This is a genomic window from Rubrobacter taiwanensis (assembly GCF_004337705.1).
GTDB lineage: Bacteria > Actinomycetota > Rubrobacteria > Rubrobacterales > Rubrobacteraceae > Rubrobacter_C > Rubrobacter_C taiwanensis.
Window position 1 is genome coordinate 1 of record NZ_SKBU01000011.1, and the last position, 55,576, is coordinate 55,576.

Annotated in this window: 59 protein-coding genes and 1 pseudogene (1 of these 60 cut by a window edge); 33 read left to right on the top strand and 27 right to left on the bottom strand. The window is 68.5% G+C overall.

The window, feature by feature from the left end:
• The 8 genes and pseudogenes from E0L93_RS05345 to E0L93_RS05380 all read right to left on the bottom strand — a co-directional run.
• A pseudogene (locus tag E0L93_RS05345) lies at positions 1–450 on the bottom strand (oxidoreductase); the annotation flags it as partial.
• Positions 447–755: a cation:proton antiporter subunit C gene (locus E0L93_RS05350; protein WP_132689533.1), complete on the bottom strand. Its 309-nt coding sequence runs from the start codon at positions 753–755 to the stop codon at positions 447–449. The gene E0L93_RS05350 and the pseudogene E0L93_RS05345, both read right to left, overlap by 4 nt.
• The gene (gene mbhE, locus E0L93_RS05355) at positions 752–1,441 is read right to left on the bottom strand and encodes a hydrogen gas-evolving membrane-bound hydrogenase subunit E (RefSeq protein WP_132689535.1); all 690 of its coding nucleotides are present in this window, start codon (positions 1,439–1,441) and stop codon (positions 752–754) included. The genes E0L93_RS05350 and mbhE overlap by 4 nt, the downstream gene beginning before the upstream one ends.
• Entirely contained in the window at positions 1,428–1,709 is a 282-nt protein-coding gene (locus tag E0L93_RS05360) for a Na(+)/H(+) antiporter subunit B (protein ID WP_132689538.1), read from the bottom strand. Before E0L93_RS05360 ends, mbhE begins: the two co-directional genes overlap by 14 nt.
• Positions 1,706–2,014, bottom strand: a complete 309-nt coding sequence (gene mnhG / locus E0L93_RS05365; protein WP_132689540.1) for a monovalent cation/H(+) antiporter subunit G — start codon at positions 2,012–2,014, stop codon at positions 1,706–1,708. The genes E0L93_RS05360 and mnhG overlap by 4 nt, the downstream gene beginning before the upstream one ends.
• On the bottom strand, positions 2,011–2,274 hold the full coding sequence (locus tag E0L93_RS05370) for an MrpF/PhaF family protein (RefSeq protein ID WP_132689543.1): 264 nt from the start codon (positions 2,272–2,274) through the stop codon (positions 2,011–2,013). Before E0L93_RS05370 ends, mnhG begins: the two co-directional genes overlap by 4 nt.
• Positions 2,271–2,756: a Na+/H+ antiporter subunit E gene (locus E0L93_RS05375; protein ID WP_165874179.1), complete on the bottom strand. Its 486-nt coding sequence runs from the start codon at positions 2,754–2,756 to the stop codon at positions 2,271–2,273. The genes E0L93_RS05370 and E0L93_RS05375 overlap by 4 nt, the downstream gene beginning before the upstream one ends.
• Positions 2,757–2,989: 233 nt before the next feature.
• A complete protein-coding gene (locus E0L93_RS05380; RefSeq protein WP_132689548.1) occupies positions 2,990–4,555 on the bottom strand; it encodes a glycosyltransferase family 4 protein in 1,566 nt (521 codons plus the stop codon).
• A gap of 89 nt (positions 4,556–4,644) precedes the next feature.
• Here E0L93_RS05380 and E0L93_RS05385 point away from each other — a divergent pair, with 89 nt between their 5' ends.
• Positions 4,645–5,157, top strand: coding sequence for a peroxiredoxin family protein (locus tag E0L93_RS05385; protein ID WP_132689551.1), 513 nt, complete (start codon positions 4,645–4,647; stop codon positions 5,155–5,157).
• On the opposite strand, the gene E0L93_RS05390 is transcribed toward E0L93_RS05385, so the two are convergent.
• Positions 5,154–8,009, bottom strand: a complete 2,856-nt coding sequence (locus tag E0L93_RS05390; protein WP_132689554.1) for an FAD-binding and (Fe-S)-binding domain-containing protein — start codon at positions 8,007–8,009, stop codon at positions 5,154–5,156. The two genes, E0L93_RS05385 and E0L93_RS05390, sit on opposite strands and share 4 nt — an antisense overlap.
• Positions 8,010–8,055: 46 nt before the next feature.
• On the opposite strand from E0L93_RS05390, the gene E0L93_RS05395 reads away from it, so the two are divergent.
• Positions 8,056–8,928 (top strand): hypothetical protein, encoded by an 873-nt coding sequence (locus tag E0L93_RS05395; protein ID WP_132689557.1) that lies wholly within the window; start codon positions 8,056–8,058, stop codon positions 8,926–8,928.
• A gap of 17 nt (positions 8,929–8,945) precedes the next feature.
• On the opposite strand, the gene E0L93_RS05400 is transcribed toward E0L93_RS05395, so the two are convergent.
• The 3 genes from E0L93_RS05400 to E0L93_RS05410 are packed head-to-tail and all read right to left on the bottom strand — an operon-like array spanning position 8,946 to position 9,929.
• On the bottom strand, positions 8,946–9,140 hold the full coding sequence (locus E0L93_RS05400; RefSeq protein ID WP_132689559.1) for a twin-arginine translocase TatA/TatE family subunit: 195 nt from the start codon (positions 9,138–9,140) through the stop codon (positions 8,946–8,948).
• A 10-nt stretch (positions 9,141–9,150) separates the two neighbouring features.
• Positions 9,151–9,588 carry an SRPBCC family protein gene (locus E0L93_RS05405; protein ID WP_165874180.1) on the bottom strand — a complete coding sequence of 146 codons (438 nt, stop codon included), beginning with the start codon at positions 9,586–9,588 and terminating at the stop codon, positions 9,151–9,153.
• Positions 9,585–9,929, bottom strand: coding sequence for a metallopeptidase family protein (locus E0L93_RS05410; protein ID WP_132689564.1), 345 nt, complete (start codon positions 9,927–9,929; stop codon positions 9,585–9,587). Before E0L93_RS05410 ends, E0L93_RS05405 begins: the two co-directional genes overlap by 4 nt.
• An 83-nt stretch (positions 9,930–10,012) precedes the next feature.
• Here E0L93_RS05410 and E0L93_RS05415 point away from each other — a divergent pair, with 83 nt between their 5' ends.
• Positions 10,013–10,240, top strand: coding sequence for a hypothetical protein (locus E0L93_RS05415; RefSeq protein ID WP_132689567.1), 228 nt, complete (start codon positions 10,013–10,015; stop codon positions 10,238–10,240).
• Here the strand turns inward: E0L93_RS05415 and E0L93_RS05420 are convergent.
• Both E0L93_RS05420 and E0L93_RS05425 read right to left on the bottom strand, forming a co-directional pair.
• On the bottom strand, positions 10,237–10,425 hold the full coding sequence (locus E0L93_RS05420; protein ID WP_132689570.1) for a response regulator transcription factor: 189 nt from the start codon (positions 10,423–10,425) through the stop codon (positions 10,237–10,239). The genes E0L93_RS05415 and E0L93_RS05420 overlap by 4 nt on opposite strands.
• Positions 10,422–10,895, bottom strand: coding sequence for a response regulator (locus E0L93_RS05425; RefSeq protein ID WP_132689573.1), 474 nt, complete (start codon positions 10,893–10,895; stop codon positions 10,422–10,424). Before E0L93_RS05425 ends, E0L93_RS05420 begins: the two co-directional genes overlap by 4 nt.
• 90 nt (positions 10,896–10,985) lie before the next feature.
• Here E0L93_RS05425 and E0L93_RS05430 point away from each other — a divergent pair, with 90 nt between their 5' ends.
• Both E0L93_RS05430 and E0L93_RS05435 read left to right on the top strand, forming a co-directional pair.
• A complete protein-coding gene (locus E0L93_RS05430) occupies positions 10,986–12,296 on the top strand; it encodes a replication-associated recombination protein A (RefSeq protein WP_132689576.1) in 1,311 nt (436 codons plus the stop codon).
• Between the two features lie 97 nt (positions 12,297–12,393).
• A complete protein-coding gene (locus E0L93_RS05435; RefSeq protein WP_207890344.1) occupies positions 12,394–15,075 on the top strand; it encodes an AMP-binding protein in 2,682 nt (893 codons plus the stop codon).
• A gap of 8 nt (positions 15,076–15,083) precedes the next feature.
• Here the strand turns inward: E0L93_RS05435 and E0L93_RS05440 are convergent, their stop codons facing one another.
• From E0L93_RS05440 to E0L93_RS05455, 4 genes are all read right to left on the bottom strand, one after another.
• Entirely contained in the window at positions 15,084–15,740 is a 657-nt protein-coding gene (locus tag E0L93_RS05440) for a DedA family protein (protein ID WP_132689578.1), read from the bottom strand.
• Positions 15,737–17,365 carry a hypothetical protein gene (locus E0L93_RS05445; RefSeq protein WP_132689580.1) on the bottom strand — a complete coding sequence of 543 codons (1,629 nt, stop codon included), beginning with the start codon at positions 17,363–17,365 and terminating at the stop codon, positions 15,737–15,739. Before E0L93_RS05445 ends, E0L93_RS05440 begins: the two co-directional genes overlap by 4 nt.
• 250 nt (positions 17,366–17,615) lie before the next feature.
• Complete coding sequence (locus tag E0L93_RS05450; protein WP_132689583.1) at positions 17,616–18,827, bottom strand: potassium channel family protein; 1,212 nt, start codon at positions 18,825–18,827, stop codon at positions 17,616–17,618.
• A gap of 6 nt (positions 18,828–18,833) precedes the next feature.
• The gene (locus E0L93_RS05455) at positions 18,834–20,102 is read right to left on the bottom strand and encodes a magnesium transporter (RefSeq protein ID WP_132689585.1); all 1,269 of its coding nucleotides are present in this window, start codon (positions 20,100–20,102) and stop codon (positions 18,834–18,836) included.
• Between the two features lie 104 nt (positions 20,103–20,206).
• Between E0L93_RS05455 and trkA the strand changes: the two genes are divergently transcribed.
• The 3 genes from trkA to E0L93_RS05470 are packed head-to-tail and all read left to right on the top strand — an operon-like array spanning position 20,207 to position 24,444.
• Positions 20,207–21,541, top strand: coding sequence for a Trk system potassium transporter TrkA (gene trkA, locus E0L93_RS05460; RefSeq protein ID WP_132689587.1), 1,335 nt, complete (start codon positions 20,207–20,209; stop codon positions 21,539–21,541).
• The gene (locus tag E0L93_RS05465) at positions 21,531–22,976 is read left to right on the top strand and encodes a TrkH family potassium uptake protein (protein WP_132689590.1); all 1,446 of its coding nucleotides are present in this window, start codon (positions 21,531–21,533) and stop codon (positions 22,974–22,976) included. The genes trkA and E0L93_RS05465 overlap by 11 nt, the downstream gene beginning before the upstream one ends.
• A 1-nt stretch (position 22,977) precedes the next feature.
• The gene (locus tag E0L93_RS05470) at positions 22,978–24,444 is read left to right on the top strand and encodes a TrkH family potassium uptake protein (protein WP_132689593.1); all 1,467 of its coding nucleotides are present in this window, start codon (positions 22,978–22,980) and stop codon (positions 24,442–24,444) included.
• On the opposite strand, the gene E0L93_RS05475 is transcribed toward E0L93_RS05470, so the two are convergent.
• The gene (locus tag E0L93_RS05475) at positions 24,421–25,092 is read right to left on the bottom strand and encodes a TetR/AcrR family transcriptional regulator (protein WP_165874181.1); all 672 of its coding nucleotides are present in this window, start codon (positions 25,090–25,092) and stop codon (positions 24,421–24,423) included. The two genes, E0L93_RS05470 and E0L93_RS05475, sit on opposite strands and share 24 nt — an antisense overlap.
• 108 nt (positions 25,093–25,200) lie before the next feature.
• Between E0L93_RS05475 and wrbA the strand changes: the two genes are divergently transcribed.
• From wrbA to E0L93_RS05550, 15 genes are all read left to right on the top strand, one after another.
• Positions 25,201–25,812, top strand: coding sequence for an NAD(P)H:quinone oxidoreductase (gene wrbA / locus E0L93_RS05480; RefSeq protein WP_132689598.1), 612 nt, complete (start codon positions 25,201–25,203; stop codon positions 25,810–25,812).
• 138 nt (positions 25,813–25,950) lie between these two features.
• The gene (locus E0L93_RS05485) at positions 25,951–26,973 is read left to right on the top strand and encodes an iron-containing alcohol dehydrogenase (protein WP_132689601.1); all 1,023 of its coding nucleotides are present in this window, start codon (positions 25,951–25,953) and stop codon (positions 26,971–26,973) included.
• A 12-nt stretch (positions 26,974–26,985) separates the two neighbouring features.
• Positions 26,986–28,047, top strand: a complete 1,062-nt coding sequence (locus E0L93_RS16275) for a VOC family protein (protein ID WP_132689603.1) — start codon at positions 26,986–26,988, stop codon at positions 28,045–28,047.
• A gap of 35 nt (positions 28,048–28,082) precedes the next feature.
• Positions 28,083–28,694 (top strand): glycerol-3-phosphate responsive antiterminator, encoded by a 612-nt coding sequence (locus E0L93_RS05495; RefSeq protein ID WP_132689606.1) that lies wholly within the window; start codon positions 28,083–28,085, stop codon positions 28,692–28,694.
• A gap of 204 nt (positions 28,695–28,898) precedes the next feature.
• On the top strand, positions 28,899–30,404 hold the full coding sequence (glpK, locus tag E0L93_RS05500) for a glycerol kinase GlpK (protein ID WP_132689609.1): 1,506 nt from the start codon (positions 28,899–28,901) through the stop codon (positions 30,402–30,404).
• 4 nt (positions 30,405–30,408) lie between these two features.
• Positions 30,409–31,407 (top strand): dihydroxyacetone kinase subunit DhaK, encoded by a 999-nt coding sequence (gene dhaK / locus E0L93_RS05505; RefSeq protein ID WP_132689612.1) that lies wholly within the window; start codon positions 30,409–30,411, stop codon positions 31,405–31,407.
• Positions 31,408–31,488: 81 nt separating this feature from the next.
• Positions 31,489–32,241, top strand: a complete 753-nt coding sequence (locus E0L93_RS05510; RefSeq protein ID WP_132689615.1) for an MIP/aquaporin family protein — start codon at positions 31,489–31,491, stop codon at positions 32,239–32,241.
• 83 nt (positions 32,242–32,324) lie between these two features.
• Complete coding sequence (dhaL, locus tag E0L93_RS05515) at positions 32,325–32,954, top strand: dihydroxyacetone kinase subunit DhaL (RefSeq protein WP_243638123.1); 630 nt, start codon at positions 32,325–32,327, stop codon at positions 32,952–32,954.
• Between the two features lie 4 nt (positions 32,955–32,958).
• The gene (gene dhaM / locus E0L93_RS05520; protein ID WP_207890345.1) at positions 32,959–33,348 is read left to right on the top strand and encodes a dihydroxyacetone kinase phosphoryl donor subunit DhaM; all 390 of its coding nucleotides are present in this window, start codon (positions 32,959–32,961) and stop codon (positions 33,346–33,348) included.
• 16 nt (positions 33,349–33,364) lie between these two features.
• On the top strand, positions 33,365–35,044 hold the full coding sequence (locus E0L93_RS05525; RefSeq protein ID WP_132689620.1) for a glycerol-3-phosphate dehydrogenase/oxidase: 1,680 nt from the start codon (positions 33,365–33,367) through the stop codon (positions 35,042–35,044).
• Positions 35,045–35,148: 104 nt separating this feature from the next.
• Positions 35,149–36,639, top strand: a complete 1,491-nt coding sequence (locus E0L93_RS05530; protein ID WP_132689623.1) for a sodium-dependent transporter — start codon at positions 35,149–35,151, stop codon at positions 36,637–36,639.
• Positions 36,640–36,651: 12 nt separating this feature from the next.
• Entirely contained in the window at positions 36,652–36,786 is a 135-nt protein-coding gene (locus E0L93_RS05535; RefSeq protein ID WP_132689625.1) for a MetS family NSS transporter small subunit, read from the top strand.
• Positions 36,787–36,792: 6 nt separating this feature from the next.
• Positions 36,793–37,734, top strand: coding sequence for a bile acid:sodium symporter family protein (locus E0L93_RS05540; protein ID WP_132689628.1), 942 nt, complete (start codon positions 36,793–36,795; stop codon positions 37,732–37,734).
• 100 nt (positions 37,735–37,834) lie between these two features.
• Positions 37,835–38,341 carry a ferritin-like domain-containing protein gene (locus E0L93_RS05545; RefSeq protein WP_132689630.1) on the top strand — a complete coding sequence of 169 codons (507 nt, stop codon included), beginning with the start codon at positions 37,835–37,837 and terminating at the stop codon, positions 38,339–38,341.
• 113 nt (positions 38,342–38,454) lie between these two features.
• Positions 38,455–39,363: a universal stress protein gene (locus E0L93_RS05550; protein ID WP_132689633.1), complete on the top strand. Its 909-nt coding sequence runs from the start codon at positions 38,455–38,457 to the stop codon at positions 39,361–39,363.
• On the opposite strand, the gene E0L93_RS05555 is transcribed toward E0L93_RS05550, so the two are convergent.
• Positions 39,317–41,548: a penicillin acylase family protein gene (locus tag E0L93_RS05555; RefSeq protein ID WP_165874182.1), complete on the bottom strand. Its 2,232-nt coding sequence runs from the start codon at positions 41,546–41,548 to the stop codon at positions 39,317–39,319. The genes E0L93_RS05550 and E0L93_RS05555 overlap by 47 nt on opposite strands.
• Before the next feature lie 103 nt (positions 41,549–41,651).
• Here E0L93_RS05555 and E0L93_RS05560 point away from each other — a divergent pair, with 103 nt between their 5' ends.
• From E0L93_RS05560 to E0L93_RS05575, 4 genes are read left to right on the top strand one after another with little or no spacing between them, the layout of a single operon-like run.
• Positions 41,652–42,485: an amidohydrolase family protein gene (locus tag E0L93_RS05560; RefSeq protein ID WP_132689637.1), complete on the top strand. Its 834-nt coding sequence runs from the start codon at positions 41,652–41,654 to the stop codon at positions 42,483–42,485.
• Positions 42,482–42,793, top strand: coding sequence for a hypothetical protein (locus E0L93_RS05565; protein ID WP_132689640.1), 312 nt, complete (start codon positions 42,482–42,484; stop codon positions 42,791–42,793). The genes E0L93_RS05560 and E0L93_RS05565 overlap by 4 nt, the downstream gene beginning before the upstream one ends.
• Positions 42,790–43,770 (top strand): asparaginase, encoded by a 981-nt coding sequence (locus E0L93_RS05570; RefSeq protein ID WP_207890346.1) that lies wholly within the window; start codon positions 42,790–42,792, stop codon positions 43,768–43,770. The genes E0L93_RS05565 and E0L93_RS05570 overlap by 4 nt, the downstream gene beginning before the upstream one ends.
• 33 nt (positions 43,771–43,803) lie before the next feature.
• Positions 43,804–44,745 (top strand): class I SAM-dependent methyltransferase, encoded by a 942-nt coding sequence (locus tag E0L93_RS05575; RefSeq protein WP_132689642.1) that lies wholly within the window; start codon positions 43,804–43,806, stop codon positions 44,743–44,745.
• A gap of 4 nt (positions 44,746–44,749) precedes the next feature.
• Here E0L93_RS05575 and E0L93_RS05580 read toward each other — a convergent pair whose 3' ends face one another.
• The gene (locus tag E0L93_RS05580; RefSeq protein ID WP_132689644.1) at positions 44,750–45,076 is read right to left on the bottom strand and encodes a DUF1499 domain-containing protein; all 327 of its coding nucleotides are present in this window, start codon (positions 45,074–45,076) and stop codon (positions 44,750–44,752) included.
• Positions 45,077–45,133: 57 nt separating this feature from the next.
• Here E0L93_RS05580 and E0L93_RS05585 point away from each other — a divergent pair, with 57 nt between their 5' ends.
• Positions 45,134–45,997, top strand: coding sequence for a PAC2 family protein (locus E0L93_RS05585; RefSeq protein ID WP_132689647.1), 864 nt, complete (start codon positions 45,134–45,136; stop codon positions 45,995–45,997).
• Between the two features lie 25 nt (positions 45,998–46,022).
• Here E0L93_RS05585 and E0L93_RS05590 read toward each other — a convergent pair whose 3' ends face one another.
• From E0L93_RS05590 to E0L93_RS05605, 4 genes are read right to left on the bottom strand one after another with little or no spacing between them, the layout of a single operon-like run.
• Positions 46,023–46,580, bottom strand: coding sequence for a DUF456 family protein (locus tag E0L93_RS05590; protein WP_132689649.1), 558 nt, complete (start codon positions 46,578–46,580; stop codon positions 46,023–46,025).
• A 3-nt stretch (positions 46,581–46,583) separates the two neighbouring features.
• On the bottom strand, positions 46,584–47,423 hold the full coding sequence (gene larE / locus E0L93_RS05595; RefSeq protein ID WP_132689651.1) for an ATP-dependent sacrificial sulfur transferase LarE: 840 nt from the start codon (positions 47,421–47,423) through the stop codon (positions 46,584–46,586).
• A complete protein-coding gene (locus E0L93_RS05600) occupies positions 47,410–48,027 on the bottom strand; it encodes a DJ-1/PfpI family protein (RefSeq protein WP_132689654.1) in 618 nt (205 codons plus the stop codon). Before E0L93_RS05600 ends, larE begins: the two co-directional genes overlap by 14 nt.
• A 4-nt stretch (positions 48,028–48,031) precedes the next feature.
• Positions 48,032–49,285, bottom strand: coding sequence for a beta-ketoacyl-[acyl-carrier-protein] synthase family protein (locus E0L93_RS05605; protein WP_243638124.1), 1,254 nt, complete (start codon positions 49,283–49,285; stop codon positions 48,032–48,034).
• Between the two features lie 104 nt (positions 49,286–49,389).
• Between E0L93_RS05605 and E0L93_RS05610 the strand changes: the two genes are divergently transcribed.
• From E0L93_RS05610 to serS, 5 genes are read left to right on the top strand one after another with little or no spacing between them, the layout of a single operon-like run.
• The gene (locus E0L93_RS05610) at positions 49,390–49,713 is read left to right on the top strand and encodes a hypothetical protein (protein WP_132689657.1); all 324 of its coding nucleotides are present in this window, start codon (positions 49,390–49,392) and stop codon (positions 49,711–49,713) included.
• Position 49,714: 1 nt separating this feature from the next.
• A complete protein-coding gene (locus E0L93_RS05615; RefSeq protein ID WP_132689659.1) occupies positions 49,715–50,524 on the top strand; it encodes a nitroreductase family protein in 810 nt (269 codons plus the stop codon).
• 2 nt (positions 50,525–50,526) lie between these two features.
• The gene (locus E0L93_RS05620; RefSeq protein WP_132689662.1) at positions 50,527–51,576 is read left to right on the top strand and encodes a type III polyketide synthase; all 1,050 of its coding nucleotides are present in this window, start codon (positions 50,527–50,529) and stop codon (positions 51,574–51,576) included.
• Positions 51,570–52,088, top strand: a complete 519-nt coding sequence (locus E0L93_RS05625; protein ID WP_132689664.1) for an isoprenylcysteine carboxyl methyltransferase family protein — start codon at positions 51,570–51,572, stop codon at positions 52,086–52,088. The genes E0L93_RS05620 and E0L93_RS05625 overlap by 7 nt, the downstream gene beginning before the upstream one ends.
• A 56-nt stretch (positions 52,089–52,144) precedes the next feature.
• Positions 52,145–53,431, top strand: a complete 1,287-nt coding sequence (serS, locus tag E0L93_RS05630; protein WP_132689667.1) for a serine--tRNA ligase — start codon at positions 52,145–52,147, stop codon at positions 53,429–53,431.
• Here serS and E0L93_RS05635 read toward each other — a convergent pair.
• Together E0L93_RS05635 and E0L93_RS05640 are read right to left on the bottom strand one after the other, a co-directional pair.
• Positions 53,409–54,074: a response regulator transcription factor gene (locus E0L93_RS05635; RefSeq protein ID WP_132689669.1), complete on the bottom strand. Its 666-nt coding sequence runs from the start codon at positions 54,072–54,074 to the stop codon at positions 53,409–53,411. The two genes, serS and E0L93_RS05635, sit on opposite strands and share 23 nt — an antisense overlap.
• Positions 54,067–55,576: the 3' portion of a PAS domain S-box protein gene (locus E0L93_RS05640; RefSeq protein ID WP_132689672.1), read on the bottom strand. Its footprint extends 428 nt past the window's final position; 1,510 of the gene's 1,938 nt are visible here — the last part of the coding sequence; the start codon falls outside the window, past its right edge — the gene reads right to left on this strand; it ends in the stop codon at positions 54,067–54,069. The genes E0L93_RS05635 and E0L93_RS05640 overlap by 8 nt, the downstream gene beginning before the upstream one ends.

A 55,576-nucleotide genomic window follows, 5' to 3' on the forward strand; every position in this document is an offset into this window, starting at 1 on the left:
GGAGAGCCCCATGATCTCCAGGGCGACATAGAGGTTGAAGATGTCCCCGGAGAGAAACAGAGAGTTCAAGGAGGCCCAAAGAAACATCCACAGAACCCAGAAGTAGCGCCCCTCCCTCTCATGCCGCTCGAAGTAGTACCGGACGGCATAGAGGGTGACGAACGCTCCCACAACGCAGCTCATCAGGACCATGAAGGCGCTCAGGCCATCGGCCCTGAGGTTGATACCCAAAGGGGCGTCCCAGCCGGCCAGCCGGTATTCGAGGGTGCCGTGGCCGGTCACCTGATAGGCCAGCACTATTGAAGCGGCGAGGGTGGCGGGGGCGGTTGCGAGGGCGAGGAAGCGCTGAGGGGTGGAGCTTTTTGCGAGCAGCATGAGGCAGCTAAAGAGGACGGCTGCGAGGGGTATGAGGATGGGCGCGACTACCCAGAAGAAGAAGAGGCCGTTCACTCCCGCTCGTCCTCCGGCAGGTAGGGGCTGCCTCTCTCGATGTACAGCCGGCGTGCCAGCGCCAGAGCGAAGGCCGTGGCGCTCACGGCGACCACGATGCCCGTCAGAACCATGGCGTGGGGGACGGGATCGGGACCGTCCCCGGCACCCCGCAGCGCCAGAGCCACCAGCAGCAAGAAGATCCCGGAGCCCATCATGTTGAGGGCCAGTATCTTGCGGATCAGGTGCGCCTGCACGACCACGGCATAGAGACACACCACGAAGATCGCAACACTGGAGAGGGAGTAGAGGGCGATCTGGTTCACTCGTCCACCTCCGGCGGCGCGGCGAAGAACAGAACCGCGAGCGCCAGCCCGATGGAGATGGCCGCCGGTACCTCGATGGTCATGATGAGGGTGTATGCCAGATCCCTCGGGTACTCGAAGACGGTGCCGGTGGCGAACGCCACGGCCACCCCCACGAGCAGGAAGACCCCGTATCCCGCGACGAGCCCGGCCAGCAGCTTGCCCCGGTGGTTGCTCAGCGAGCGCACGGCTCCCACCAGCACCAGCAGAACGCCCAGCGCCCCCAGCACGGCTCCGCTCTGGAACTCGCCGCCCGGCTCGCTGGAACCCACCCACAGCAGGTAGGCCGCGACCAGCACCATGATCGGGGAGAGGAGACGGGCCAGCGCGATCAGGAGCCGGGGAGGTGCGGACTCCTGCGGAGGCGGCAGGCGCAGCGCCCAGACGCAGATCACGGCCAGGAGCAGCACCCCTATCTCCAGGAAGGTGTCGTAGCTGCGGAAGTTCATCAGCACCGCCGTGACCGGGTTTGAGACCCCGCTCTCGTCCAGGGCCGCGCGAGACTCCCGCGCGAGATCCACGGGCTGCTCCGGCAGCGTGAGTACCGACCAGCCCAGCACCAGAGCCAGCAGCATGCCGACCAGCGCGACCAGCGCCCGGACCGGACCCCGGCGCACCCGGATGCCCCATGCCTTATCCTCGCTCATCCGCCTCACCACCCCGCCGTCTGTCGCGCAGATAGCCGAGGGCGTCCAGAAAGAGCACCCCGGTGATCCCCGCCCCAATGGCGGCCTCCGCCAGAGCGACGTCCGGAGCCTCCAACCGCACCCAGGCCAGCGCCATCAGCAGCCCGAAGGCCACAAAGAGGATGACGGCCTGATAGAGATTCCGGGTGATCAGCACCCGCCAGGCCAGCACCGGTAAGGCGAGCGCCAGCAGGATGTCGAAGATCCAGCCGAACCACTCCGCGCTCATTCCCGCCGCCTCCAGAGCCGGATGTCGTGTTCCAGCGCGGTCCGGGCCACGAGATGCGCCGCCGTGGCTCCGGCCGCCAGTACGAGACCCCAGATCACGAGCAGCTTTACCCCTTCGCTCAGGGACTCCACCTGAAGCAGGAGCCCGAGCACCACCAGCCCCAGCCCCAGGTTGTCCGCCTTGGTGAGGGCGTGCAGCCGGGTGTACACATCCGGGAAGCGCAGCAGCCCGACGGTCCCCGCCAGGAAGAAGAAGGCCCCGGCGAGGATCAGGGCCGCCGAGAGAGCGTTCAGAATGACCGTCATTCCTCCCCCCCGGTCCAGGCCCGGCGGACGAACGCGGCCGCCGCGAAGGCCGCCAGCAGCGCCAGCACGAGAGCCACATCCCGCAGCGGAGGGGAGGAGACACCCTGAGCCAGGAGCAACAGCGCGGCCACGCCCGTGGTGCCGAAGAGCTGGGCGGCGAGTATCCGGTCGGCGGGCGTGGGACCGCGCACGATCCTGATCAGGCCCACCACTATGGTCAGAAGCAGGAAGCTCGCCACCCCGAGGTAGAGCCCGCTCACGCCCGATCTCCCCTCGATGCCATCTCCAGCCCGAAGAGCCCGGCTACCCGCTCTTCCAGACGCTCCAGCTCCCGAACGGCCCCGGGCCCCCTGAGAAGGGTGTGCACCCGCACTTTCTCGTCCGCGTACTCGGCGCTCAGCGTTCCTGGCAGGAGGCTGATCGCGTTCGACATGAATACCCGGGCCGGGGTCTCCGGCAGCCGGAACTCGTACTCTATCAGGTCCGGGTCGAGCGGCAGGCTCGGGCTGAGGCTCCTCCACGCCACGTCTATCCCGCCGCTGAGCGACCGCCACAGGAAGAAGGGCAGGAAACGCACTGCTCCGGCAAATGTCCAGCGCCACCCGCCGGAGCCGAGCCGGAAACCGAGATAGAGCGCCGCCGCGATCGCCGGAATGCCGAAGAGCCAGGAGCTCCACGCTCCCCCGCTCAACACCCACCACAGCGCCGCCAGCAGCCCCGCGCGTACGATCGCAGCCCTCAAATCCGCTCTCCACTCCCCGCGGTCGAAATGATCAAGAATCCAACTCCTCTCAGGGCAAATTTAAACTCAGGGAAAGCTTCGCTCCCCCGAGATGACTGCGCTTGCCAAATTCTTCCCCCGTAACGGGAACCGGCCCCGTGCGTCCCCCGAAAAACCTCTTCCGCCGCAAATGAATCGGCCGCCTCATTATAATCTACCCCGGCCGTGTAGCAAGCTGTGGCATGTGCCGCCTTTTACGCCCGCCTGGCCGAGACGGCCAGTTCGACCAGCCGCTCGGCGAGCGCTTCCCAACTCAGATGCCTCACGCAGTTCTCCCGCACCCGCCGGCCGGCCGCCCGACGCTCCTCCACCGGACGCTCCAGATAGTCGGCCAGAGCCCCGGCCAGATTGGTCTGAAAGCCGTCCGAGAGGCTCACCCTGAGGTCGAAGTCCAGTCCTTTCCCGATTATCTCGCCGGCCTCCCGGAGCCCCGAGTGGTCCGCCACGAACGGGACCACACCGCTGGCGGCGAACTCCGCTGCGACCAGCCCGAAGGTCTCGGGGAAGATGGAGGGAACCACGGCAGCATCTGCGCGGGGGAGCAGCCGGCTCAGCTCCTCGTGATAGAGCGGTCCCACGAACTCCACGGCGTCTGCGGCTCCGGGGGTTGCGTAGAGCTCGGGTCCGGGATCGAAGTGCTCCAGCGGATCCGCTTCTCCGGACTCGAAGCGGCGGCCCGAGGCCGCCAGCAGCCCGGTTAAGGGTTCATTCCTGAACTTGAGCGAGAGGTTTAGGAGCTCCAGCGGCTCCCGGAAGGTTCCGAAGCCGACGATGAGGAGTCTTCCTCCGGTCTGCCGGTGCACCCGGCGGAAGGCCGCCAGCAGGGAGTGGACTCCCTTGGAGTGGATGAGCTTGCCGACGTAGACGATGAGTGGCTCTTCTCCGGAGAGCAGGCGCTCGAGGCGGTCTCCGGCGTCTTGATCATGTCTCCGGGCGTCGTAGGAGCCGGAGATCTCCCGCAGCCGGGTAGCCAGAGCTGCCGGGTCTCCCGGGGTTTCGCGGGCGAGCCGGGAGATGGCCTCCCGCTGCTCCGGACCCCGTCCCGGCCCGCCGGAGAGTCTGGACGTGATCGAGAGGTCTAGGTTCGCAGGGGAGAAGAGGGTGGTATCCACGCCTCCGGGGAGCGGGATGGTTCTCGGGGCGAGGTCCGGGAAGTCTTCGGCTACGGTTCCGGCGCTGTGTTCGGAGAGGGCGACGATCTTTGCGGCGCCCTCCAGGCCTTCGCGGGCCGCCCGCATGTACCGCGCGCTCCTGCGGGCCACGTACTGGAGGCAGCTTCCGTGCACGATGCTGATATAGGGGATGCCGGCCGGCTTCAGGGCGCGGCGGGCGATGAGCGGGCCCGGGACGGAGTGATTCGTCACCCCGGCCTCTGCTCCGGAGAGCTCCAGCACGCTCCGGAGGGCGGCGGCGTTGTGCGTCAGGTACTCTTCGAACTCCTCTTCCGTCAGGTCCAGGAAGGTCTTGACCCGCCAGCCCGGGTACTCGTCGTAGACGTAGACGGGGAGAAGATCCCCGATCTGCGGCCGGTAGACGCTGCAGCGGCCGGGGTAGGGCGTGCGCTGTTCGGCCAGGAGCTCGACTCCGGAGGAGTCCGCCCGGAGGGCACGGTTCACGAAGTCGAAGCGTGTGGGGTGGGGTTCCTGGCAGAGCAGGTGCACCTCGTGCCCGGCCCGGACCAGGGCCCGGCAGAGGTTCTGGACGTAGACGTTGCTCCCGGTACCGGTGAGCATGTAGCCGTGGGTTATGAGCAGCTCCATAACCGGGAAGGATAGCAGAGCGGGATGGATGGTCTAGCAGTCTGTAGTATTAGATTCGGTTTTCAGGCGTTCGCGGAGCAGGAGGAAGTATGGCGAAAGCGGCGTCCGTTCCCCGTCCCGGTTCGGAGGCGCCGGAGATACACCTCCCGAGCGCGCAGGGCGGGCAGTTCCGTCTCTCCGTCCGGACCCCGCGCGGTCCGGTCGTCGTGGTGTTCTTCAGGGGGTGCTGGTCCGGGGAGGACGTGGAGTACTTTAGGGCGCTGGCGGAGAGGGAGGCCGAGATCAACCACGCCGGGGCCACCATTGCGGGTGTCGGAGTGATGGAGCCGCAGGACGCCCGGGAGTTCGTTCGGGCGAGCGGGATCAAGTCCTACGTGCTCTACGGCGGTGAGGCGGTCGCGGAGGAGTACGGCCTGCTGGCGAGGGACCGGGAGCATGGGGCCTTCGCGCGGCCGGCGGTGTTTATCGTTGGGCCGGACCGCAGGGTGGCGCACGCCTGGGTGGACGGACGCCCGGCCCCGGAGGAGATCCTGAGCCGGGTGAGCGAGATCACGGGCCTCCCGGGCGGGAGCGGGGCGGAAGAAGAGGGGGGAGGGGGCTAGCTCCTGAGGTGCAGTGCCAGGTACTCGGCCGGGTGGATCGCCCGGCGGGTCGAGCCGTCCGAGATCTGCTGCCGGCAGGAGGTGCCCGGCGCGACGATCAGGGTATGCGTGCCGGCCTCCCGCACGGCCGGCAGCAGCCGTCGCTCGGCCATCTGCATCGAGACCTCGTAGTGCTCTTTCTCGTAGCCGAAGGCCCCGGCCATCCCGCAGCAGCCCGAGTCCACCACGCTCACCTCGGTCTCCGGTACCAGCGAGAGCGCCCGCACCGTCGGTTCCACGCCGACCAGGGACTTCTGGTGACAGTGGCCGTGCAGGAGGACCGGGTTTCCGGGGTCAAACTCCGGGGCGTCCAGTTCCAGAACGGTCTCTTCGAAGAGCCTGCAGGCCTCAACCAGCTCTGGGACGCGTTCGTCGTCCGGCAGGAGCGAGGGGTAGTCGTCCTTGATGGTCAGGATGCAGCTCGGCTCCAGCCCCACGAGCGGGTAGCCGCGCCGGACGAGCGGGTGGAGCACGTCCACGTTCTTCCTTGCGGACCGGCGGGCGGCGTCCACCATCCCCTGGGAGAGCATCGGCCGCCCGCAGCAGGCGACCTTCGGCACCAGGACCTGCGCTCCGGCGGCTTCCAGCACGTCTATGGCGGACTCCCCGATCCAGGGGTACAGGTACTCCGTGAAGGTGTCGTCGAACAGGACGACCGGCGCGCCGCCGGTGCGGGGACGCCGCTCCCGCAGCCGGGCGCTCAGCGAGCGGTGCGCCAGCGCGGGCAGCCGGCGGTGCGGCGTTATGCCGATCCACGCCGCCAGGCGGCCTGAGAGCGGTAGCCTGCCGGCCAGGTTCATCAGCGGCGTGAACCTTTCGCCGAGCTCGTACAGCCGGCGCACGTGGCCGAAGAAGCGGCTCCTTAAGGGGTAGCCGTTCTTCTCCCGGTAGTGCGCCAGGAACTCGGTCTTCATCTTCGCCACGTCCACCGCTGAAGGGCACTCGGTCTTGCATGCCTTGCAGCCGATGCAGAGGTCCATCACCTCGTAGAGGCGTTCTCCGGTGAGCTCGGCGGGCGGCAGCGTGCCGTCCAGCACCGAACGCAGGGCGTTGGCGCGGGCGCGTGTGGTGTCCTCCTCGCGCGCGGTGACCATGTACGAGGGACACATGGTGCCCGCGATACGTTTGCGGCAGACTCCGGAGCCGTTGCAGAGCTCCACGGCGCGGGCGAAGCCGCCCTGATCGCTGAAGTCCAGATGGGTTTCGAGACGCAGCGTCCGGTAGTCCGGGCCGTAGCGGAGGTTCTCGTGCATCGGTTCGGGCGAGACTATCTTGCCCGGGTTCATCACGTTGTGAGGATCGAAGGCGGCTTTGATCTCCGCGAACGCCTGCGTGATCCTCGGTCCGAACATCTTTTCCAGAAACTGGCTGCGTGCCAGCCCGTCCCCGTGTTCGCCGGAGACGGAGCCGCCGAACTCCACCAGCGTCTCCGCCACCTCCTCTGCGATCCGGCGCATCATCTCGACGCCCGCGCCGGTCTTCAGGTTGATAACGGGCCGCGTGTGCAGGCAGCCCGCTCCGGCGTGACCGTAGTAGCTCGCGGTGGTGCCGGCCCGCTCCACTATCCGGGTGAACTCGCGGATGAAGTCGGGCAGCCGCTCCGGCGCGACCGCCGCGTCCTCCACGAAGGCCACCGGCTGGGCGTCGCCGGGCTCGCTCATGAGCAGCGGGAGGCCGGCCTTGCGCAGATCCCACGCCCGCTGCTGCTCCGCGGGCGTGCGCAGGAGCACCGGGTCGCGGCCGCCGTAGCGTTCGGCGTGGCGCGCCAGATCCTCCAGCTTCGCGCGCACCTCTTGCTGCGGCCCGCTGAACTCCACCATCAGCAGCGCCTCCGGCATCCCGTGCACGAAGCTCATCAGCTTCCGGTAGGCGGGGAAGCGGGAGGTGCGCTGCAGCAGCATCCGGTCCAGCAGCTCGGCCGCCGAGGGCTCCAGCTTCAGCACCGGGACTATCGCCTCGGCGACCGCTTCCAGCGTGTCGAAGTGCAGCACCACGAGCCCGCGCGCCTCGGGCAGCTCGTCTAGGCTGATCACGGCGTCGTCGACGAGCGCGAGGGTCCCCTCGGAGCCCACGATGAGCCTGGCGAGGTTGATCTGCCCGTTCCCGGCGACGACTCCGGGCAGGTCGTAGCCGGAGACGCGGCGGTGGAGCTTCGGGAAGCGGGCCTCTATCTCTTCCCGCTCGCGCTCCAGGACCTCCAGGACCTTGCGGTATATCGCGGCCTCTAGCGTCCTCCCGGTAGCCTTGCGCCGGGCTTCCTCCGGGGAGAGGGGGCCGAAGGTCGCCTTCGACCCGTCTGAGAGGGTGCATCTCACCTCGTGGACGTGGTCTGCGGTCTTCCCGTAGAGCAGGGACCGCATCCCGGCGGAGTTGTTCCCGATCATGCCGCCCAGCGTCGCGCGGTTGGCGGTCGCCGTGTCGGGCCCGAAGAGGAGTCCGTGTTCCTCCAGCGCGGCGTTGAGCTCGGCCTGCACGACTCCCGGCTCGACGCGGGCCAGCCTGCTCCCGGTATCCAGTTCCAGAATGCGGTCGAGCCGGGAGAGATCGAGCTGAAGCCCCGGACCTACCGCCTGCCCGGCGAGGCTGGTCCCCGCGCCGCGCGGCGTGACGGACGAGCTGTGCTCGCGGGCAGCCTCCACGGCGGCCGCGGAATCCTCGGCGCTCCCGGCGATCAGGACGGCGAGCGGCAGGATCTTGTAGATGCTCGCGTCGGTCGCGTACTCCACGCGGGACATGAGATCCGCCCGGACCTCGCCCCGCACCTCCCGGCTCAGGCTCTCGGCCAGAGCCCGGCTCTCATTCTGTAGCTGCATGAAACGAATTATAATCCACCGCGTCTTGTAGTCTCTCGAACGGGAGGTGTGTTCCCTCATCTCCGGACGGAGCGACAACAGCAGAGAGGCCGGAGGAGACCTGCGGCTGCAACTGGAGCTGAAAGACCGGCACATCCGGGAGCTCTACGAGGAGGTTTCGTTGGCTCGTGCCCGGCTGGGCGAGGCCGAAGCGAGACTGGGTGTGGCCGGAGGGCGCATCGCGAAGCTGGAGGCGGATCGGGAGCGGCTGCGGGGGGAGCTCCGGGAGCTGGAGGGCCGGGAGCGCGAGGCCCGGCGGCAGAGCGAACAGCGCGGACGCCGGATCTCGCGTCTGGAGCGGGAGATCGGGCACCTCCGGAGCGACCTCTCCCGGAGGGACGAGCTCCTGCGGCGCCGGGAGCGGGAGATCGAGGAGCTCTCCGCCGAGTCCGGGGAGCAACTGGAGCGCAAAGAGGCGGCTCTGGAGGACGCTCTGCGGCGGGTGGACGGCCTCTCCCGGGACCTAGAGGACCGGGAGGCGGAGATAGACCGGCTCCGCCGGGTGATAGACGGCCTGCAGGAGAAGCTGCGGGAGGAGTACCGCCTGCGGCGGCGGCTGGCCGAGCCCTCCAACCGGCTGCGGGCCGGTATAGGGCTCTTCAACGAGAGCGAGTGCGTGCGGGCGGTGACCTCCATCTCCAAGGCGTTCGGCGAGCCGGACCTCTACGTGGAGCTCGAGGAGGGGGGAGAGCGGCTGGTCTTCCTGACCTTCGTCTGGAGGGAGATCGCCTGGCAGCGGTACGCGGTGAACCCGGAGCCGGAGGTGGGGGAGCCGCGGGTGTATCTGGCCGGGGCCGGGGAGACGCTGCCGCCGGAGGAGCTGCCGGAGCGCCCCAACGCGCACGTGGACGCCCGCGGCCGGGTAGCGCTCGGGCTCTAGGGCCGCCCGGAGCGTCCTCATGCCCCGCGGTCCGGGTCTTCCCCCTCGCCGTCTTCCAGCCGAGATCGGTCGCCGCGCTTCTCGAACTCCGCCGCGAAGTCCCGCACTCCGCGCTTGAGCGAGCCTGCCAGCGCCGAGATGCGCCGGGGACCGAGGATCAGGAAGACGACGAAGAGGAGTATTAGCAGCTCAAACGGTCCCAGTCCCAACATCTGCTCCGGATCAGTAGCGCCGGGCCTCCATTATATATCTCAGGCGGGTGAGCGATCTCTCCCCGTTCAGGCGCGCGAAGCGCTCCAGCCCCACAAGCCGGGCCGCCCGGTCCAGGACCCTGCTCTTTAGCCGGAACTCGCCGCGGTAGGAGACCAGAGAGCCACCGTCCTCCAGAGGCCGCACCTCCACCCACCCGCCGCCCTCGATGAGCGAGGTGTAGATCCAGCATATGCGCCCGTCCGAGTGCTCCACCACCCGCACGTGCGGCTCCAGGTTCCCGGCCGGGGTCTCCAGCAGGAGCCGGTATTCGTCCTCCGAGAGCCGCTCCACGCCGTGCACGCCGACCATCCACTCCTTGGCGTTGCGGAAGTCCGAGATGTAGGCGGCCACGCTCTCGGCGGGGGCCTGGATCTTCTGCGTGATCTCGACGCTGCCCTTCCCGCTCACGCCCACCCCAGCTCTTCTATCCGATCCTCGTCGAAGCCGAAGTGGTGGGCTATCTCGTGCACCACGGTTATCCGCACCTGCCGCTCCAGCTCCGCGTCGGTGTGGAAGTCTCGCTCCAGCGGCTCCTGGAAGATAGTGATCCTGTCCGGTAGCGCCCCGTAGTAGTGCGTGTCGCGCTCGGTGAGCGGGACGCCCTCGTACAGCCCGTAGAGCGAGGGGTCCTCTTCGTGCCGGTCCTCTATGACGATGGCCACGTTGTCCAGAAGCTCCGCGATCTCCGGTGGCAGCCCTTCCAGCGCCCGCTCGACGAGCTCGTCGAAGCTCCGCTCGCGATCTCTCACAACTTCATTGTACTAGATGCTCTCTCGCGCCGGTCCGCCGCCGGAGGGGAGGATATAATCCCGGGGAAGGAGGTAGCTGAAGAGTGAGCTGGATGGTCCGCACGGTAGCGGGACGCTGGGCGGTCTGGCTGTGGCACCGGGTTACAAACCGGCCGCTGCCGGTAGAGCACGCCGCGGAGTGGCTCAGGATACCGGAGCACTCCGTGGAGCAGGTCCTTGAGACGGGAGCGCTGAAGAGCCTGCACCCCTCGGACGTGCTGGAGGCCGCGCGCCGGATGGACCGCCAGCGCCGGGAGTACGACGCCCGCTAAACAGATCCGTTGCCCGCCGCCCCCGGCGGCCTGATTATCCCCTCCTCTATGGCCCGGCTCACGGCGTGCGCCCGGTTGTTCACGTTCAGCTTGAGGAAGATCGTGCGCACGTGGGTCTCGATGGTCCGGTTGCTCAGGTTCATCGCCTCCGCCGCCTCGCGCGAGGTCATCCCCTGCGCGATCATGGAGAGAACCTTCTTCTCCCGCTCCGTGAGGCTCCCCAGCGGCGCCCGCCGGCGGCGATCCCGCCGGTCCCGGACGACGCGCGTGTGGTTGTAGGTCTCCCCCGGGCCACCGCCCGCACCGCCTGCAGGATGTGAGAGAGCGGACTGGCCTTGCAGACCCCGCCGCTCGCCCCGGACCGCAGCCACGGCCGGAGATCGAAGCCCGGCAGCTCCGCCGGCGTGAGGGCCAGGACCGCCGTACTGCCCTCCCACCTCTCGCGCACCGCGGCCGTGATCCCCGCCGGGTCTACCTCCACAGCATCCACCATGAGAACGTCCGGACGCTCCCGAACCCCGGAGGGGTCGAACCCGGCGGGCGAAGAGGAGCCGACCAGAACCGTCTCCGGAGAGTTTCCTATCAGGGTCTCCAGCCCCAGCGCCACGAGCGGAATGCCCTCCACTATGTATACGCCTATCCGCCGGTCGTTCATCCGCCAGCTCCCCCCTCTAATCTATCTTATCCGTCAGATATATCATCTCCATTATCCGGGATGTCCGGTCCTCGCGCTATACTTGGCTTCATGGACGATCTCTTCAGCGGGGCTAAAGAAGAGCTCCTCTCCCGCCGCCGGCCGCTGGCGGAGCGGTTGCGGCCCCGGGCTCTGGACGAGGTGGTGGGACAGCGGCACCTGATCGGCCCGCTGAGGAGCGCGATGCGCTCCGGCCGGGTGGGGGCGATCATCCTCTGGGGCCCGCCGGGGTCCGGTAAGACGACGCTGGCGCGGCTGGTCGCCGCCGGGAGCGGTCTGGAGTTCGCGCCCCTGAGCGCCGTGACCGGCGGGGTGAGGGAGCTGCGGGCCGCTCTTGAGGCCGCCCGGGAGCGGCTGAAGTTCGAGGGGCGGGGCACGGTCGTCTTCGTGGACGAGGTACACCGCTTCAACAAGGCTCAGCAGGACGCCTTGCTGCCGGCGGTCGAGGAGGGGCTGGTGGACTTCATCGGGGCGACCACCGAGAACCCTTCGTTCGAGGTCACCGCGCCGCTGCTCTCCCGGTGCCGGGTGCTGCGGCTGGAGCCACTCTCGGAGGCCGAGGTGGACGAGCTGGTACGCCGGGGCTGCGGGGAGCTCGGGGTGCGGCTCGCCGGAGGTGCCCGGGAGTATCTGCTGCGCTTCGCCGGGGGCGACGGGCGCAGGGCGCTGAACGCGCTAGAGGCGGCCGCGCGGCTGAGCGGGAGCGGGACCGTGGGGGTGGAGGATATCGAGCGGGCCGTCGGGGGGAAGGCGCTCGCCTACGGTCGGGAGGAGCGCTATGACGTCGTCAGCGCGTTCATCAAGAGCGTGCGCGGAGGAGACCCGGACGCCGCGCTGCACTACCTGGCCCGGATGCTGGAGGCCGGGGAGGACCCGGTCTTCATCGCGCGGAGGCTCGTGATCCTGGCCGCAGAAGACGTAGGAAACGCCGACCCGCGCGGGCTGCCGCTCGCGGTGGCCGCGGCGCAGGCGGTGCAGCTCGTCGGGCTGCCGGAGGGCAGGATACCGCTCGCTCAGGCGGCGACTTACCTGGCCGCCTCCCCCAAGTCCAACGCGGCCTACGCCGGGATCGACCGGGCGCTCGAAGACGTGCGCAAAGAGAAGCTGCCGCCGGTGCCGCTGCACCTGCGCAACGCTCCCACCGGCCTGATGAAGCGCGAGGGGTATGGGGAGGGCTACGAGTACCTGCACGCCGGCGGGGTGGAGGGGATGGACCAGCGGTACCTGCCGGAGGAGCTCGCCGGCCGCATCTACTACGATCCGAAGGAGAGCGGGGCGGAGGCGGAGATCCGGGAGCGTATATCTCGCTGGCGGCGGGAGCGTCAGGAGCGCGAAGCCTCCTCCGGGGAGTCCGGCGGCTGACGTCTCCGGGGTGTTTGCCGCGGCCGTCTGCGTGGTATGTTAGGAGGACAAGTGGAGTCCCCTCCTTCCGGCCGCTAACGGGAGCAATGATGATGCCATGGGCGAACTGCTCACACTGAAATCCCTTGTCGGGGATCTGGCCAGCGACCGGCCGGCGATCGCGGCGTTGCAGAAAGAAGATGCGGAGTTCTGGACCTACGCTGAGCTGGCCGGCCGCGCACGGCGGCTGGCCGGCGGGCTGGCGGAGACCGGGGTCGGCCGCGGCGACCGCGTAGCGCTGCTGGCGGACAACCGGCCGGAGTGGATCGCATCTTGCCTGGCCGTGATCGAGGCCGGGGCCGTAATCGTGCCCCTGGACGTGAATCTGGAGGATGAGGACCTCTCTTACGCCCTGAACGACAGCGAGGCCGGCACGATCTTCACCACGGCCGAACAGGCCGGACGCCTCGGGCGCCTGAAGCTCGATAGAGCGCCCGAACCCGTCCTGCTCGATGCCGGGCCGGACGACGAGCGGAGCTGGCAGCGCCTGATGGCTGATGAGGCTCCGGAGCGGACCGGGCTCGGGCCGGACGATCCGGCGGCGCTCTTCTACACCTCCGGCACCACCGGCCGGGCGAAGGGTGTGCCGCTCTCCCACGGCAACCTCGCCTACCAGCTCAACACCCTGAGGGACGCGGACTTAGTAACCGAGGAAGACCGGGTGCTGCTCCCGCTGCCGCTGCATCACGTCTACCCCTTCGTGGTGGGGATGCTCACGCCGCTGGCGCTCGGCCTGACCATAGTCATGCCCTACGCGCTTACGGGTCCGCAGCTCGTGCGGGCCATGCGCGAGGGCGAGGTCTCCGTGGTCATCGGCGTCCCGCGGCTCTACAGCGCGCTGTACTCCGGGATAGAGGACCGGCTGAGGTCCGGCAACCCGCTCGCGGCCGGTGCGTTCAGGGCCGGTGTCGGCCTCAGTGCCGGTCTGCGCCGCCGGACGGGGCTGAACCCCGGCCGGCTGCTGATGCGCCCGCTGCACCGGCGGTTCGGGCCGAAGCTGCGCGTCCTGGCCTCCGGCGGTGCGGCGCTCGACCCCGACGTGGGCTGGAAGCTGGAGGGGCTGGGCTGGCAGGTGGGCATCGGCTACGGCCTCACCGAGACCTCGCCGCTCCTGACGCTCAACCCCCCCGGCACCCTGAAGCTTGAGAGCGCCGGGAGGCCCGTGCCGGGCACCGAGGTGCGGCTGGACCCCTCGGCCGTGCCCGGCCGGGAGGGGGAGGAGGCCCGGGCTGCCGGGCCGCACAGGGAGGGCGAGATCCTGGCCCGCGGTCCCGGCGTCTTTGAGGGCTACCGCAACATGCCGGAGGAGACCGGGGAGGTCTTCACCGAAGACGGCTGGTTCCGTACCGGGGATCTCGGCTACTTCGACGAGGACGGTTTCCTGTACATCACGGGCCGGGCCTCGACCCTGATCGTCACCGAGGGCGGCAAGAACGTCCAGCCCGAGGAAGTCGAAGAGGTCTACCTGGAGAGCCCGTACATCCGCGAGATCGGGGTGCTGGAGGACGGCGGCCGGCTCGCAGCCCTGATCGTGCCTGAGATGCGCGAGGTCCGGCGGCGCGGCGAGGTGGAGGAGGTAATCCGCGAGGCGGTCGCCGAGCGGTCGCGGCACCTGCCGGCCTACCAGCGGATCTCGGACTACGCCATCACCGGCCGGCCGCTGGAGTACACGCAGCTCGGCAAGCTGCGCCGGCATATCCTGGAGGAACGCTACGAGCAAGCGAAATGGGGAGAGGAGGCCGGGGAGGCACCGGTCCCGGTAGAGGAGATGTCCCGAGAGGATCGCGAGCTGCTGGAGAACCCGGCGGCGCGCCAGGTGTGGAACTGGCTCGCCGACCGCTACCCCGACCGGCGCCTGGAGCCGGAGACGCACCTGCACCTGGACCTGGGCATAGACTCGCTGGAGTGGGTGAACCTGACGATGGAGATCGGGCAGCGCACCGGCGTGGAGCTGGAAGAGGAGGCAATAGAGCGCGTGGAGACCGTGCGCGACCTGCTGCGGGAGGTAGCCGAAGCCGGCGAGACCCGGGACATAGCCTCGCCGCTGAAGAACCCCGAACAGGTGCTCGACGGCCGGCAGAAGCGCCTGCTCCGGCCGCTAAGCCCGGTAGAGGCCGCTCTGGCGCGGGGAATGTTCGCCCTCAACCGGGCGGTGGCGCGGGGACCGTTTGCGCTCAGGGTGGAAGGCCGCGAGCGGCTGCCGGAGGAGGGGCCGTTTATCATCGCGCCCAATCACGTCAGCTACCTGGACGCCTTCGCGGTCGCTGCGGCGCTCGACCACCGGCATCTACGCCGGACGTACTGGGGCGGCTGGGTCGGCGCGGCCTTCGGCAACCCGGTCAATCGCTTCATCAGCCGGCTCGCTCAGGTGGTGCCCGTAGATCCCCACCGCGCCGGCACCTCCAGCCTGGCGTTCTCCGCGGCCGTGCTGGAGCGGGGGAAGAACCTGGTCTGGTTCCCAGAGGGGCGGCGCTCGCCGACCGGGGAGCTGCAGCCGTTCAAGCCCGGGGTCGGGATGCTGCTGGAGCACTTCCGGGTGCCGGTGGTGCCGGTCTTCATCCGCGGCACACGCGAGGCGATGCCGCAGGGGCAGATTCTGCCGCGGCCGCACCCGGTAACCGTGGTCTTTGGCGAGCCGTTGGAGCCGGACGAGCTCGAGCGGCAGGGGGAAGGGGACCGGCCCCAGGATCGCATCACGAGCGCCCTGCGCGAGCGCGTGGCCGAGCTGGGCCGCCGGTAGCGGGCAGATTACTTTACCTGCCGGCGGTTCCTCCTGCGGCGCACAGCCGCGTAGCCCAGCGCGAGCAGCAAGGCCAGCGCCAGAACCGCAGGGCCGGCCGAGCGCAGGACGGTCAGGATGGTGTCCCAGTACTGCCCGAAGAGGTAGCCTATCGTGCTCAGCAGCGTGGCCCAGATTGAGATTGCCAGCAGGTCGAAGGCCAGGAAGCGCCGGTAGCTTATCCGCATCACCCCGGCGCAGAGGGGGAGGCTGCCCCGGAAGCCGGGGATCAGGCGGCCCGTGAGGATCATCTTCCCCCCGTGGGTCCTGACGCGGCGTTCGATCCACTTGAAGCGGGCGGGAGCCCGCCAGCGTCTCGGGAGCCGCTTGTGGAGCATCCGGAGTACGAACCTGCGGCCGCCCAGGCGGCCCGTCCAGTACATGGTGTTGTCCGAGACGATCGCGCCCAGAGCCCCGGCCAGTATCACGAGCCCCAGGTCTACGTGCGGGGTGTGGGAGAACAGGCCGCCGGAGAGCATGGCCAGATCTCCGGAATTGGGCAGGAAGAAATCCAGCGCAGCCCCGAGGAAGACGATCAGGTACTTGTAGTTCAGCATCAGCTCCGTGAGGAACCGGAGCAGCTCCTGGGGCGAGTCCGGAAGCGAGGGGAGGGCGGTCGGGGTCATCGCCCGGGCGCTTTCCCGGAAACGCGTCGCAGCGGGCTCCCCGAGGGCTCGGACGGGCCGTCGAGCGGGGTCTTGCGGTCGGTGGCGAGCAGGAGCGCGACGAAGGCGAACGGCGCGAACCAAACCAGGTAGGGGTAGAACCAGTAGTTGAGCGTGAGCTGCACCCCGATCAGGAGCGCCGCGGAGAGCGCGGCCAGCCGCCGGACGGTGCGCTCGCGCGGCAGGAAGAACGTGAGCAGGGCCACGAACGCCACGAGCGCCATCGCGGGCCGCTGCAGGACCCGCGTCTCCGGGATCTGCCCGTAGATGGACCAGGGGGTCTCGCGGCCGGTCTGGTAGGCGAAGGTGCGCTCGTAGAAGAGGCGCAGTCCCTCCAGGAAGCTGCCGTCCAGCGCCAGCACCCAGAACGAGCCCGCGAACACGGCCAGACCTCCGAGCAGGAACTTCAGTACGGGTCCCGGCCGCAGCCCGTTCTGGGCGAGCCAGAGCGGGGCGAGCACGAGCGGGGCGAGCTTGATTGCGAACCCGGCCGCGACCGTAGCTCCGCGCGCAACCGGCGAGGCGAACGCCGCCAGCCCCAGAGCACCGAACGCCGCCAGCAGCACGTCGTTGGTGTTGTTGTTGGTCGCGTAGACGGTGTGCGGGAAGACCGCCCAGGCAAAGAAGAGCGCCGCGGCTCCAGGAGCCCCCGCCAGCCGCCGGCCCGCGGCCATGAGCGCCAGCGCCGCGATCACGAAGGCCGCTACGGTGACGGCGTGGGCGGCGGGCAGGTAGTCCCACTCGCCGGAGAAGCCGAAGAGGAGGTTGGCGGGGACGTAGATCAGGTAGTTCAGCGGTCCGTAGGTGTCGCCGGTGGAGATCTCCTCCGGCATGTTCCCGTACGGCAGGGTACCGCTCAGGATGCGGTCCGCCCCGGCGGCCCCGGCGTACCCCACGTCTATCACGCGGGAGTGGATGTTCAGCGCGATGATAAAACCGCTCGCCAGGGCCCCGAGCGCGAAGAGCGCCGGGGCGGGGAGGTTGCTCGTGCGCTCCACGCGCTCCCCGACGCCGAATCCCGCGAGCAGCGTCCGCGCGAAGAGGTAGACGAGAGGGGGGTAGAGGAGCGCGACCGCCCAGAACGGCTCCCCGGCGCGGAAGAAGTGGTGCGAGATAAGAAACCCCAGGAGCGCCAGCACGTCCAGGTTGCGCAGGGAGAGCACGCGGTCGGTGCGGGCGAACGCCAGTGCGAAGAGCAGGGCCAGCGCGCCCCAGACGAGCGGGTGGTTCGCCTCCTTGCCGTAAGCCCCTTCTTCGCCGCGTGCCATCTGCCAGGCTATCTGCTCCCCGGTCCAGGCGTACTCCAGCCGCCCGCCCGCGTCGCTTATGCCGACGCGGGCGATCTCCTCCTCCCGGTCCGGACCGGAGTAGAAGCTGACCGTCCACTCGTCTCCGGCCGGGTCATAGTCCGCTGCGGCTGCGTAGGAGCCCCGCCGCTCCAGCTCGGCCCGCACCTTGGGGCTGGCGGAGGCCAGCCGGATCGCTTCCGCCGGCGGGGTTCGCGGATACTCTATGCTGCGGGCCGCCGGGTAGACCTCGATCCGCGTCGCCTTACCCGTGGAGTCCTCTACCGTCAGGGCCGCCACCGCTGCTCCCGAGACCGTCTCGGTGAGCACGACGCGCCAGGTGCCGGAGTCCGCCCGGTAGAGGGCGGAGGTCTCGACCGTGGGGTTCTCCAGCAGCTCTGCCGTCTCGGGCTCTGTGTAGGCTGCGCGCTCTGCCGCCGCCCGGTCGAGCCGGGGACCGGAGCCCGCCCCCAGCGCCAGGAGGAGCGCAACCAGCAGCAGGGCCGCAGGGATGAGCGTGGGTGCTCTGGTGGGCGCTCCCGGCAGCGGGCTACTCCTCCCGCTCCTCCGGGGTCTGACCGAAGAGCTCGAAGACCGTCTGCAGGCCCTCGGGGGCGCCGGTCGCGAGCAGGGCGTCCCCGGCGCGCAGTCTGTAGGTGTGGCGCGGGCGGTAGGTCCAGCGGCCGCCGCGGTTGACGGCGAGGACGTACATCCCCGCCTCCGTCTCCAGTTGGAGGGCCTCGAGCGTGGCGCCGTCCGCCGTGGAGTCCGGGGACACGGTGAGCTTGAGCACCACCTCGTCCGACTCGCCGACGGCCGCCGAGAGGACCGGGTGCACCTCCTCGCCCTTCTCCACGATCCAGACCATCTCCTGGGCGCAGTCTGCGATGGTTTCGGAGGCGGTGGCCAGATGCAGCAGCCCGCGCAGGCTCGGAGGGTCTTCTATGTCCCGGGCGGCGAGCAGCACCCAGTGCTCCAGCCGGTGGCGCATCTGGTCCATCATGTCCTCTATGGCAACGACTTCCCGGGCGATCCCGGCATCGTAGTAGAGGAGGGCCGAGTAGGCGAGCCCCACGGCGACCTCGGAGATATTCTTCATCTCCACCAGGATGTCTACGGCCCGATCCAGCTCCGAGAGCTGGCCGGGCGGCTTCTCTGCGGCGGGCTTGCGGTGCAGGGGCTCGGCTCCGGCCAGCTCGCGCACCTCGTCCACGCCCTCCGGGGGGCCCTGCAGGAAGAGAACATCACCCGCGCGCAGGATCTCGTCCGGCTCGGGATCGAAGGTCCACTCGATATCCGAGCGGATGGCGAGGGGCCGCATCCCGCTCTCCAGCGGGAGATCCAGGTCGGCGAGCCGGCTGCCGTCCATCCTGCTGCCGGCTGCGATCCTCACCCGGGAGGTCGCCTCTTCGGCGGCCGAGAGGTCCTCGTGCAGCTCGGGCGGTATGCCCAGGCGCTTCACCACGATCTTGGCTATGTCGTAGGCTGCGTTGCCGATCTTCTCGATATCGTGCACGACCTGCAGCACCCCCGCCATCTGCTCGGCGTCCTGGGGACTGCGGGCGGCGAGCACCGCCAGGGTCTGCATGTCGAAGACCAGAGCATTCAGGCGCTCCTCCAGCCGGAAGACCTCCTCTGAGAAGTCCTCCGAGTCGTAGAAGAGCGCCGCGTAGGCCAGGTCCACCATCAGCTCCGAGGTGTTCTTGGCCTCGGCCAGCATGTCCTTCAAGTTTCTGGGGTGTTGGGGCTCGCGTGCAAACATCTCCTGCTAACCTGCCAGTCCGAATGCCATCAGGGAGATTATAAGGCTGAGGACGCCGACGAGGTCCATGGTGGCCGTGATGATCGGGATGCTGTGGTTGTCCGGGTCCAGGCCGAAGCGGTAGGTGCCGACCGAGGAGTAGTAGGCCACAACTATCGCCGCGGTCGTGGCGATCAGGCCCCCGAAGAGGCTGACGGCGATCATCGTCGTGAGTCCCGGACTCTCCAGCCCCGTGAGGGTGCCCAGGACGTGCGTCAAGCTGCCGACGAAGGCGAAGACCCCGGCGGCGAAGATGTAGACCAGGTTGAAGTCCTGGAAGGTCGCGAGGGGAGGTAGGCGCCGGGGCTCCAGGAGGCCCAGGTGCAGCTTGGAGGAGAGCCGGCTGGCGAGGATGCTGCCCAGAGCGCCGCCCTGCTGCAGGAAGGCCGGGACCAGGACGAGCAGCGCCGGGAGCGTCACGAACGCCTCCAGCCGGCTCTCCAGCGTCATACCCGCCAGGACGAGCACGGTCCCGGAGAGGGTGAGCACCGGGAGGCTCTCGTTCACGATCCGCCGCACCCCGGGGGCGCTGCGGCGGAGGCCCCGGTAGAACGCCGCGGCGGCCAGAGCGGCCAGCACGGCCGCCACGATCTCCGGCACGAACGGCACCCCGATGAGGAAGGTGACGGCGAAGAGGGAGGGGAGTGTGACGATGTCTCCCGAGGCCGTCACCATCGGGGCGGCGATGTTGTCCAGATCCCAGCCGCGCCGGACGCTGAGGCCGGCCACCACGATGGTTATCGTCATTACCACTGCGCCGGCCAGCAGGCCGCCCAGGGTGGAGATTACGATGTAATCCAGAACCGAGAGCTCGGTGGCTACCCCGAGCAGGTCCGAGAGGTAGCGAGCGAGGAAGGCCAGGATGACACCGGTCGTCAGCGAGAGGATGAGGGCGACCTCCACATTCTCCCGCAACACGCCGCCCCGGCGCAGGTCGAACCGGAAGAGGCCGGTGTGGATAGCGGTCCCGAACCGGCTTCCCATCGCGCCGAAGATCGCGCCCCGCATCCCGATGGCCGCCGGTATGAGCACCATCAGCCCCGCAAGCTCCTCCAGCGTGCCCGTGATGGCACCGAGGAGCATCCCGGCGATGAGGTTGCCGGTGGAGGAGATGAAGAGCGCGGCGAACCCCTGGCGCAGCGACTCCCGCTCCCGGGTGAGGTAGCCCAGAAGGCGCGGCGCGGTGAGCGGCCTCCCGCGTCTCTTATCTGTCTCTGAGGGCTTCTCTGCGGTCACGCCGCCCTGTATAGCCGCTGACGCCCGCGCTGTAAAGCGTGGCGGGAGAGATAAAATGTCGCAAGGATGTGGATGGCCCACTCGCACGAGAGGAGACCTGAGCGATGCGGGTTGTGATCGTCGGTGCCGGAGAGGTGGGGTTCAGCACGGCCCGGATGCTCTCCGAGGAGGGGCACGACGTGGTCGTGATCGAGCAGAAGGAGGCGCTGGTCGAGCGGGTTTCTGGGCAGCTGGACGCTCTGGTCATCCCCGGCAACGGAGCCAGCCCGCGCGTGCTGGAGGAGGCCGGGGTGGGCAAATCCGACCTGCTCATCGCGGCTACCGACTCCGACGAGGCGAACATCATCGCCTGCATGGCGGCCAGATCCCGGGGCGTGCCCCGCACCGTGGCGCGCATCCACAACCCGGACTACTACGACCCGGAGGAGCCCTTCGCCCGGGACGTACTGGGCATAGACTTCGTGATCCACACCGAACAGATGGCGACCGAGGAGATCCGGGAGGCCCTGCTCGTCCCCGGCGCGGTGAACGTGGAGACCTTCGCCGGGGAGAGCGTGGAGGTCGCCGAGGTGATCCTCGCTGCCTCCTCACCGGCCGTGGGGAAGGCCGTGCGGGAGGTGCGGCTGCCCGAGCGCAGCCTGATCGTCGGGGTGGTCCGGAAGGGGGAGGCTCTGGTCCCCCGGGGAGACACGGTGCTGGAGGAGAGAGACCACGTCTTCCTGCTCGGGGAGCGGCGGCGCGTGCACGAAGTGGTCGAGGCCGTGGCGACGGATACGAAGCCGGTAAGGGAGGTCATGATCTACGGCGGCGGCAGGATCGGGCTGCGGCTGGCGCTGGCGCTGGAGGAGGTGGGCATCTCGGTGAAGGTTATCGAGAAGGACCCCGAACGGGCGCGCTACGTGGCCTCCCGGCTCCGCAAGGGGCTGGTCTTCCACGAGGAGGATATCTCCCGGGACTTCCTCCTGCAGGAGCGGGTGGATCACGTAGACGCCTTCGTCGCGGTAACCGCCGATGACCGCGCCAACCTGCTGGCCGCGATGTACGCCCGGCAGCTGGGCTCCCGGCTCACCGTGGCCGGGATCAGCCGGGGAGAGTTCGCCCCGCTCGCCGAGGCGCTGGGGGTGGACATCACCGTCTCGCCGCGGCTGCTGGCCGCCGGAGCCATCCTGCGCTTTGTGCGCGAGGGCGAGGTGGTGGCCGTCACCCTGCTGGAGAGCGGAGCCCAGATGATAGAGCTGCGGGTCCCCGAGGGGGCGAAGGTCTCCCGCGGTTCGCTGGCCGAGGTGAAGTTTCCTAAGGGGGCGATCGTGGGTGCGATCCGGCGCGGGGAAGAGATCTTGATCCCCACCGGTAGCGACCGGCTCAGGCCCGGGGACGGCGTGGTCGTCTTTACCGTTGAGTCTGCTGTGGATGAGGTAGAGCGGCTCTTTGCACCCTAAGGTCGTAGCCAACGCTCTCTGTGCCCTCCTGGCCGCAACCGGGCTCGCCATGCTGGTGCCCGCAGCCTACTCGGCGGCCGTCCGAGACGGCTACCTCTTCTACTTCCTGCTGCCCGCACTGGCGGGCGGGGCGGCCGGGATGCTGGGCTTCTTCGCCACCCGCCAGACACGGCCCTACGTCTCGATCCGGGACGTGTTCCTGATCGTGTCCCTGGGATGGATCGGGGTGGGCGCGGCCGGCTCGCTGCCCTACGCGCTCTCCGGGTTCATGCATCCGGTAGACGCCTTCTTCGAGGCGATGGCGGGCTTTACCACGACCGGGGCCTCCACGGTGGCCGTGCCGGAGGAGACGGCCCCTTCGATCCTCTTCTGGCGCAGCCTGACGCAGTGGTTCGGCGGCATCGGGATCGTGGTGCTCTTCGTGGCCGTCGCCCCGCTGGTGGGTTTCGGGGCCACGCAGCTCTACACGGCGGAGCACACCAGCCCGGTTCCGGAGCGCCTCACGCCCCGCATCCGCGACACGGCCAAGGTGCTGGCCTACATCTACCTGGGTCTTACGGCCGGCGGGGTTGTGGCGCTCTCTCTGGCCGGGATGAGCCTCTTTGACGCGGTGAACCACGCGCTGACGACCGTGGCCACCGGCGGCTTCTCCACCCGCTCGGATTCGATAGCCGCCTTCGACTCCTGGGCCGTGGAACTGGCCATCGTGGCCGGCATGGTGCTCTCCGGGACGAACTTCGCCCTCTACTTTCAGGTGGCGCAGGGCCGCTTCGGGCGGGCGATCCTCAACCACGAGTACCGGGCGTACCTGGGAATAATGCTCGCAGGCACGCTCATCGTGACCGCCGCGCTCTTCGCCTTCGATTACCGGGACTCGATCTCGCAGTCTTTCCGGGAGGCGCTGTTTCAGAGCGCGAGCCTGCTTACGGGCACGGCCTTCACTACCGCCGACTGGAACGCTTGGGACCCGCTCTCGCAGGGGCTTCTGATGCTCTTTATGGGGATCGGGGGGTGCGCAGGCTCTACGAGCGGCGGCATCAAGGTCGTGCGGGCGGTCTTTCTGGTACGCAACGCCGCGCAGGACATGCTGCGCATGGTGCATCCGCAGGCCGTGACCCCGATGAAACTCGGGGACCGCACCGTCCCGGAGCGCTTCCGGGTGGCGTTTCTGGGCTTCTTCTTCGTGTACATCGCGACCCTCGTCACCGGGACGCTGCTCATGACCCTGGAGGGGATCGAGCTCTCCGCCGCCTTCGGATCGGTCTACGGCTCCCTCAATATCACGGGGACTGCGCTCGGCCCGGTGGGAGATGCGGAGTTCTACGCGGCGCTCTCGGCTCCGGCGAAGCTGCTGCTCACGTTCTTCATGCTGCTGGGGCGTCTGGAGTTGTTCACGGTGCTGGTGATCCTTACCCCCGTCTTCTGGCGCAACTAGCGTGGTCTCGGAGCTCGTCATCCGGGTGAGCGCAGGTGTGGTGCTGGCGCTGGGGCTGGCGCTGCTCTCCCCGCTTGGGGTCTCGCTGCTCTACGGCGACGGTTCCTGGGCGAGCTTTCTCTTCCCGGCTGCGGCCATGATCGCGATCGGCGGGGCGGGCCTCTACGCTACGCGAGGACTTGCAGCCCGGAAGCTGGAGTTCGTCTCCAACCGGGACGTCTACCTCTCGGTAACGCTGGCCTGGGTCCTGGCGGCGCTGCTGGGCGGCGTCCCGTTCTTGCTGGACGGCACGTTTGGGAGCCCCCTGGATTCTACCTTCGAGGCGATGAGCGGCTTCACCACGACCGGGGCGACGCTGCTATCGGAGATCGAGGCCGAGACGCCCTCGATCCTCTTCTGGCGCAGCCTGACGCAGTGGCTGGGCGGCATCGGGATCGTGGTGCTCTTCGTGGCCGTGGCGCCCACCCTCGGGACGGGGGCGGCGCGGCTGCTCGGAGCCGAGGTCTCAGGACCGACCCGGACCCGGTTCACGCCACGCATCGCGGACACGGCGAAGGCGCTCGTCGGTATCTACCTCGCCCTCTCGCTCGCCGAAGTGGTGGCGCTCCTTCTGGCCGGCATGGGCCTCTACGACTCGGTTGTGCATACCTTCGCTACCGTCGCCACCGGCGGCTTCTCGCCCAGAACGGCCTCCATCGGTTTCTACGACTCTGTGGCGGTCGAAGCGGTCCTGATCGTCTTCATGGCCCTCTCCGGGGTCTCATTCTCGGTCTACTACCTGCTCTACTCCCGCCGCCGGCTCGACGCGGTACTGGACCGCGAGCTCGTGACCTACCTCCTGATCCTGCTCGGGAGCATCTTCTTCGTCTGGGGCATACTCGTCCTGCAGGGCGACTACGCAGGCGAGCCGGCGCGCGGTTTGCGGGATGCGGCGTTCACGGTGACCAGCATCATCACCACGACGGGTTTCGTAACGGCGGACTTCGACGGGTGGGACACGGCGGCCAAGCTGACGCTCGTGCTGCTGATGTTCGTCGGGGGGTGTGCGGGATCTACGGCGGGAGGGATCAAGGTCATCCGCGCGATCATAGTCTTCCGCACCGTGTTTCAGGACGTCTTCCGGATGGTGCACCCGCAGGCGGTCACCCCCCTGCGGCTGGGACGCCAGATAGTGCCCGAAGCGGTCCGGCTGGCCGTGATGGGGCTCTTCGCCGCCTGGATGCTGACCTTCGCAGCGGCGACGTTCCTGGTCTCGATCCAGGAGGAACTGGACCTCGTCTCCTCCGCCACGGCGGTCGCCGCCACGCTGAACGTCGTGGGACCAGGGATGGGAGCCGTGGGAGCCACCGAGAGCTACGAGGTCGTCAACTCCTTCGGCCGCCTCGTGCTCACCGGCTGCATGCTGCTGGGACGGCTGGAGCTGTTTACCGTCTTCGCCCTCCTCTCACCCGCCCTCTGGCGGCGCTGAGAGCGCCGGTACCAGAGCTCGCAGCCCGGCACTGATTCTCTCCGGCGGTATGCCGCGCACCCGCCGCTGATGGTAGTAGAGATCAACATCCAGCGGGGCCAGAAGCGCTATGGCCAGATACTCCACATCCAAATCCCCGGGGATCTCACCCTCCCTCTGAGCCGCCCTTAACAGCGCCAGCACCACCGCCCGCCGCCACTCGTAGGCCGGACTCGACATCTGCTCCAGCCGCCCCGGACCGGAGAGAGCCTCGTGACCACCGTAGAAGAGGTCCAGATGCTCCTCCATGAACCACACCAGCCGGTCCAGAAAACGCCGCAAACGCTCCACCGGACCTCCACCCCCGGAGACCTCAGCCAGCGCCTCCCGCTGAAACTCCCGCGTTGGCTCGTCCAACAGCGCATGACAGAGCGCCCCCTTGTTGGGAAACCTCCGGTAGAGGGTGCCCTTGCCAACCCCGGCCACCCGCGCAATCTCAGACATGCTCACCCGCGTCACCCCGCGCTCCGCAAAGAGCCGCCGCGCCACCCGCAGAATCCGCCGCCGGTTGCGCACGGCGTCGCTCCGCTCACCCTCCGGAGCCGCCGGACGCCCGGCGTAGTCCAGCTCCCAGCGCTCCTCTCTCGAACCTTCGGAGATCCCTCTCACTCCTTCAAAAAGCCTTGACACCCCGAGTCTACAGCTTTACCCTTGATCAGGAAAGCGGACTAGAGTCCGTTTATTGTAGGAGGTTTTACGAAAGGAGTATTTTTAGAGATGGATGGTTTGCGGGTTGCTGTTATCTACTACAGTGCCACCGGGAACGTGTACCGGCTGGCGCGGGCCGTTGAGGAGGGTGCGAAGTCGGTTGGGGCGGAGGTACGTTTCCGCAGGGTACGGGAGCTGGCGCCTGAGGAGGCTATAAAGAGCAATCGGGACTGGCACGACCACTATCTGCGGACCCGGGAGGTACCGGAGGCCGGGTTGGAGGATCTGGAGTGGGCCGATGCGGTCATCTTCGGGACGCCGACGCGTTTCGGGAACGTTTCGGCGCAGCTCAAGCAGTTTCTGGACACTACCGGTCCGTTGTGGGCTGAGGGCAAGCTAGTGGACAAGGTGGCCGGGGGGTTCACCAGCGCCCAGAATCCGCACGGCGGGCAGGAGACCACGTTGCTCAATCTCTTCACGACGCTCTATCACTGGGGGGCGGTGGTTGTGACGCCGGGGTACAGCGACGAGGCTGTCTTCGAGGCTGGCGGCAATCCCTATGGCGCCAGCAGCACGGGCACGGAGGAGGGGCCCGGCGAGCGGGAGCTGGCTGCGGCGCGGTATCTCGGCCGCCGGGTGGCCGAGACGGCTGCGGCGCTCCGGCGCAGTCGCGCGGCCTGATCTCCGAATGTGGGAGAAGGAGCCCGGGGGTGTGCCTCCGGGCTCCTTCTCTTATCCGGCCCGTCGAGCGTATTGTGGTGAGCGATGGGCGGGGGACTCTGTTAATCTGAGAGGCGCGACGGATACCATGGTGGGTATATGATCAGCGGGACACACACCTTCCTGCCGACCGAGCGGGTGCACTTCGGGAGCGGCAGTCTGGAGCGGTTGCGCGAGGAGGCCGCCGGGTACGGGCGGGCCTTTGTGGTGGCGAGCCGCACCCTGAACGAGCGCACGGACCTCGTACGCCGCGTGGAGGCGGTGCTCGGAGAGGCACACGCGGGTACCTTCGACGGCATAAGTCAGCACACGCCCGGGAGTGCCGTCGAGCGGGCGGCGGAGCTCGCTGCGGGCTCCGACCTGCTCGTGAGCGTAGGCGGCGGGAGCGTCATAGACGGAACCAAGGCCGTTGCCGCGCGTCTGGGGTATCCGCGCCAGGTCGCGATCCCCACCACGCTCTCCGGGGCCGAGTGGGCGCATCGCGTGGGGGTGACGGACGAGCGGGTCGGGCGCAAGAGCGGGTTCGCCGATCCCCGGGCCGTGCCTCCCGTCGTCGTTCTGGACCCGGCCGCCACCTCTCACACCCCGATGGAGCTCTGGCTCTCGACCGGGATCCGGGCTCTGGACCATGCCATCGAGGGCTTTCTGGGGCGGGGGGCGCACCCTGTCACCGATGTGCTCGGGCTGGAGGGCGCGCGGCGGCTCTTCGAGTACCTGCCGCGCAGCAAACGGGACCCTGGGGACATGGAGGTGCGGGCCGAGTTGCAGATTGCGGCCTGGATCTCCTACTTCGCGCCGTTCAACACCCCCATGGGCCTCTCGCACGAGCTGGGACGCAGGATCGGGGCCAGCTACAACGTTCCGCACGGGGTCACCTCCTGCATCACGCTCGCGCCCACGCTGGAGCGGGTCAAGGACGAGGTGCCCATCGGCAAGTGGGAGGCGCTGGCAGAGGCGCTCGGCGGCGAGCCCGACCGGCGGGTCGCGGAGCTCGTGCGGAGCCTGGAGCTGCCCGACAACCTGCGGCAGTTCGGCATCCCCGGCGAGGATCTGGAGCCCATCGCGCGCGAGTTCGGTGCGGCCGCTGACGACGCCCGGGCGATACTGCACCGGGCCTGGTAGGGAGGGGAGCAGATGAGCGTAATCAGGGGCATCCATCATCTCACCGCCGCATCCTCCGATGCGCCGCGCACGGTGGACTACTACACGAACCTGCTGGGGCTGCGGCTGGTCAAGAAGACCGTCAACTTCGACGATCCGGAGAGCTATCACCTGTACCTCTCCACCGATGAGGCGGGCTCGCCCGGCACCCTCATAACCTTCTTCGAGTGGCGGGATCTGCCGCGCGGCCGGTGGGGCATAGGGAGCACCCACCACCTCGCCTTCGAGGTGGCCGGCGAGGAGGAGCAGCTCAGGTGGAAGCGCCGCATCACGGATGCCGGCATACCCGTCAGCGGACCCTACGACCGGCAGTACTTCAAGAGCATCTACTTTACCGACCCGGACGGGCTCATAATCGAGATCGCCACCTCCGGCCCCGGGTTCACCGTGGATGAGCCGGAGGAGGGGCTGGGACGGAGCGACCTCATGCCGCCCGGGCCTCTGATGCGCGGCAACCGGGACGAGGCGAAGATAGCGCAGACTACCTGGCCGGAGCCGGTAGAGGAGATAGACCCCGGCATGAGGCTGCGGGGCATACACCACATCACCGCCGTCGCTTCGGACATAGAGCGCACGCACGAGTTCTACGCGGAGAATCTGGGGCTCAGGCTGATCAAGCGCACCCGCAACTACGACGACCCCGGCGCGCCGCACTGGTACTGGTCGTCCGATCCGGCCGGCAGGCCCGGCACGGTCGTAACCTGCTTCGGATACCCGGCGGGAAGCATGCGCCGCTCCCGGATGGGGACCGGGCTTACGCACCACTTCGCCTTCGAGGTCGAGGACGACCTGGCGCAGCGGGAGGTGCGCGAACGCCTGCTGGGAAACGGCGTGCAGGTCACGGAGGTTCTGGACCGGCGGTACTTCCGCTCCATCTACTTCCGGGACCCCGACGGGCACATACTGGAGGTCGCCACCCGCGGCCCCGGGTTCGCCGTGGACGAACCGGAAGAGACGCTCGGACGAGAGCTCAAGCTCCCGCCCTGGCTGGAGGACCGGCGGGAACAGATAGAGCGCTCGCTCGTCCCGCTGTAGCGGCGGCGCCGGTCCGCCGGTGGTAGAGTGCAGGCGTGCGACGGAGCGCAGAGCACACTACCGCCGGCTTTCTGGAAGACCTGAAGCTGCGCCCGGTGGTGCCGGCAGTGCGCGGGAACGAGGCGGCTCTGGAGTCGGCTCTCGCCGGCGACTACGCCGCCGTCTTCGTTCTGGGAGGCGATCCCTTCCGGCTCATAGAGCGCGCCGGCCGGCTTGCCCGCCGGCCCCGGATCTGCGTGAACCTGGACCTGGTCGGCGGAGTGGCGGCGGATGCCGCCGGCGTGCGGTTCCTGGCGCGCCATCTGGATGGCGTCATCTCCACCCACCGGCACATAATCGAGCTCGCCAGGTCCGCCGGGGTTATGACCATCCAGCGGCTCTTCGCCATAGATTCGGTCGCCGTGGAGCGGGGGCTGAGGCTCGTCAGGAAGACCGGCCCGGATCTGGTAGAGATCCTGCCCGCCCTCGCCTACCCGGAGATAGCCTCCCGCTATCACGAGTCGCTCTCCCAGCCCGTGCTGGCCGGAGGGCTGCTGAAGGAGATCGGGTGCGTCCGGGAGATACTCGCCGCCGGCGCGGTCGGCGTTTCGACCAGCCACGAACCGCTCTGGCGCTTCACCCTTGACAAGAGAAGCCGTACCCGGTAGTGTTCAATTGAAAAACGCAATATAAGTTGCGCGGGCGTAGAGAGACGAGAGAGAGCCTCGCACGGAGCAGACAGGAGCTTTCCCGGCTTGGAGGAAGCCTCTTCTCCGTGCGGGGCTTCGCGATTACAAGGGGGTGGTGTTACGGGGCTGGATCTGCTGCAGGGAAGGAGCTTCAAGAAGAGCAGAGGAGAAAGGACGGAGTGAATGGCGGGTGACTACGTACTGGCCATAGATCAGGGGACGACCGGGACGACGGTCCTGATTTTCGACCGCGAGGGGGCTATCCGGGGGAGGGCGTACTCGGAGTTCACGCAGCACTATCCGAGGCCGGGCTGGGTCGAGCACGATGCGAACGAGATCTGGGACGTCTCCATGCGGGTTGTGGGGGCTGCGCTGGGAGACGCCAAGATCTCCGCCCGCGAGCTGGCGGCCATAGGCATCACCAACCAGCGGGAGACGACCGTCATGTGGGACCGGGCGTCCGGCGAGCCGGTGGCGAACGCCATCGTGTGGCAGGACCGGCGCACGGCCCCGACCTGCGACGAGCTGAAGGAGCGGGGGCTGGAGAAGACCTTCCGCGACAAGACCGGGCTCGTCATAGACGCGTACTTCTCCGGCACCAAGGTCAAGTGGTTTCTAGACAACGTGGAGGGGTTACGGGAGCGGGCCAAGCGCGGGGAGATCGCCTTCGGGACCATAGACTCCTGGCTCGTGTACAAGCTCACCGGTGGCGAGGTGCACATAACCGACTACTCCAACGCCTCGCGCACGCTCATGTACAACATCTACGATCTCGAGTGGGACGAGGAGATCCTGAACATCCTCGGCGTGCCGCGCGAGGTGCTTCCCGAGGTCAAGCCCAGCTCCTACATCTACGGCCGGACCAGCCCCTCGGTCTTCTTCCAGGCTGAGATCCCGGTCGCCGGCATCGCCGGCGACCAGCAGGCGGCGCTCTTCGGCCAGGCCGCCTACGAGGAGGGGCTCGCCAAGAACACCTATGGGACCGGCTCCTTCGTCCTGCTCAACACCGGCACCGAGGCCGTCCCGAGCCGGGAGGGACTGCTCACCACCATCGCCTGGGGCATCGGGGACGAGCCGGTGGAGTACGCGCTTGAGGGCGCGATCTTCATCACCGGCGCGGCCGTGCAGTGGCTCCGGGACGGGCTGGAGATAATCCGGGATGCTGCGGAGACCGAGGAACTTGCCAGAAGCCTGGACTCCAACGACGGCGTGTACTTCGTGCCGGCGCTCGTGGGCTTGGGCGCTCCGCACTGGGACGCTTACGCGCGCGGCACCATCGTCGGGATCACGCGCGGGACCACGAGGGCCCATCTGGCCCGGGCCGCGCTGGAGAGCATGGCGTACCAGACCCGGGATGTGGTGCGGGCGATGGAGCGCGACTCCGGCATCCGGCTGCGGGAGCTGCGGGCCGACGGCGGGGCCGTCGCCAACACCTTCCTGATGCAGTTCCAGGCCGACATCCTCGGCGTCCCGGTGGAGGTGCCCGAGATCACGGAGACCACGGCCCTGGGTTCGGCGTATCTGGCGGGGCTCGCGACCGGCTTCTGGGAGAGCCGGGAGGAGCTGGACGCCCGGTGGAAGCTCCAGCGGCGCTACGACCCGCAGATGGACGAAGGAGGGCGCGAACGTCTGCACAAGGACTGGCTCAGGGCGGTAGAGCGCGCCAAGGACTGGGACCGGGAGGAGTAGGGCGATGAAGAAGATCATCAACGCTCCGGAGGACGTGGTCCCGGAGCAGCTCCGGGGTATGGAGCTGGCACGCCCGGATCTGCTGCGGTACATGCCCGAGGCTAACGTGCTCGTGCGCGCCGACGCTCCGGTCGAGGGAAAGGTGGCGCTCGTCTCCGGCGGTGGCTCCGGCCACGAGCCGGCGCACGGCGGCTTCGTAGGTCCGGGGATGCTGGACGCCGCCTGCGCCGGGGCCGTCTTCACCAGCCCGACTCCGGACCAGATGCTGGAGGCGACCAAGGCTGTGGACGGCGGGGCCGGGGTGTTCTACGTGGTCAAGAACTACACCGGGGACGTGCTCAACTTCGAGATGGCCGGCGAGCTCGCCCAGGCCGAGGGCATTGAGACCGACTACGTCGTGGTCGACGACGACGTCGCGGTCGAAGACTCCACCTACACCAGCGGGCGGCGCGGCATCGCCGGGACCATCTTCGTGCACAAGATCGCCGGGGCGGCCGCTGAGGACGGGAAGGACCTGGCCGGGGTCAAGGAGATCGCGCAGAGAGTAAACGCCAATGTACGCAGCATGGGCATGGCGCTAACCAGCTGCATCCCGCCGGAGCGGGGCGAGCCCATCTTCGAGATCGCCGACGACGAGATGGAGATCGGGATGGGCATCCACGGCGAGCCCGGCACCGAACGCAAGAAGATAGAGCCTGCAAACAGCGTCGTGGACGAGCTGGCGGCTAAGGTTCTCGGCGACGACGTGGACTTCACGCAGGGAGAGGTGGCCGTAATGGTCAACGGGCTCGGCGGGACCCCGGTCATGGAGCTCTATATTGCCTACGCGCACCTGGCGGATGTGCTCAAGCGCGAAGGCGTAAACGTCTACCGGTCGTTCGTCGGGGAGTACATGACCTCGCTGGAGATGGCGGGCTTCTCCATCACGCTGCTCCGGCTGGACGACGAGATGAAGGGTTATCTGGACGCGCCCTGCCGGGTGGCCGCCGGCCGGCCGTTCTAGAGAGGGCTGCAGGTGTCAGGCTTCGGGTGAGAGCCGCGGCCTGACGCCTGTGCCCTTACCGACGACTGAAAGGAGTGGAGAGTGGAGCTGTACATCGCCGAGTTCGTCGGCACGATGATCCTGGTTCTGCTCGGCGACGGGGTCGTCGCCGGCGTCCTGCTGCGCCGGTCCAAGGCGGAGAACGCGGGCTGGATCGTCATAACCTTCGGGTGGGGAATGGCGGTCGCCATCGCCGTCTACACCGTCGGGCGCATCTCGGGGGCGCACATCAACCCGGCGGTCACGCTCGGGCTGGCGTCGGTGGGCGCGCACGACTGGGCGCTGGTGCCGGGCTACTGGATCGCCCAGATGCTCGGCGCTTTCACCGGGGCCGTGCTGGTCTTCCTGCACTACCTGCCGCACTGGAGGGAGACCGAGGACCCGGATCTGAAGCTGGCCGTCTTCTCTACCGGTCCGGCCATTCGCAACCCGGTCACCAACTTCGTGGCCGAGGTCATCGGCACGGCCATGCTGCTCTTCGGCGTGCTCGGCATAAGCGCCAACGCCACCGAGATCGAGACCGCCGCGGACGTGGACCTCTCGGTCGTGTTCGCCACGGGCATCGCGCCGCTGCTCGTAGGGCTGCTGGTGCTCGTGATCGGGCTCTCGCTCGGCGGGCCCACGGGGTACGCCATCAATCCGGCGCGGGATCTGGGGCCGCGCATCGCCCACGCCATACTCCCGATACCCGGCAAGGGCGGATCGGACTGGGGATACTCCTGGATCCCGGTCGTCGCGCCGCTGGTCGGAGGTGTGATCGGAGCCGTGCTCTTCGAGCTTCTGATCGGGAGTTAGGTCGCCGGAGAGGGTGGTATAACGGTTGCCGGAAGGCCGGCACGGGCCTTCCGGCAGGTATTCTGCGCGAGCGGAGGAGAGACTTGAGCGCCACACAGAGCACACTCGAGATTGTGAGGCACATGGCCGCGGCGATGGAGGAGCACCGCCGGTATCTGACGCAGCTCGATGCGGCCATCGGGGATGCCGACCACGGCACGAACATGCACCGGGGGTTCCAGGCCGCGCTGGAGCGCCTGAACGGTGCGGACCCGGACACGCCCGCGGATGTCCTGAAGGCGGTCTCCATGGCGCTCATCAGCAAGGTCGGCGGCGCGGCCGGGCCGCTCTACGGTACGGCCTTCCTGCGCGCGGCGGGCGTATTGGGGGGAAAGGGCGAGCTCTCGGCCGCGGACCTTGCCGCGGCCTTGGAGGCCGCGCTGGAGGGGATCAAGCAGCGCGGGCGGGCGGAGGAGGGGCAGAAGACCATCGTGGATGCGCTCGCCCCGGCCGTGAGGGCCGCCCGCGAGGCAGCAGACGGCGGCGGGAGCCCCGAGGAGGTGCTGCGGAGCGCCGCGGAGGCGGCCCGGAAGGGAGCGGAAGCGACCGTGGAGATGGAGGCGAAGAAGGGCCGTGCCAGCTACTTGGGCAAGCGCTCTATCGGGCATCAGGACCCCGGAGCTACCTCCACCTATCTCCTGCTGGACGCTGCGGTGCGGGGGCTGGAGGGATAGTTTGGTGAGCTTGGTGCTCGTCTCGCACAGCCGCAAGATCGCCGAGGGCACCGCGGAGCTCGTGCGCCAGATGGCGGGCGAGGAGCTGAAGATCTCCGCCATCGGCGGGGACCCCGAGGGCGGTCTGGGCACCGATCCGGACGAGATCCGGCGTGTCCTTGAGGATTCCGGGGGAGAAGACGTGCTGGTGTTCATGGACCTCGGCAGCGCCGTCATGTCGGCTGAGGCCGTGCGGGAGGAGCTTAAGCCGGAGCTGCGCGGGCGGGTGCACCTGGTGGACGCGCCCTTCGTGGAAGGGGCGTTCTCCGCCGGGGTTGCGGCTTCGGCGGGCTCCAGTGTTGAGGAGTGCATCGAGGCCGCAGCCGAGGCGAGGACCGAGTCGAAACTGCACTAGAAAGGCGCGTTCAGGTATGAGCAGGCAGATTCCGCAGGGGATAGAAGGTTACGGGTTCGATCTCATCGTCGTGGGTGCGGGCATCAACGGCGCGGGGATAGCGCGAGACGCGGCCATGCGCGGCCTCAAGACCCTGCTGCTGGATAAGGGCGACGTCTCCAGCGGCACCACGATGTGGTCCACGCGGCTGATCCACGGCGGCCTGCGCTATCTGGAGTACTTCGAGGTCTCCCTGGTGCGCGAGTCGCTTAAAGAGAGGGAGATCCTGCTGCGCGTGGCTCCGCACCTGGTTCATCCGCTGCCGTTCTTTATCCCGGTCTACGAGGGAGACCGGTGGGGGCCGTCCATCGCCTTCGAATACGGGCCTGCCTCCCTGCTTCAGAGGCACAACCTGCTTCTGGTCAGGCTCGGGATGATCGCCTACGACATCCTCTCTTACGACAAGAGCCTCGAGAGCCACCGGATGTTCGGTCGGGAGGAGGCGCTGGCGTACATGCCCGGCGTCAATCCGGAGGGCCTCCGGGGCGCCGCCCGCTACTTCGATGCCCAGGTGGAGTTTCCGGAACGGCTGACGGTCGAGAACGCCGTCTCCGCCCGGGAGCACGGGGCTGTGGTCATCCCGTACGCCCGTGTGGACGGGTTTTTGCGCGAGGGCGACCGGATAAGGGGCGTCGAGTTTGTAGATGTCCTTAGCGGCGGTCGGCACACCGCCCGGGCTCCGGTCGTGGTGAACGTGGCCGGGCCGTGGGTAGATGAGGTGCTGCTGGGGCTGGACCGGCCCTCGCCGCGCCTCATCGGAGGTACGAAGGGGAGCCACATCGTGGTCGAGGCTTTCCCCGGAGCTCCCAGAGAGGCCATCTACGTCCGGGCCACCGACGGCAGGCCGTACTTCATCGTGCCCTGGAACGGGCGGTACCTCATCGGTACCACCGACATCCACTACGAGGGAGATCTCGACCACGTGGTCGCCGGCGACGAAGAGATAGACTACCTCATCGGGGAGACGAACCGGGTCATACCCGCGGCCGGCCTTGCGCGCGGGGACGTCCTCTACGCCTACGCCGGGGTGCGGCCGCTGCCCTACGAGCCCGGGAAGTCCGCCGGACAGATCACCCGCAGCCACATCATCCGCGACTACGCCCCGGAGCTGGAGGGGCTGATCTCGATCGTGGGCGGCAAGATTACCACCTACCGCAACCTCGCCCGGGAGACGGTAGATATGGTGCTCAAGAAGCTCGGACGCCCCGATCCCGGCTGCCGCACGCAGGACGTTCCCCTGCCCGGGGGCGGCGAAGATTTCGAGGGTTTCGCCGCGGACTTCAAGGCCGGCAGTGGTCTCGGTGAGTCTCTGGCCTCCCGGCTGCTGCGGATCTACGGCGTGCGCGCCCCGGAGGTGCTCGCCCTCTCCGAGGGGGAGCCGGATCTGCGGATGCCGCTGGCCCCCGACTCCGACGTCATCGGGGCGGAGGTCCTCTTCGCCTTCCTGAGCGAGCTGGCCAGCTCGCTCACGGACTTCATGATGCGACGTTCGATGGCCGGCTACGACTCGCACGTGGGGCTGGGCGTGGACCGCGCGGCCGCGGAGATCGCCGGGAGATATCTCGACTGGGACGGAGAGCGGATCGAGAGGGAGGTGCGCGAATACCGCGAGTACGTCCGGCGCTTCCGGCCGCGAACCGAGATCCCCGCCGCCTGACCGGCGCTCCCGGCTTGACCGTGGGTTCCGGTGCGGCGAAAATACCCCGAGCCCTGAACGCACCGCGAGAGAGGGCTGCGGATTCAGGCTAGAGAGGGGAAGAGATGGAGCAGGCACGGGAGCAGTGGGGAACCCGGGTAGGATTCCTCCTGGCCGCGATCGGCTCCGCGATCGGGCTCGGGAACATCTGGCGCTACCCGTACGTGGCCTATGAGAACGGCGGCGGGGCCTTCCTCATCCCCTACTTCATCGCTCTGGCCACGGCCGGAATCCCGATCCTGATCCTGGAGTACGCCCTCGGGCACAGCACCCGCGGCTCGGGGCCGAAGGCGTATCGCAGCATAAGAGAGCGCTGGGAGTGGCTCGGCTGGTGGCAGCTGGCGGTCTCGTTCGTGATCGCCACCTACTACATGGTCATCCTGGGCTGGGCGCTCAGCTACACCTACTTCGCCATCGGCACCCAGTGGGGCGAAGATACGGACGCGTTCTTCTTCGAGAGCTACCTGGGCGTCGGGGAGGAGTTCTGGTCGCTGGGCGGCATCCAGCTCAGCGTGCTCGTCCCGGTGCTCATCATGTGGGCCGCGGTCTACTTCGTTCTCCTGCGCGGCGTACGGCGAGGGATCGAGCTCGCGAGCAGGATCCTGATGCCGGTGCTGGTCATCATGCTGATCGCCATCGTGATCCGGGGCGTCACCCTGCCCGGCGCCGCCGAGGGGCTGAACGTGCTCCTGACCCCGGACTTCTCGGCGCTGCTGGACGGGACGGTCTGGATAGCGGCCTACGGGCAGGTCTTCTTCACCCTGAGCATCGCGTTCGCGATCATGATCGCCTACTCCAGCTACCTGCCGCGCCGCACCGATCTCTCCAACAACGGGTTCATCGCCGCGCTCTCCAACTGCAGCTTCGAGTTCCTGGCCGCGCTGGGCGTCTTCGCCGTGCTCGGCTTCCTGGCCGTGCAGCAGAACGTGGCGGTGGACGAGGTGGCCACCAGCGGTATCGGGCTGGCGTTCATCGCGTTTCCGAGCATCATCAACCAGTTCCCGGCTCTGAACTCGCTCTTCGGGGTGCTCTTCTACGGCTCGCTGGTCTTCGCCGGCTTTACATCGGCCATCTCGATCCTGGAGGCCATCATCTCCGGCGTGCGGGACAAGTTCGGCCTGAGCCGCACCGGGGCGGTCAACCTGGTCTGCGGGGCGGCGTTCCTGGTGAGCCTGATCTACACCACCGGCGGCGGCATCGGCTTCCTGGATATCGTGGACCACTTCATAAACAACTACGGGCTGGTGCTCTCCGGGCTGGTTCAGGTCCTCCTGGTCGGCTGGATCGCCCGCGAACTGCCGCGCCTGAGAGATCATATAAACCGCGTCTCCGACGTGTACGTCGGCGCGTGGTGGACGATCTCGCTCCGCTTCATAACCCCGCTGATCCTGGGAGCCGCCACGGCCTACAATATCTACGAGGAGCTCTCGGCGGCCTACGGCGACTACCCGGTGAGCGCGCTCCTGACGCTGGGCGGCGGCGTCGCCTTGGGAGCCGTGATAATAGGCTTCGTACTGTCCATGCCCAGATGGCGCGGCACTGAGACGACCGGCTGAGGAGGAGAGAGGTTGAGCACGAGCGCGTGGGTGATGTTCTTCATCGGGGCCGGGGGGCTGTGGGGGGGGCTGATCTTCTTCATCATCTACGCCCTCAGATCTTCCAGAAGAAGCGACGGCAGCGGCTGGGGCGACGAAGGCGGATAACCCCGCGTGCGCCGTCTGGAAGCGCTCAGCCGGCTGGCCGGGCGATACTTCGCCCTCTGGGTCCTGCTCTGCTCCGGGATCGCCTACCTCTTCCCGGACGGGTTTACCTGGATCGCTCCCTACATAACCCTCCTGCTCGGCGTGGTGATGTTCGGGATGGGACTGACCCTGGAGCCGGTAGACTTCAAGATGGCGCTCTCCAGACCCCGCCCCATAGCTATCGGCGTCGCCGCTCAGTACGTCATCATGCCGACCGCCGCATTCGTCATCGCCGTGCTGCTGCGGCTGCCGCCCGAACTCGCCGCCGGACTGGTACTGGTCGGTGCCTGCCCGGGCGGAACGGCCTCGAACGTGATCGTCTACCTCTCCCGCGGCGATGTGCCGCTCTCGGTGACGATGACCTCCATCTCCACCCTGCTCGCCCCCGTAGCCACCCCCCTCATAACGCTGCTGCTCGCCGGACAATGGCTGCCGGTGGACCCCCTGGCCATGTTCCTCTCAATAGTGCAGGTGATCATCGTACCCGTCACACTCGGCGTCCTGCTGCGAAGCTTCTTCCCGCAGGCCGTGCAGCGCAGCGTCCGGGTCGTGCCCCTCATCTCGGTCGTCGCCATAGTGGCAATCATAGCCGCCATCATCGGCCTGAACGTAGACACCATCGCCACCGCCGGAGCCGTACTGTTCACCGCCGTTGCACTCCACAACCTCTTCGGACTCCTGCTGGGATACCTCACCGCCCTCCTCCTCGGCCTGGACGAAGCGCGCCGCCGCGCCATCGCTATCGAGGTGGGAATGCAGAACTCAGGACTCGGCGCCGCCCTCGCCACAACCTACTTCACCCCGCTCGCCGCCCTGCCCGCCGCCATCTTCTCCGTCTGGCACAATATCTCCGGCTCCCTGGCCGCCACCCTCTGGTCCCGCAGACCCGCCCGGAAGAGAGTCGTGTAGAATAAGATTAGTTCTTGATCCTGTTTAAGAGAAGGACTCTGCGGGTAAAGAGCAAGGATGCAGGAGTAGGAAGCGGATCTGGTGAGAAGGAGGTTCCGACATGGAGACGAGGGGCACGCAGGACATACTCGCCGAGGAGAACGCGGCGAAGCGCGAGGAGATCATCGAGCTTCTGAAGAAGGCCTACTGGATGGAGATCGAGACCGTGATGAACTACATCACGAACTCGGTCAATCCGGATGGGGTTCGGGCGCAGGAGATCATCGAGTCGCTGGAGGAGGACATACAGGAGGAGCTGGGGCACGCCCAGCAGTTTGCGCGGCGGATCAAGGAGCTCTACGGCGTGGTGCCCGGATCGATGGAGTTCGCCGCGGAGCAGCGCTTCCTGCAGCCGCCCGAGGAGCAGACCGACGTGGTGCACGTGATCAAGGGCGTCATCGAGGCCGAGACGGCGGCCATAGAGCACTACAACAAGATCATCGAGGTCACCGACGGCATCGACTGGGTGACGCAGGACATGGTTATCGAGATCCTGCACGACGAGCAGGGTCACCGGCGGCTCTTCGAGGGCTTCCTGCGCGAGTACAAGGCCGAGGGGCTGGCCTGAGGTCGGTTTCCGGCCTCTCTCCGGGCCCGGCATTCGCTTCGGATGCCGGGCTTTGTGCTGTAGAATGATTCGGCCCGGGCGCGGATTCCGGCTGCGGGCTGAGGGTTTTTGAGGTGGCGTATTTCGGTCGGATACTGGTTGCGGTGGACGGTTCGGAGGCGGCCGGGAAGGCGCTGGTGCGTGCTGCGCAGAGCGCGCGGGCGCTGGGGATGAGGCTGCATCTGGTCTCCGTGGCCGAGATGCCATTCATCCCGGATATCAGCGTCGGCGGGATTCTGGGCGATATGGGGGCCTATCAGGAGGGGCTGGAGGAGATGCTGGCCGAGGCCGCCGCCGAGGCTGCGGAGCACGGGGCCGAGGTTGAGGACTCGGTGGTGCTGCAGGGCAGTCCGGCGGAGGCGATCGTGGACCGGGCCGAGCGGGTCGGCTACGACTACATCGTGCTCGGGCGGCGGGGGAAGGGGCTTCCCATGCGTTTCCGGCTCGGCTCCACGACGCACAAGGTGGTGGCATATGCGCCGTGTGCGGTGGTCGTGGTGCCGCGGGAGGAGGATACACGGTCCAATCTGCGGCGCATGCTCGTGGCCACCGACGGCTCGGAGGCGGCCGAGAAGGCGGTAGGCCGGGCGATACAGCTCGCCCGCGCGTTCGATAAGGAGCTGCATTTGTTGGCCGTCGCTCAGGGAGTGCCGGACGCCGCCCGGGGCGCGATGCGGGCGGCCTACGAACAGCAGCGCGAGATGCTCGCCCGGCTGGTCGAGCGCGACGTGAAGTGGGCCGAGTCCGAGGGGGTGGAGGTCGTCGACGGGCGGGTTCTGGAGGGCAATCCTGCGGACGCGCTGCTATGGGACATAGAGGAGGTCGGCTACGATTTCGCGGTGCTCGGGCGCCGGGGTGGTGGCCTCTCCAGTCGTTTCCGGCTCGGCTCCACGACGCACAAGCTCATCTCCTACGCGCCGTGCAAGATCGTGGTCGTCACCCCGAAGGATCCCTGGAGGCTGGAGCGGAGAGGGGAGGGGTAGCCCGCTCTCCGGGTTTGAGCACCAGGCGTTCGCGGGTTGCGAGCTCTGCCATCCTCCGCTCGAAGACCATCGGCCGGTAGCGGGCGGTGAGCCAGAAGGGGAGCGCGTCGTCGTAGTGCGGGCTAGCCACGTTGCCCGACTGGCCCGGGACGACCAGGCTGCGGGAGTTCTCCCAGTCGCCGGTGTCTATGAGCTGGCGGTAGGTGGGAGCGGTGGTCACCGCGTAGTGGTCTCCCTCCGGCACGGAGGCTGCCTGCCAGAGGGTGAAGGCGTCGCCGCCCACCGGATATCCCGTCCGGTTCAAGAGGCTTCCGAGGGGCTTCACCACGCCCAAAGTATGGGGGAAGTCCGCCCGGTGCAGCGCGCCCCAGCGCCAGCGGCCGGGGTCTGCGCCCAGCCGCTGGCGCAGCTCGGAGACGGTGTCCGAGAGGAGCTCGCGCAGTGCTTCGTTTGCGTCCGGGCGCTCTTTCAGTTCTCTGAGAGCCTGAGGCGCGGTGCGGGCCAGCAGGAGGTTCCTTACCGCCGGGTCTATGAGCCGGACCGGCCTTGCGGCGAGCCCGGACCCGGCGCGGTGGATCAGCCGCTGCAGTGCCAGACCGGCGACGGCTCCGGCGCGGCTGCCGGCGGTGAGGTGCCCGTCCCAGCTCTCGAGCTCCCGCATGAGGGCCGGCGGGACGTCCTCCGCAGGCTCGATCCGCGCCAGCATCCCGGCCAGGCGGTGCGCCGGTTCGGAGTAGAGGTCGGCTTGCATGCGGCGGAAGCTCTCCAGCGTGTGCCGATCGGTACCCTCCAGCAGCCGCCGGATGCGGCGGGCGCGGTAGCCGGGGTCGTACTCCCCGGGGATGTAGTCCGGGTGGTTGCCGGGGTACGGAGGGTTGTTGGCCGACGAGACGTGCCCGGAGCCGGGGTTCAGGACCTTCGGCAGCCGGTCGAAGGGCACGTAGCCCTCCCACTCGCAGCGGCCGCCGGAGCCCGGAACGGGGCGGTCACCGAGGTGCCCGGAGCGCTTCGGCACCGGACCCGCCAGGGCGTACCCGATGTTGCCCCGCCGGTCGGCGTATACGAAGTTCTGACCCGGCACGCTCCAGTGCCGGAGGGCGTGCAGGAACTCGCGCCAGCTCCCGGCCCGGTTCAGGGCCAGGACGGATTCCAGCATCCGGTCCGGCTCCGGCGTCGCCCAGCGCAGTGCCAGCTCCTCTCCGCCCCCGGTTACGTCCGTGATGACGGGTCCGTGGACCGTGGTGCGCACCCGATGGGAGACCGGCTCCCGGCGGCCGCGCACCTTTACCTCTTCCTGGCGCACCTCGGCCTTGCGCCACTCGCCCCGGAAGCTGTAGAGAACGGGATCGTCCGGGTGGAAGCGCTCGATGTACAGGTCCTGCACGTCGGTGAGGGCCGCCGTCACACCCCAGGCTATCTCCCGGTTGTGGCCGATGAGCACGCCCGGAGCGCCCGGGAGCGTAGCTCCGACCACCCGGTAGCGACCGGCGTAGAGCCCGAGCTCGTACCAGAAGCCGGGGATTCCGAGACGCAGGTGCGGGTCGCTGGCGAGCAGGGCGCTGTCGCTCGCGCTACGTGAGGGGGCCACGGCCCAGTTGTTGGACCCGCCGCCGGGTACGGTCTGCGGGCCGCTCCAGGAGGAGCGGGACTCCGGGACGGCCGCACCCGGGGAGCGCAACATCTCGGAGTACCAGTTGGTGGAGAGACCCCAGGCCATGACCAGCGACCACGCCGCCACGTCCGGCGGGGCCCACGGCTCGGGCTCGTGGCGCAGGAGCCGGAGCTCGGGCGGCAGGGGGCCGGTCTTCAGGTAGGCGTTGATCCCGGCGGTGTAGGAGTGCAGGATCTCCAGGATCTCCCGCGAGGCGCGATCCACCGCAGCGTGGGCGATACCGGGCAGGTTCAGGGTGCGGAAGAGAAGGTCGAACTCCAGGACATCCTCTCCCAGCAGCTCGGCCAGGCGTCCCATGCCGGTGCGGCGCTGGATCTCCATCTGGAAGAGCCGGTCCTGGGCGTGGACGTAGCCCTGGGCGAAGAAGAGGTCCCGTTCGTTGCCGGCGAAGATCTGGGGCACCCCCCAGCGGTCGCGCAGCACCTCCACCTCGCCCTCCAGGCCGTCGAGGCGCAGCTCGCCGCTCGTCTGCGGCAGGGTGGGCCGCAGAGCCAGCCGGATTAGACGCTCCAAGAACCCTGCCGCCAGCTTCCGGATAGAATTCATGCCTTAGAAGTTTAGCAGCAGGACGTCTGCCGGGTTACCATGCCCGCAGGTTCGTGGAAGAAGAGAGGGGATGAGGTTGGCTACAGAGGCGGAGCAGAGCGTGGAGGTGCTCACCTCGGGCGCGATGGCCGGGATCTGGGAGTGGACTCGCTCCCAAATCCCGGCTGGTACCCGGATCTTCGACGCCCACGCCCACATCGGGGTGGATGTGGACGGGCGGCGGATGACCGCCGACGGGATGCGGAGCCGGATGCGGGCGGCCGGGGTGGAGCGCAGCATCGTCTTCCCGCTCAACGACCCGAACGCCAGAGAAGACTTCTCCGAACCCAACGACGTCGTCTGGGACGCCTACGAGAGGCACCCGGAGTTCTTCGTGCCCTTCTTCCGCCTGAACCCGCACTACCCGTACGAGAAGGAGTTCGAGCGCTGCGTGGAGCGGGGCTTCGCCGGGCTCAAGCTGCACCCGGTCTCTCAGGACTTCGAGCTGGACGACCCTCCGGTGCTGCGCCTCTTCGAGCTGGCGGCAGAGGCGCAGCTGCCGGTCCTCATACATGCCGGATTCGCGATGGAACGGGTCGTAGAGCCGCTCCGGCGTGCCTTCGAGCGCGCGCCGGACCTGCGGCTCATCATCGGACATGCGGCGATGGTCGAGCTGGTCGAGGCCGCGCGGGCTTTCGGGGATGTGCCGAGCGTGATCTTCGAGACATCCGTTGTCAGCGCCCACGACCTGTACGTTCTTTTTAACGTGATCTCCCCGGAGAAGGTCTGCTACGGCTCGGACATACCCTACGGCGACCTCCCCTCGACGCTGCACTCGACGCTCGCGGCGGCCCGGGCCGCCGGGCTCTCGGACGCGGAGATCTCCGGCGTGCTCTGCGGGAACATCGGGAGGTGGCTCGGGTGAGCGGGGTCTCCGCCCGGCTCAGGACCGGACATCTGCTGCGGCTGTGCCGCTACCTCGACATGGCCATCATCTCCATGTGGGCCTCCTCGGGGCGCGCGCACCGGACGCTCGGGATGGCGCAGGCCTGCGCCGGCGAGACGCTGCCCGGCGGCGCCGAGGAGGAGACACTGGGGAAGGTCCGGGAGCTTCTGGCCGAGGCGCGCGAGTTCTACCGGGCCGGGGACTTCGCGCCGGCGATGGCCCGGATGCGGGTCGCGGCCGATCTCTGCTCGCTCAGGATCATAGAGCTGGCCGGGGAGCGGCGTTGAAGCCGCCGGAGGACGTGCCGCTCGCCGCGGTCCGGCGCGGCGAGATCCTCGAGAGCGTCCACCGCGGGCGGCTGGTCGTCGCGGATGCGGCAGGAGAGGTGCTGCGCTTTGCCGGAGATCCGGACGGCTACGTCTGTCTCCGCTCTGCGGCCAAGCCGATACAGGCCCTCCCCACCGTCTTCACCGGCGCGGCCGGCGCGTACGCCCTCACCGGCGAGGAGCTGGCCGTCACCTGCGCCTCGCACGGCGGCGAGCCGCGGCATGTTGCCGCCGTGCGCTCCATCCTCAAGAAGGCCGGGCTGAGCGAGCGGCACCTCCGGTGCGGCGGCCACCCGCCGCTGCACGCTCCCTCTGCGCGGGATCTGTTCCGCTCCGGCGGGGAGCCCTCCGCCGTCCACGACAATTGCTCCGGCAAGCACGCCGGGATGCTGCTGGCCTGCGTGCACAACGGCTGGGACGTGGGAAGCTACCGCAGCCCGGACCATCCCCTGCAGCGCCTCGTGCTGAGGACCGTGGCCCGCTGCTGCGGCGCAAAGCCGGAAGAGGTCCGGATCGGCGTGGACGGCTGCGGCGTCCCGGTCTTCGCCTTGCCCCTGAGAGGACTGGCCGCCGGGTTCGCCAGACTGGCGACCGGGAATGGGCTGCCGGAAGATCTCGCGGAGGCCGCTGCGCGGGTGCGCGCGGCGATGCGGGCCCATCCGTTCATGGTCGCCGGGACCGGCCGGCTGGATACGGAGGTCATGCGGGCTGCCGATCTCATCTCCAAGGGTGGGGCGGAGGGCGTGCTCGCGGTCGGAAGCCCGGAGGGATGGGGGCTGGCGGTCAAGGTCTCCGACGGCGCGGGGCGGGCCGCGGGTCCGGCGGCCGCCGCGGCGCTCGCGGAGATGGGCGTGAAGCTGCCCCGTACCGGAGCCCTCTCACCCGGTATAACCAACCGCAGCGGCGAGGTGGTGGGAGCTCTGGAGATCCTCTTCTAGCCCGCCCGGTGGCCCGGGTATACAATCCCGCCCATGGACTATGCGGAGCTCGGCTGGCAGGAGGCCGTAGTGCTCGGCTGCGCCCGGCAGGAGGGGGTGCTGGAGGCTCTCTCCGGAGAGCCCCGGGCCCCGGAGGAGGTCGCGGGCGCGCTCGGGATGGACGTCCGGGCGGTGCGCACGCTCCTCGGGGCGCTGGCCGAGATGGAGATCCTGGACGAGGAAGAGGGGCGGTTCCGGCTGCGCGAGGAGCACCGGGGGCCGCTCCTGGACCGCCGGCACCCGGAATACGCCGGCGGGAGCGTGGTGCACCGCTTCGGTATGATCCGGAACTGGAGCCGCATGCCGGAGGTTCTGCGCAGCGGCGAGCCCGTGCGGGACAACGCCGCGCGGGAGGAAGAAGACCTGGACGCTTTCATCTTCGCCATGCGCCGGAGGGCTAAGGAGGGGGCCGGGGCGGTTGCATGGGAGCTCTGCTCCCGGCTGCCGGAGAACCCCCGGATACTCGACGTCGGTGGCGGGCCGGGGACGTATGCGGAGGCTTTCGCCCGCCGGGGTGCGGAGGTGACGGTGCTGGATCTCCCGGAGGTCGTGGAGTTGATGCGCGAGTACCTGGAGGCCGCCGGGGTGCGGGGTGCGGGCGGGGACTTCAACGAGTCCCTGCCCGAAGGGCCGTTCGAGGCCGCCTACCTGGGGAACGTCTCCCACATCTACGGACCGGCGGAGAACCGGGCGCTCTTCCGGCGGGTCCGGGGGGTGCTCGTGCCGGGCGGCGTGATCTGCATCCGGGACTTCGTGCGCGGGGTGAGCCGGGGGGCGGCTATGTTCGCGGTGAACATGCTCGTGCACACACGGTCCGGCGGCACGTACTCGGCGGAAGAGTACCGGAGCTGGCTGGAGGAGGCCGGCTTCGAGGGCTTCGAGCTTGCGCAGGCCCCGGCGGGGGAGGCACACCTCATCTTCGCCCGGAGGGCCTAGGGGGTCATGGCAGCTCCCGGTCCAGGCGTCGCAGCAGCTCCCGCAGGTTGCGGCGGTTCTGGCCCAGGTCCCAGAAACCCACCCGCGACTCGCTCCCGGCCGTAAGGTAGCTCCCCGCCGGATGCTCCTCTACCCGGATCCGGACCTCGTCCACGAAGCGGAAGACGCGCGTCCTGCGGGTAGCCCGGATCCCGCCGGCGCCCGAGACCTGCAGGGACCAGCGGGGAAGCTCCCGCACCGCCTTCTCCGCCGCCCGGAGCACCTCGTGCGGCGGGTGGCGGTAGAGCCTCTCGGTATGTGCCGAGTGCAGCTTCCGCAGCCTCCTGCGCATGGACCAGATTATATATCCGGGTATCTGGGGGATTCCCCGGCATGATAACCTAGAAGCATGAACGACAACGGGTACATAAAGCTGGAGTGGACGCCGGAGCTGGAGCGGCCCGTGCTCGTCGCCGCCTTTCAGGGCTGGAACGACGCGGCGGAAGCTGCCACCCTCGCCACCGGAACGATAACCGAGCAGTGGGACGCCCGCAGGTTTGCGGCCTTCGACCCAGAGGAGTTCTTCGACTTCCAGGCCACGCGGCCGCAGGTGCGGCTGGTGGACGGCTACACCAGGCAGGTGGAGTGGCCGGAGAACTACTTCCTGGCCGCCTCCGGGGATCGGGAACTGGTTCTGCTCTCCGGCCCGGAGCCGAACCTCCGCTGGCGTGTCTTCTGCGAGGCGGTAACCCGTCTCGCCCGGAAGCTGGACGTGGAGCTGGTGGTAACCCTCGGAGCGCTGCTGGCCGACGTGCCGCACTCCCGGCCCGTCTCGGTCGCGGCCAACTCTCAGGACCCGGAGCTGATCCGGAAGCTCGGCCTCTCCTCGTCCCGCTACGAGGGGCCGACCGGCATCGTGGGTGTCCTGCACCGCCACTGCGCGGACGCCGGACTCCCCTCGGTCAGCTTCTGGGCCTCGGTGCCGCACTACCTGCCCTCGATGCCCAGCTCGCCCGCCGCGCTCGCCCTGCTGGGGGCGCTCTCGAAGTTGCTGGACATCCGCGTGGACACGGCAGCCCTGCAGAAGAGCGCCCGGGAGTACGAGCGGCAGGTCTCGGCCGTGGTGGCACAGGACGAGAACCTCGTCTCCTACGTGCAGATGCTGGAAGAGCGCTACGACTCGCAGGTGGAGCAGGGCGGCATAGAACTGCCTACCGGCGACCAGCTCGCCGCCGAGCTGGAGAACTTCCTGCGCGAGGAGCGCGAAGAGTAGCTGCCGGCTGTGCCGGCGCGCCGTTCTAAAAGGCGAGCGTCAACACGAACACGGCCACGCTGGCGAGCGCGAGCGCGAACTTGGCGGCGAGCGAGATGAGCCACCCGGCGAAGGCTCCGCCCGCCGCCCGCCGGGTCCTCCGCCACCGCTCCCGCGGGTCCAGCGGGTTCTCCTCCGAACCCTCCCGGAGCCTCTCCCGCCGCAGGTGCTCCCCGATGAAGATCCCGGCGAGCGTGCCCAGCAGCAGGCCGGCTATCGCGCCGATGCCGAGGAAGAGGAAGCCGGCCACCGTGCCGACGATGCCCCCGACCGTGCCGCCCAGCGTGCCGGCCCAGCTCGCTCCGCCCCGGCGCGTGCCGTACGCTGTGCCCCAGAGGTCGGCGGCGAAGGAGAGCAGGGTGAGCCCGCCGATGATCGTCAGCGCTACCGCTCCGACCTGCTCGAAGCCCGTGAGGTAACCGTAGACCAGGGCCGCGATGAAGATGACCGGCCCGCCGGGGAAGACCGGCAGGATGCTCCCCAGTACCCCGAGGGCCATCACGGCGAGGGTAATGCCCAGCAGCAGGCCGTCCGGGATCTCCACCGGCTATCCCAGCACGGGCAGCGTCCGCTTGCCCCGCTTCTTCAGCGCCGCGTTGAGGCTGCCGCTGCGGTAGCCGGCGAGGTCCAGCGCCACATACAGGAAGCCCGCGTCCCGGAGCCCGGCGACTATCTCCTTCCGCTCGGCGAACGCCCGTTCCAGCTCGTCATCTCCGACTTCCAGGCGCGCGATCTCGCCGTGGTGCCGCACCCGCACCTGCCGGAAGCCGCGCGAGCGCAGGTATTCCTCCGCCCGGGCGACCTGTTGCAGCTTCTCCGGCGTGATCTTTTGCCCGTACGGGAACCGGCTGGAGAGGCACGCCAGAGCCGGCTTGTCCCACGTCGGGAGCCCCAGATGGCGCGCGAGCTCCCGAACCTCCTCCTTGCTCAGTCCCGCTTCCGAGAGGGGCGAGACGACCCCCAGTTCCCGGGCGGCTTGGCGGCCGGGCCGGTAGTCGCCCTCGTCGTCGGCGTTCGCACCGTCTATCACGCAGGCGTAGCCGCGCTCGGCGGCCAGCCGCGCCAGGTCCGAGTAGAGCGTGCTCTTGCAGAAGTAGCAGCGGTTTGCGGGGTTTCTGGCGTAGTCGGGGTTATCCAGCTCGCGGGTCTCCACGATCAGGTGCTCGACGCCCAGGGACTCCGCGAACTCGCGGGCGGGCTCCAGCTCCGAGGGCAGGTATGTTTCGTTGTCGGAGGTGACGGCCAGGACTCTCTCCGGGCCTAGGGTACGAACGGCGGCGGCCAGCGCCAGCGAGGAGTCCACCCCTCCGCTGAAGGCTACCAGCGCGCTCTCGTACCGGCCGACGATCTCCTCAAGCCGCTTCAGGTTCTCTTCAGCTCTGCTCATGTCCCTCCTGGCGGTAGACCTCGCCGCGACGCTCGTATTCCATCTCCCGCTCTATTCTATTCGCCAGCTGCGCGCTCCACTCGCGCTCCACGATGTAGAGCGCCAGGTCTAGCCCGGACGTTACTCCGCCCGCGGTGAGAACGTCTCCGGCGTCCACGACGCGGGCGGCCTCGATCACCTCGGCCCCACTGCGGCTCAGGTCCTCCACCGCGCTGCGGTGGGTGACCGCCGGCAGACCAGCGGTTATGCCCGCCGCTGAGAGCAGCATCGCCCCGGTACAGACCGCCGCCACGGTTGCCCCGGCGCTGTGGCGCTTGGCGATGGCTTCCGGCAGCTCGCCCCGCTCCGCCTCCGCGCGCACACTCCGCTCGGCCCGCGTGCTCCAGCCGCCCCCGGGGACGATGAGAAGGTCTACGCCGTCCTCCAGCACACCGTCCGGCCGCACGCGCAGGCCGTGGGAGGCGACCACCTCCTCCTGCGGGTGCAGCGTCACGAGCCGGACCTCCAGGTCCGCGCCGAAACGGGCGGCGTTCTGAAGGACCTCGTAGGGGCCGATGGCGTCGAGCTCGTCGAATCCGTCGAAGAGTAGGATGCCCGCCCGCATGCCGCTAGGCGCGCTCCAGCACGGCCGCCACGTTGTGGCCGCCCACCCCGAGGTTGCCGCAGAGCGCGGCCTCGAGATCCGGAGCCTCGCGCGGTTCATCCACTACGTAGTCCAGCGGAGCGCAGTCCTCGGCCAGCTCGGTCAGGTTGCGCATGGGCGGGATCGTGCGGTGCTTGAGCGCGAGGGCGCAGATGGCCGTCTCTATAGCACCGACCGCGCCGAGCGAGTGCCCGAGCGTGGACTTGGTGGCCGAGACCTTCGCCTCCGGATTGATGGCGTGCATCGCCCAGGACTCCGGGCCGTCGCCGGCGACCGTCCCGGTGCCGTGGGGGTTGATGTACCCGATCTTCTCCGGCGCTATCCCCGCCGACTCGACGGCGAGCTCCATGGCCCGCCGGATGCCCCGGCCCTTGGGGTCCGGATCGGCGACGTTGTAGGCGTCGGTGGTACGGCCGATGCCGGTCAGCTTCGCGTAAGGCTCCGCGCCGCGCCGCCGGACGGACTCGGCGCTCTCCAGGATGAGGACGGCGGCGCCTTCCCCGATCACGAATCCCGAGTGATCTCTGTCGTAGGGGCGGCAGGCCCCCTCGGGGTCGTCGTTGCGGCGGCTCATGGCGCGCATGGTTATGAACCCCGCCACGATGACGGGGGTGATCGTGGCCTCAGACGCGCCGCAGATCACCACGTCCGCATCGCCCCGCCGGATCAGATCCAGCCCCATGCCCATCGTGTCCGTGCCGCAGCTGCATGCCAGAACCGGGGTCATGGACGGCCCCTGTACGCTGAGCTGGATCCCAAGGTGCGCGGCGGAGGCGTTGGGCATGATCTTGGTGACCGAGAAGGGGTTGACTCGGTTTACGCCCCGGCGGTCCATCACGCCCTGGGTGTCGTGCATGCTCATGACGCCGCCGATGCCGGTGCCCATTACAAGCCCGACCCGCTCCGGGTTGTTCTCCAGCTCTTCTAGCGCCTGCGCGTCCTCTAGCGCGAGCTTCGCCGAGGCGTAGGCCAGATGAGTGAAGCGGTCGGTGCGCTGGACGAGCTTGCGGTCCATGTACTCCTTCGGATCGAAGTCCGTGCACTCGGCGGCTATCTGCACCTCGAAGCCCTCGGGATCGAAGAGCGAGATCCTGCCCACACCGCTCTCGTTCGCGAGCAGCGAGCTCCAGAACTTCTCGCGACCCGTCCCGATGGGGGTCGCCAGCCCGATACCGGTGATGTAAGCCGCCGGGCGGCCGTTCTCCATCTTCTCCTCCACCTGAGGTTCCTGCAACGACTTGCCGCTGTGAATCTTAACATTACTGATAAGCTCCTTCTTGAGATCTTGTGCTACCCTTTCGTAATGGCGCAAGGGGAGATGTTATGATCTTCTTCCACGCGGCTGTGGCGTTGTTTGTGGTCAACTTCGCTTTGGGCGTGGCCGTGCAGCTCCGCTGGGTGGACACCGAGCGCTTCCGCTGGCTGCACCACGCGCTCTTCTTCCTGGTGTTCGCCTTCGCGGCGCTCGCAGTGTTCTTCGGCTTTCTCTGGCAGCTGCCCTACCGCTGGGCGCTGGTGCCGGTACTCGCGCTCTTCGCCGTGCTGCCGCGCGTGCGGGCCGGGACGGCGGGGCATGCGGGGCTGGCGGGCTGCGCCCTTGCGTTCTATGTGCTGGGCTTGGCGATGACTCTCCGGGAGGGGTTGTAGCTTGGATCTCTTCGAGGCGATGCGGAACAGGAGGACGACCAACGGACCGTTCCTGCCGGACCCGGTGAGCGAGGAGCACCAGCGCCTCCTGGTCGAGGTTGCTGCGATGGCTCCTTCGCACTTCAACAGTCAGCCCTGGCGCTTCATCCTCATAGACGACCGCGAGATCATAGAGCGCATAGCGGACATCAGCGGCGAGAGCATGCGCCGCCTGATGGAGGAGGGGACCTTCTGGAAGCGCTACCGCCCGTACTTCCGCTTCTCGGAGGAGGAGATGGAGGAGAAGCGGGACGGAATCTTTATAGATCAGCTCCCGAAGGTGCTAAAGCCGTTTACCCGGCACATCTTCTCCGAGACCGGGCAGGCGATGATGAACCGCCTCGGCGTGCCCGGGACGCTGGCGGAGGACAACCGCAGGCTGGTGGCCGGATCTCCGCTTTTGCTGGCCGTGATGCTGGACAGGCAAGAGTACCGGCCCGGCGAGCTCTCCGCCTTCTACTCCGTTTTCGGCATGGGGGCGGCGATGGAGAACGTCTGGCTCGCGACGGGGGCTCTGGGCATGGGCATCCAGTTCATCTCCACCCCGATGGAGATCCCGGAGAACTGGCGCAGGATCGTGGAGCTTCTGGAGGTGCCGGACGATCTGGAGCTCATGGCCGTCTACCGGCTGGGCTACGTACCGCGGAGGCAGCGGCGGCCGAGCATAGACTGGACGAGCCGCCAGCGCCGGCGCATCTCGCAGTACGTCTTCCGCAACACCTGCCGGACCCCGGAGCGGGACGGGATCGGCGTCCGGCAGGAGTCCGGTTAGCGATGGCCTCCGGCCCGGGCATCCTCGCGGCCGCCGGCGCTCTCCCGCCGCACGTGATTCGCCAGGACGAGGCCCGGGAGTTCGCCCGGCGGCTCTTCGCCGAGGCGCACCGGGACATCGACCGGCTGCTGCCGCTGTTCGACAACACCATGATCGAGCGGCGGCACTTCTGTGTCCCTCTGGAGTGGTTCGGGGAGGAGCACTCCTTCCCGGAGAAGAACGAGCTCTACGTGCGCAACGCCCTGGAGCTCTCGGAGAAGGCGGTCCGGCGGGCGCTGGACCGGGTGGGGGCGGAGCCGCGGGATGTGGGGGCCGTGTTCTTCGTCTCCACTACCGGCATCGCCACGCCCTCGCTGGACTCGCGCCTGCTCTTCCGGCTCGGATTCTCGCGGCACACGAAGCGCGTCCCGATCTGGGGGCTCGGGTGTGCCGGCGGGGCGGCCGGGCTCGCCCGCGCCGCCGACTACGTGCGGGCGTACCCGGAGGAGCTGGCGCTGCTCGTGGCGGTCGAGCTCTGCGGCCTCACCTTCCAGCGGGGCGACCTCTCCAAGAGCAACCTCGTCGCTGCGAGCCTCTTCGCCGATGGGGCGGCCGCCGTGCTGCTGGGTCGTGGGGCGGGACCGGAGGTGCTGGACAGTTACAGCACCACCTGGCCGGACTCCGAGGACGTTATGGGTTGGGATCTGATCGAGACCGGGCTGAAGGTGCGCTTCGCCAAAAGCGTGCCCCGGATAGTGCGCGACCGGGTACGGGAGAACCTGGAGGAGGCCTGCGAGCGCGCGGGCGTGCGCTTCGAGGAGCTCCGGCGGTTCGTGGTGCACCCCGGCGGGGCGAAGGTGCTTTCGGCCTTTGAGGAAGCCGTGGGGCTCGAACCCGGGACGCTCGGCGCGCCGCGGGAGGTCCTGCGCCGCTGCGGCAACATGTCCAGCGTGTCGGTGCTCTTCGTGCTGGAGAGGTTTCTGGAGAGCTACCCGGCCGGCAGCGCGGAGGTCGGTTCCCTCTCCGCCTTCGGGCCGGGCTTCTCCTCCGAGCACGTCCTGTTCCGATGCTGACGCTGCTCGTCGCCACGGTGGCGCTCATCGCCCTTCAGCGCCTCTTCGAGCTGTGGATCGCCCGCCGCAACGAGCGTTGGGCGAGAGCCCGGGGCGCGGTGGAGCGGGGGAGGGGACACTACCCGCTACTCGTCGCGCTGCACGTCTTGTGGCTGGCGGCGATCCTCGTGGAGGGACTCGTGCGCGGTCCGCAGCCCTCGGTCCTCTGGCCGGTGTGGCTCGGGCTGTTTCTGGCCGCGCAGGGGCTGCGCTACTGGGCCATATACTCTTTAGGACCGATGTGGAACACCAGGATCCTGGTCGTACCGGGGGCGAGGCTCGTTCGCCGGGGACCGTACCGCTACTTCCCGCATCCCAACTACGCGGCGGTGGTGGTTGAGATCTTCACCGTCCCGGCGTTCTTCGGCGCGTGGGTGACGGCGGTGCTCTTCTCGCTGCTGAACGCAGCCCTGCTGGCGGTGCGCATCCGCGAGGAGAACCGGGCGCTCGCGGAGCTGGCGAAGCCCCGGTAGAGCGACTAGGATGAGTGCCACGCACGGCGCAGATCTTACCGACCGGGAGATGACCTATGCTCGATCTCAAGTTCATCCAGGAGAACACCGAGGCCGTCAAAGAGAACTGTCGTAACCGCGGGGTGGAGGCGGACGTGGACCTCGTGGTCGAGCTGGCCGGGCGGCGTTCGGCGCTGCACCAGGAGCTGAACGAGCTGCGGCAGCAGCAGAACCGGCTGGCCAAGCAGGTCGGCCGGGAGAGAGACCCCGAAAACCGCGAGCGTCTCATAACCGAGTCGCGCGCCCTGAAGGAGAAGATCCCGGAGCTGGAGCGGGAGCTGCAGGAGGTCGAGGGCCGGCTGCGCGCAGAACAGCTGGAGATCCCAAACATGACCCATCCGGACGCACCGGTCGGCCGGGACGAGAGTGAGAACGTGGAGGTCCGGCGCTGGGGCGAGATCCCCGAGTTCGGCTTCGAGCCCAGAGATCATGTGGAGCTGGGCGAGGCTTTGGGGATCATAGACTTCGACGCCGGGGCGAAGGTGGCGGGGAGCAAGTTCTACTTCCTGCGCGGCGACGCGGTCCTGCTGGAGCTGGGGCTGGTACGCTACGCGCTGGATGTCGTGATGCGGCACGGTTACCACCCCACCATTACACCGGATCTGGCCCGGGACGAGATGCTCATCGGGACCGGCTTCATCCCGCGCGGGCCGGAGACCCAGATCTACTCCGTCGAGAACACCGACCTCTCGCTCATCGCCACGGCCGAGATCACGCTCGCGGGCACGCTGGCGGGCGAGATCGTGGACGAGTCCGAACTCCCGATCCGGCTGGCCGGGATCTCGCACTGCTTCCGCACCGAAGCCGGGGCGCACGGCCGGGCTAGCCGGGGGCTCTACCGCGTGCACCAGTTCACCAAGGTGGAGATGTTCGCCTTCACCGCCCCGGAGCGGTCCGATGCGATGCACGAGGAGATGGTCGGCATCGAGGAGGAGATCTTCCGGGGGCTTGAGATCCCCTACCGGGTCGTGGACATCTGCACCGGAGACCTCGGCGGGGCCGCCTACCGCAAGTACGATCTCGAGGCCTGGATGCCGGGCCGCGACGGCTTCGGCGAGATCACATCCACCTCCAACACCACCGACTACCAGGCCCGGAGGCTTCAGATCCGCTACCGGCCGGACGGCGGCCGGCCGCGCCTGCTGCACACGCTGAACGGCACGGCGCTGGCCGTGAGCCGCGCGATGGTCGCCCTTCTGGAGAACTACCAGCGATCCGACGGCACGGTGCGCCTCCCGGAGCGGCTCGTCCCCTACGTCGGCAAGGAGGTCGTAGAGCCCCTCACTCGCGGGCGGGCGGGATGAGCCCCAGCTCCGCGGCCCGGACGGCGGCCTGGGTACGGTCGGAGACGCCCAGCTTGCAGATTATGTTGTGTATGTGCACCTTTGCCGTCCCCACGCTGATGGCGAGGATGTCCGCAATCTCGCGGTTGGTGTATCCCTGGCTGAGCAGCCGGAGCACCTCCAGCTCCCACCCGGAGAACGGGGGCGGCTGCGATGAGCGCGGACCTTCCTCCGCGAGGCGCCGGATGAGATGCATGGCCAGCTCCTGGTTCAGAGGCGACTCGCCGCGCAGAACGCGGGCTATGGCGTTGACCAGGCTCTGCCGCGGCGTGTCCTTAAGCACATATCCCGCAGCTCCGGCCCGCACGGCTTCGAGCAGGTAGCTCTCGCTCTCGTGCATGGTGACCATCATCACGCTCACCCGCGGGTTCTCCCGCTTGATACGGCGGGTGGCCTCAAGCCCGTCCATCCGCGGCATGCGCACGTCCATCAGGACCAGATCCGGCTCCAGCTCCCGGCAGAGCTCCAGGGCTTCCTGTCCGTCTCTGGCTTCTCCCACGACCTCCAGGTCGGGTTCCGGCGCCAGCAGGTTCCTCAGCCCGGTGCGGACGAGCTCGTGGTCGTCGGCGATGATGAGCCGGTATACCCGGCCGGTCTCAGTCACGGCCGCCCTCCAGAACCCGGGATTCCGGGATGGTGACGAGGATCGCGGTGCCGGAGCCGGGCTTGCTGCGGACCTCGAACCTCCCGCCCATGAGGGAGGCACGCTCGCGCATTCCGGAGAGCCCTATCCGCTCTCCCGGAGCTTCCGGGAGGAGCTTCTCCGGGGGGAAGCCCGATCCTCCGTCGCGGACTTCGAGCCGGATCTCGCCCCCTTCCCGCCGGAGCAGTATGTCGACCCGGTCGGTGCCCGCGTGCTTGCGGACGTTGGTCAGCGCCTCCTGAACGATGCGGAAGAGGGCTGTCTCGACTCCGACCGGCAGCCGCAGATCTCCGAGGTTCTCGTCGTAGCTCACCTCCCAGCCCTCGGCCCGCAGCGCCTCCACCTGCTGGCGCACCGAGGCTCCGAGGCCGAAATCGTCGAGCATCGTGGGGCGCAGGTCGGCTATGATCCGGCGCGCTTCGCGCACGGTGGAGCGCAGCAGATTGAGGATGCTCTCCAGTTCTCGCCGGGCTTCGGGCGTACCGGGCGCGTGGCTGATGGCGAAGGCCTGCAGGTTCTGGTAGGAGGCCGCGAGCATCTGCGCCAGCCCGTCGTGCACGTCGTAGGCCACCCGGTGGCGCTCCTCCTCCTGAGCGACGAGCAGCTTGCCCACCAGCTCTTTGAGCTGCTGCTCATGCTCCGCCAGCTCGCCGTAGAGACGGGCGTTCTCCAGTGCACTGCCGGCCTGGCTGGTGAGGCTGCTGAGGAGCTCGACGGTCTCGCGCTCCAGCAGGGACTCCGGCCCGTACGCCTCTAGCAGCCCAATGACGCGGTCCCGGACCCGCAGCGGCAGGCACAGCCCCGCCGGCGGCGTTCCGGCTTCCGGCAGCCGGAAGGTTTGCGTCCGTCCGCTCGCCAGAGCGGCGCGGCGGGCCTCGGAGCCGGTTGGGGTGCGGCTTGCGGCCACGAGTACCTCTTCCGGCCCCACGCTCTCCCACAGCCGGAACTCTCCGGAGGAGCCCTCGCGCAGCCGGAGCGCCGCTGCGGCGAGGCTGGAGACGCGTTGCATGATGCCGAGCAGCTCGGCCCCGATCTCCTGCCGGTCGAGCGAGGAGCTGAGGACGTGGCCGGCCTCATAAAGGGCGAGCAGGACGTTCAGGCTGCGCCTGAGGCGCGCTTCGGCGCGTTTGCGCTCGGTTATGTCGTGAGCGACGATGCACAGCAGCTCCTCGCCCCGGTAGGAGATCGCGCTCACGCTCACCTCCACGTCTACCGGCGAGCCGTCTTTGCAGCGGTAGCGACGTTCGCCGACCTTGTAGCGCCGGTGCTTCAGAATGCGGCGGATGTTCTGACGGATGCTCTCCGGACTGTGGTCGATGATATCGTCGAGCGTCATGGAGCGCAGCTCCTCGGCGGTGTAGCCGAGTAGCCGCTGGAAGGCCGGGTTGCTCTCCAGGATGAGCCTTGTCTGCGGGTGAGCCAGAAAGATGCTCTCCGTGGTCTGCTCGACCACCGTCCGGTAG

Bases quoted from the DNA above. Each gene is read 5' to 3' on its own strand.
- mbhE (WP_132689535.1), bottom strand. From the start codon at position 1,441: ATGAGCGAGGATAAGGCATGGGGCATCCGGGTGCGCCGGGGTCCGGTC.
- E0L93_RS05360 (WP_132689538.1), bottom strand. From the start codon at position 1,709: ATGAGCGCGGAGTGGTTCGGCTGGATCTTCGACATCCTGCTGGCGCTC.
- mnhG (WP_132689540.1), bottom strand. From the start codon at position 2,014: ATGACGGTCATTCTGAACGCTCTCTCGGCGGCCCTGATCCTCGCCGGG.
- E0L93_RS05380 (WP_132689548.1), bottom strand. From the start codon at position 4,555: ATGGAGCTGCTCATAACCCACGGCTACATGCTCACCGGTACCGGGAGC.
- E0L93_RS05385 (WP_132689551.1), top strand. From the start codon at position 4,645: ATGGCGAAAGCGGCGTCCGTTCCCCGTCCCGGTTCGGAGGCGCCGGAG.
- E0L93_RS05390 (WP_132689554.1), bottom strand. From the start codon at position 8,009: ATGCAGCTACAGAATGAGAGCCGGGCTCTGGCCGAGAGCCTGAGCCGG.
- E0L93_RS05400 (WP_132689559.1), bottom strand. From the start codon at position 9,140: ATGTTGGGACTGGGACCGTTTGAGCTGCTAATACTCCTCTTCGTCGTC.
- E0L93_RS05420 (WP_132689570.1), bottom strand. From the start codon at position 10,425: ATGATCGCGCAGGGGATGACCTCGCGCGAGGCGGCGGAGGCGATGAAC.
- E0L93_RS05425 (WP_132689573.1), bottom strand. From the start codon at position 10,895: ATGAACGACCGGCGGATAGGCGTATACATAGTGGAGGGCATTCCGCTC.
- E0L93_RS05430 (WP_132689576.1), top strand. From the start codon at position 10,986: ATGGACGATCTCTTCAGCGGGGCTAAAGAAGAGCTCCTCTCCCGCCGC.
- E0L93_RS05435 (WP_207890344.1), top strand. From the start codon at position 12,394: ATGGGCGAACTGCTCACACTGAAATCCCTTGTCGGGGATCTGGCCAGC.
- E0L93_RS05440 (WP_132689578.1), bottom strand. From the start codon at position 15,740: ATGACCCCGACCGCCCTCCCCTCGCTTCCGGACTCGCCCCAGGAGCTG.
- E0L93_RS05450 (WP_132689583.1), bottom strand. From the start codon at position 18,827: ATGTTTGCACGCGAGCCCCAACACCCCAGAAACTTGAAGGACATGCTG.
- trkA (WP_132689587.1), top strand. From the start codon at position 20,207: ATGCGGGTTGTGATCGTCGGTGCCGGAGAGGTGGGGTTCAGCACGGCC.
- wrbA (WP_132689598.1), top strand. From the start codon at position 25,201: ATGGATGGTTTGCGGGTTGCTGTTATCTACTACAGTGCCACCGGGAAC.
- E0L93_RS05485 (WP_132689601.1), top strand. From the start codon at position 25,951: ATGATCAGCGGGACACACACCTTCCTGCCGACCGAGCGGGTGCACTTC.
- E0L93_RS16275 (WP_132689603.1), top strand. From the start codon at position 26,986: ATGAGCGTAATCAGGGGCATCCATCATCTCACCGCCGCATCCTCCGAT.
- glpK (WP_132689609.1), top strand. From the start codon at position 28,899: ATGGCGGGTGACTACGTACTGGCCATAGATCAGGGGACGACCGGGACG.
- dhaK (WP_132689612.1), top strand. From the start codon at position 30,409: ATGAAGAAGATCATCAACGCTCCGGAGGACGTGGTCCCGGAGCAGCTC.
- E0L93_RS05525 (WP_132689620.1), top strand. From the start codon at position 33,365: ATGAGCAGGCAGATTCCGCAGGGGATAGAAGGTTACGGGTTCGATCTC.
- E0L93_RS05530 (WP_132689623.1), top strand. From the start codon at position 35,149: ATGGAGCAGGCACGGGAGCAGTGGGGAACCCGGGTAGGATTCCTCCTG.
- E0L93_RS05545 (WP_132689630.1), top strand. From the start codon at position 37,835: ATGGAGACGAGGGGCACGCAGGACATACTCGCCGAGGAGAACGCGGCG.
- E0L93_RS05560 (WP_132689637.1), top strand. From the start codon at position 41,652: ATGAGGTTGGCTACAGAGGCGGAGCAGAGCGTGGAGGTGCTCACCTCG.
- E0L93_RS05575 (WP_132689642.1), top strand. From the start codon at position 43,804: ATGGACTATGCGGAGCTCGGCTGGCAGGAGGCCGTAGTGCTCGGCTGC.
- E0L93_RS05580 (WP_132689644.1), bottom strand. From the start codon at position 45,076: ATGCGCAGGAGGCTGCGGAAGCTGCACTCGGCACATACCGAGAGGCTC.
- E0L93_RS05585 (WP_132689647.1), top strand. From the start codon at position 45,134: ATGAACGACAACGGGTACATAAAGCTGGAGTGGACGCCGGAGCTGGAG.
- larE (WP_132689651.1), bottom strand. From the start codon at position 47,423: ATGAGCAGAGCTGAAGAGAACCTGAAGCGGCTTGAGGAGATCGTCGGC.
- E0L93_RS05600 (WP_132689654.1), bottom strand. From the start codon at position 48,027: ATGCGGGCGGGCATCCTACTCTTCGACGGATTCGACGAGCTCGACGCC.
- E0L93_RS05610 (WP_132689657.1), top strand. From the start codon at position 49,390: ATGATCTTCTTCCACGCGGCTGTGGCGTTGTTTGTGGTCAACTTCGCT.
- E0L93_RS05620 (WP_132689662.1), top strand. From the start codon at position 50,527: ATGGCCTCCGGCCCGGGCATCCTCGCGGCCGCCGGCGCTCTCCCGCCG.
- E0L93_RS05625 (WP_132689664.1), top strand. From the start codon at position 51,570: ATGCTGACGCTGCTCGTCGCCACGGTGGCGCTCATCGCCCTTCAGCGC.
- serS (WP_132689667.1), top strand. From the start codon at position 52,145: ATGCTCGATCTCAAGTTCATCCAGGAGAACACCGAGGCCGTCAAAGAG.